The sequence below is a fragment of the Nocardia crassostreae genome, from assembly GCF_001613405.1.
Taxonomy (GTDB): domain Bacteria; phylum Actinomycetota; class Actinomycetes; order Mycobacteriales; family Mycobacteriaceae; genus Nocardia; species Nocardia crassostreae.
Window position 1 is genome coordinate 1 of record NZ_BDCH01000009.1, and the last position, 57,229, is coordinate 57,229.

The following is a 57,229-nucleotide window of genomic DNA, read 5'->3' on the forward strand; positions in this document are numbered from 1 at the left end:
CCGGGCAACTAGCCCCACGCAAAACACAGGCCGCCGCCGATGACTCATCGGCGGCGGCCTATTTCGTCCGGCGGTTGGCCGGGCGCAGCCCTAAGGGGGTTTGGGGGCTTAGCCCCCATTTCCCCTTACCTCTTTTCGTCAGAAAAGCGTGAGCGCCTCGGGCGCGGGCGCTTTCGCGGCTGCCGCGCGGCGGCGCGGGGTCTGCGGTGCGGCGTGGGTCTGGGGAACGGCGATCATCTCCGCGGTGGGCGGCTTCTCGCTCGGGGGGGATGACCGGGATCGGTTCGGTGCTGGGCTCGACCGGGATGGGTTCGGTGACCGGGTCCGGTTCCGGATCGGTGCCTACTCCGGAGGCGGCGACCTGGCGCGCCGCTCGACCGGCAAGACTGTCGGCCTGTTCGTTGAAGTAGTTGCCGACGTGACCGCGGACCCAGCGGAAACGGACAGGCCCGGGGCGGGTCGCGATGGCGCGGTCGATCTGCTGGATCAACTTCAGGTTCTTGACCGCTCCACCGGTGGAGGTCTTCCACCCGTTGTTGCGCCAGCCGTTGATCCACTCGGAGGCGCATTTGATGGCGTAGAGGGAATCGCTTTCGATGAGCATCGGTTCGGAGCCGGGATGGGCGCGTACCGCTTCCAGCAGCGCGCGTAGCTCCGCGATCTGATTGGTGCCCGAAGGCGCACCGCCGCTGGCCGATCCGCCCGCGTGATTGACCCAAGCCCAGCCGATGGCTCCGCCCGGGTTACGCAGGCACGATCCGTCGGTGCTCACGATGATCATGCTCGCCACCCTACGCAATCCCGCCGACAAGATCCGTTCCGTGGAATTCCTCTATCTCCCTACGCAATTGCGACTCGGTTCGCCGCACCGCCGATTGTACGGCGGCCGCGAGAATTCGGGAGAGCAGGCGTCCGGTGCAGCCGGTGGGCGCCCAGTACTCGGTTTCCGAGGTCAGCACGGCGCGACCGTACCCGAGCGGGTCGAAGCGCAGTGTGATGACACAGAGGGTGGGCTGCGCGGGCGTCGGCTTCCCCTTCCGGCGCCCGCGCAGCGTGTACTCGATGACCGCATTGCGGCGGTAGTCGGTGATCTCACACTCGACCGTGGGATGCCACAGCCCGGCCCGCAGGGTTGCTGCGAAGAGGGCTCCCGAACCGTGATCGATGTCCCCGATCGGTTCGAAGGCGGCGACGGCGAAGGCCCAGTCCGGCACGAACTGATGGTTGTCCGTGTAGGTGAACGCGACTTCCACCGGCGCCCCGACGTCGCTCGCGTATTTGAAGTGGCCCATAGGTGCTCCCGTTCCCACGGCTGCAACAAAAGTACTACAGATTTCCTATTTATTGGGCCGGACCCGCGATTCACAGCAAGTTCGCAGCAGAATTCCTGCCGATCAGTTGTCCAATTGCGCGGCGATATGCGCGGCGATGGGGAGTGCGGAGGTGGCCGCGGGCGAGGGCGCGTTGAGCACGTGCACCGAGCGCGGCGTCCGTTCGATCAGGAAATCGTGCACCAGCGTCCCGTCGCGCAGCACCGCCTGCGCGCGAATGCCCGCCTCGCGCGGCAGCAGATCGGCCGCGGTCAGCTCGGGACAGTAGCGCTGGCATTCGGCCAGATATCCGCGCTTGAACAGAGAATTGCGCATTTCCCGCAAACCGGTCCCGGACATTGGCCGCCGCCACCCGATGGAATCCGCGGAATCCCAGGATCTCCCGCGCATCCCGGATATCCACGCTGCCCTTGCGGTAGCCCTCGCGCGCCAGTCCGAGCACCGCATTCGGCCCGACCGTCAGCTCGCCGTCGATGGTGGGGCTCAAATGCACGCCCAGGAACGGCAGTTCGGGATCGGGAATCGGATAGATCAGGGTGCGGACCAGATCCTTGCGGTGCGGCGGCAGCCGGTAGTACTCACCGCGGAACGGGACGATGCGCAGATCGATCCGCAGTCCGGCCAGCCGCGCCAGGCGATCGGCCTGGAGTCCGGCGCACACCACCAGCCGGGCCGCGCGCCAGCTGCCGGTGGGCCCGGAAACCGTGACCGCATTGTCGTTCTCGCTGATGGCGGTGATTTCGGCGCCGAGCACGAGCTCGCCCCCGGCCGCCCGCACCCGCTGTGCGAGCGCCCGCGTCACGCGGGTGTAGTCGATGATGCCGGTGCTCGGCACGAACAGCGCCCCGACACCGGTCACCCGCGGTTCCCGGCGCACCAGCTCGGCGGCATCGAGCAGTTCCACCTCGACGTCATTGGTCACCGACCGCTCGTACAGCGCCAGCATGCGCGCGTACTCGGCGGAATCGGTGGCCACCAGCAGTTTTCCGCATTCTTCGAACGGAATGTCGTGGGCGGCCGCGAGTTCCTTGGTCCAGGCCGCGCCCTGTCGGCACAGCCGCGCCTTGAGGCTGCCCGGCTCGTAGTAGATGCCCGAATGGATGACCCCGCTGTTGTGCCCGGTCTGGTGCACGGCCAGCTCATCGTTCTCGAGCAGCAACAGGCTCGCACCCGGATGCTGCTCGAGCAGGCGATGCGCCGTGGCCACGCCGACGATTCCGCCGCCGATCACGCAGTAGTCGTACACATCACGAAGTCTCACACAGCGGTGACCGCGACGTCCTCCACATGGCTGTGCGGCGGCGTCGACGCTCCCGCGACGGCGGAACTCGTGCCCGCGGTCTCCTCGGCCACGGTCTCCGGCGGCCCGGCGGTGGCGTCGCCGGGCTCCGGTTGCGCGGGCGCGTTCTGGACCGCCCGTGCGTTGCGCCGCGCCACCTGTACGCCGTGCTGCCCGATGGCCGGATCGGAGACGGTCACGGTGAACTCCCCGCGCAGGGTGTCGAATTCGGTGCGCACCTGGGTATTCGCCGTCGGATCGGCTCGCAGGCCGAGCGTCTGACCCAGTTCCCCGCGCAGCACCAGATCCGCCACCGCGGCGAAGATATTGGTGTCGAGCGTGAGCGTCACCGAATTGCGCTGTGCGGGAGCCACTTGCGCGCCCACATAGGCATTGCCGAGCCGCACCTGCCCGGTGATCCCGGCGGGCCGCTGCGGCACAATGGGTTGGTGCGCCGCCCCGGCGACCGCGGGCAGCCCGGACAATTCGTGCGACTGCACCGGATAGGTGATGAAAAACTATGTGAGCCCGATGGTCTCGGCTCCGGGCTGGTAGTCGACCGGCAGCGGCGATCCCGCGGTGTCGTCGAGCCCCGGCAGCGGTCCGCGCGGCCCGCTGGGCCCGGCGAGAATGCTGCTGCCGGAGTGCTGGGCTTCGGGCATCTGATTGGCGATATAGGAACCCGCGGCAACGGTCAGGCCGATGCTGGCCATACCCGCGGTGATGATGGTGCTGAAGCGGAGCGCCTGGCGGGTGCGCCGGGCCGACCGGGCAGCCGTCGTCGCCGTCAGCTGCGACATTGGTGCGTCCTTTCCCTCTCCCCTGGTCCCCCTGCGTCTTTCGACGCAACGACCCGCACCTTTGAAAGTCGTACGCCCGTCCAGATTACGCCCGCAAGATCGCGAACTTCAGTAACGCCGGGTTACATGTGTTCGCGAGAGATCGGGATCACATCTCGGACACCACAAGATACACATGTTTCCGCCGTCTGGCAGCTGGGTAAAAAACCCGTAGCGGCGAGCGCCGACTCGACTGCCATCGAGGACCTCCGGCCAACGGCGTCCGGTCGGCACCAGGCACGGCGCACCCACGGTAGGCGCTCGCTCCCTTCATCAGGGCGAACCCTTCGTGGGGGCTGTGCATCGAAGCTCGAAGTGGGAATCGGGGATTCGGCCGGAGGCCGGAAACGGGCGGCGGGTCAGGCGAATTGACCCGCCGCTCGTCCCGTTCCGGGGGGACCCGCGAAAGCCTGTGCCAGGCCGAGTCATTCGGCGGCGTCCGCGCCCGCGACCGTCAGCGCCAGATCCTCGATATGCCGCCGCTGGGTCACCAGCAGGCAGAAATTCGCGGCGGGACCGGTGACGCGCTGGGCCGCCTCGACCGGCCCCCAGGTCCATACCGTTCCGTCCGGAGCGGTCAGTTCGATCCGGAACTCCTCGCTCGGCGGCGTGCGCCCGTGCGTCAGATAGGAGAAGTTCCGGGTCCGGATGCCCAGGTGCGCAATATGCTTCAGCCGCGCCGTCGGGGTGCGCGCGATGCCGAGCGCATCGGCCACATCCTGCCCGTGCGCCCAGGTCTCCATCAGGCGCGCGGTGGCCATGGAGGCGGCGCTCATGGGCGGCCCGAACCACGGCGGCTTGACGCCCGCGGGCACTGTCCGCAGCGCCTCGACCAGGGCGTGCCGCTGCTCGCGCCAGGTGGCCAGCAATTCCGGCGGGGGTGTGCGCGCCTCCTCCTCGGCGGCCTCGTCGACGAAGGTGAGCGCCTTCGGCAGCGCCGCCTGCACCGCCGCGTCGAAGGCCGCGGCATCGGTGACGGCCAGCACCGCGATGCGATCGGTCCAGGTGAGATGTCCGATCTGATGCGCGATGGTCCAGCCCGCGGCGGGGGTGTCGCGCTGCCAGGCGGCGGGTCCAGGTCCGCGATCAGGCGATCGAGGTCGTCGCATTCGGCGGTCAGGTCGGCAAGCAGTGCCTCGAGGTCGGCCATACCACTAATACAAGCACTCGTGCTTGTATTAGGAAAGGGTGCGGCTACCAGCCGAAAAGCACCAGGTGCACGGCGCCGACCAGCAGGCCGAGCGCCGCGCCGTGCAGATAGAGCAGCCAGGCGTCCTGTTCCACCGAGGCGTAGAACATCTCCATGAACTCGCCGGGGGTGAGCTGTTTGAGCTTGCGCGCGGCGAAGTCGTCGATCTTCTTGGCCTGGGTGGCCGCGAACTCCGCGTCCTCGACCAGACTGGGCGCCAGCCCGGCCGCCGCCCCGGCCGCGCCGACCTTGAGATTGTCGAACTGCCGCTTGCCGAAGACGGTGCGCACCACGGTATGGGTCGGGCCCAGCTGCCGGTGGATCTCATCGGCGATGAGCCGTTCCAGCAGCTGCCGGGTCTTGTCGCCATTCGGGCCCTCGAGCAGTTCCTTGGCCAGATTCGGCAGCGTCAGCACCTGATAGGCCAGGATGCGCGCGAGATCGGCGGCGGCCTCGGGCTGTCGCTTGGACAGCAGCGCCTGCTTCCACAGGTACTTGTAGCGCGGCTGCGGATCGCCGGGTTCGAACACCATCTTCACGGCGATGACGTTCACGATGACGCCGATGGCGGCCGCCGCGCTCAGGATGACCGCCCAGCCCGGGATCCAGCCGATGACCGGAATGCTGTGGTGCACATGCATGTACAGCGCCAGCAGCAGGCCGAACGGCGCGCCGAGCAGACCGATGCGCACCATGAACTTGAGTTCGGGCGCGGCAATGGTGGTGGTGAGGTCCTTGAGGATCTCCGGGTTCTCCCGCAGATACCGGATGACGAAGCTCTTGATATCGATGAGCTGGTCGACATTGTCGCCGAGCTGTTCGAAGGCGCGGCGCGCCAGTGTGGGCAGTTCGCGTTCGACGCGCTGGTACAGCACATTGCGCACCGCCCGCGGCACGGCTCCCCACAGGTCCGGGTTCTCCCGGTACATGATCTCGTTGACCATGGACGGCACCTGTTTGCGGCCGACCTCGGCGATGTAGTCGGCAATGCCGTCGAGATCGAGTTCGTGAATGAAGTCCTTGGGACTGCCGATGCGCATGATGGCGACATCCACGCAGATGCTGGCCATTTTCTCGGCGCGCGCGGGAATGAAGCCCTGGAAGCCGAGCCGCTTACCGTCGCCGGAGAAGGTCGGCAGCACCTGAACCCGTCGCGGCAGATACGGATAGAGGATGTCGAGTCCCGGAATCCGGATGCCGCGGAAGTAGATCGGCCAGAACAGCATGAGCACGCCGGTCCAGTTGGTGAGCCACCCCGCAATGGCGCTGAAGAGCGGGAAACTGACGAGATCGACGACGAAGCGGGGCTGGCCGGTCAGTTGTTCCCAGTCCAGGAACAACCCTGAGGCCAGTGTCGTCATAGCAGCGTCCCCCTGAGGCCAACCGGTTGGTGAGAAAACGGACATTCAACAGTCTCACCGGTTCGGAGTGCTGTCAAAAGGGGTGTGGCCTGGAAGAACGCGGCGTGTCGGGTCGATAGGGTGAGCCCGCGTTCGCGTGGCGAGCGCATTCCTCGGAGACCAGGAATACTGGTCAGCCGACCAGGACGTTATCGAGGGAGATCGCTCATGACCGTGGACCGCCGTGGCTTCCTGACCGGCGCCGCAGCCACCGCCGCCGGACTGGCGGCCGCCACCGCCGCACCGGCCTGGGCCCAGCCCGCACCGGCCCCGACCGTGGACAAGTTCCCCTTCCCCGCCGCGAGCGCCCTGCGGATTCTCGTCACCGGCGATGCGGGCACGGGATCGCGCGCGCAGTGGGCGGTGGCCGATGCCATTCGCGCCCAGCACGCGGCCGACCGGTTCTCCTTCGCGCTCGGCCTCGGCGACAATGTCTACGAACAGGGCCCGTGGTCCGATGACGACGCCCAGTTCGCGGCCAAGTTCGAGGACCCCAATCACGATCTCGACTTCCCCTGGATCGTGGTGCAGGGCAATCACGACAACACCGCGGTGCTGCCCGGGGACGGCGGCTGGCTGCTGCGCGGCGATCACTAGGTGGCCTATCACGCGCGGTCACGCCGCTGGTGGATGCCCGCGCGCTACTACTCGGTGCGCCTTCCGCAGGAACGGCCGCTGGTCGAATTCTTCGTCCTGGACCTGAATCCCATTGCGGCGCTGCTGCCGCCGGTGATGAACGCCTACTGGTCCAAGGACGGTCAGTTCATGACCGAGCAGGCCGCCTGGCTGGATAGCGCGCTGGCCGAGTCCACCGCCAAGTGGAAGATCGTCTGCACGCATCACCCGTATCTGAGCAATGGCACCCATGGCAATGCGGGCCAGTACGACGGCATTCCGTTCGCGCCCGCGAACGGGCAGTGGGTGAAGGAGTTCTTCGAGGCGCACGTGCTCGGCCGCGCCCAGTTCATTCTGTCCGGGCACGACCACTGCCTGCAGGTGCTCGAGCCGAATGCCGCTTCCAAGGGCACCCGCCAGATCGTCTCCGGCGCGGCCGCCAAGACCACGCACAAGGGCGCCGACAATCCGGCGCTGTTCGAGAACTTCGGCGATGTCGGGTTCATGACCCTCGACCTGACCGATTCCACGGCGGACCTCGGGGTTTTCACCGTGGACCCGTCGACCGCCCAGGCCACCAACGCTTTCCAGCGCCGATTGGCCTAGGGCTTCAGCACGATCCGGATCGGATTGCCCTCCTTGGATTCCAGGGCGTGCACGGCCTTGGCGGCATCGGCCAGCGGCACGACCGCGCTGACCGAGCGGGAGAACTCGATCCGGTGCAGCTCTTGCAGTTTCACCAGTTTGGCGACGTCCTCGGGCGCGGAACCGTAATGCCCGCGCAGCTACTGCTGGAAGAAGCTGAACGCCGTGCCGTGGGTGATGGTGATCGGCTTGTCGGTGAGCCCGACCAGCACCAGCCGTCCGTGCGGGGCCAGGCAGATGATCGCCTGCTCGCGCACCGCCGCCACCCCCGCGAAGTCGAAGGCGGCCGCGAGGCCGGTTCCGGTGGCGGCGAAGATCTTCGCCCGCAGGTCCGGATCGGCGGGATCGAAGGCCAGGTCCGCGCCGAATTACAGGGCGCGCTCCCGCGCGGCGGGCAGCGGATCCACGGCGATGATCGGGGCCGCGCCGACCAGGCGCAGCAACTGCACACCGTGTGCGCCGAGCCCGCCGACGCCCCAGACGCCCACCGGCTCACCGGGTTTCACCTCACCGGTCGCGGTGATCGCGCCCCAGGGCGTGGATACCGCGTCGGGAATGAAGCAGGCCTGTTCGAAGGGCAGATCGTCGGGAATCGGCACCAGGGTGTCGATGCGGGCGAGGGTGTATTCGGCCCAGCCGCCGTCGTAATCCACACCGCGCGTATAGGTCCGGCCGCCGCGCGCCTCCCTGGCCTGCAGCACCACGCGGTCGCCCACCTTCGCCTTGGTGACGCCCGGTCCGAGCGCGTGCACGGTCCCGGCCACCTCGTGACCCAGCGTCACCACGTCACCCTCGAGGAACAGCGGCGTCAGCGTGCCGTCGATGAGGTGCACGTCCGACAGGCAGACGCCCGCCGCCTCCACCTTGACCAGCACATGGTCCGGGCCGGGCTCGGGTACGGGCACCTCGTCCAATTCCAGGCTGCGGTTCGGTCCCAGATGCAGTCGTGCGGCCAGCATGGTCATGGACTCCTCAGAACGATCGGTGCGTCGGTGCTTCCGGGCGCCATGGTAGGTGCGCGGTGAGGAATTCGTCGATGATCGCGGTGACCTCGGACTGCCGTTCCAGCATGGGCACATGCCCGCAGCCGTCGAGCCATTCCGCGCGCTCGGGGCGCAGTTTCTCATTGAGGGCGCGCCCGGCGGTCGCGGAGAGCACCCGGTTTCCGGTGCCCCAGATGGTGCAGACCGGCGGGAGGGCGGCGCGATCGGGCCAATCATCCAGTGCGGCGAAGGAATCCAGGTCGCGGACCAGACCGGTGAGCGCGCGCACCGGGAAGCCCGCGGACAGCGGGCCGACGTAGGGGCTCTCGCGGAAGGCGCGGCGACTGCTGAACCAGTACCGCATGGCGCTGAGCGCCAGCCATTTCGGCATGTGCAGCCGCTGCACGGCCCGGACTCCGAGGACCGGCATACCGCGGGCCAGCCGTGCGGGCAGGCGCTGATCACCGTGCATGGCGGTGGATTCGGTGAGCGGATTGACCGCCACCACCGCGCGCACCAGGCCCGGATAGCGGCGGGCCAGGGTCAGACTGGTGGCCGCGCCGACGCAGTTTCCGGCCAGGCCGACCTCGGTGAGTTCGTTCCAGCGCAGGAACTGCCGGACCGTGTTCACATACAGTTCGAGCCCGTAGCCGCTCGCGGGTTGGTCGGAGGCGCCTTATCCGGGCAGATCGAGGGCGTAGACGCGGTATTTCCGTGCGAGCGCGGTGATCTGGGGCGTCCAGACGATATGGGATCCGCCCGCCTGGTGCAGCAGCACCACCGGCGGCCCGCTCGCGCCCCGCTGAATGTAGGCGACCCGGATGCCTTCGAACCGGAAGTGTTCCATGACGCTGCCCGCCTCCCTGCGCCCCCATTCCATGGTCTGTCATGGCGGCCGGCGCGGGGGCGGGAATCGGATCAGGAGTTCCGGGCGGGATCCGAAATCTCTTCGAGCACTTCGGAATACCAGCGGAACAAGTGAAGCGGTTGCGCGGGAGGGGATTTCAGCAGCTCGGCCCAGCACGCCGCCACGGCGGCCCGCGCCGCAGCGCCGATCCAGGGTTGGGGCAGCAGTTGCGGCGGCAGCAGCGGATCCGCTTCGTTGGCCCGGTCGAATTCGGTGGCCAGGGCGATGGCCATGGTCAGCCGTTCGATGTGCGCGGCGTCCGGTAGCCGGGGCAGGAGGCGCTCGGCGGTGGCGAGCAGTCGCCGATGACCGTCCGCGATCTTCGCGATGGGCCACAGGTGCTCGGCGAGATCGTGGGGGGCACTGTGCCCGCCGACCGTGAGGTCGGTGCTGGTGAATGTGGTGACGTGGTCGTTTACGCCGAGTCGCGCGGCGGCGGAACGGATCAGCTCCTCCCACGGGTTGGCCGAGACGTACAGCCCGCCCTGGATGGGGGCGCCGCCGAGCCGCAGGATGGCGTCGCGCATGGCGTCGCGCGCCTGCCGCGCGGATTCCGGCACCCCGAAGGCCGCCAGATGCCAGGTCCCGTCCCACGGCGCCTGCCCGCGATCCTGGGCGTACATGTAGCGCACGAATTCCAGATCGGGTTCGATGACCCCGCGGGTCAGGTCGGTGGCGTGCAGGACCGCCTTGCGCCCGCGCCCTTCCTGCGTGAACCGCCCCTCGGCGACGAGCCGTTTGATGCACAGCCGGACCTGCTGATCGCTCATGCCGAGCGCGGCGGCGACGTCGTACAACTCGCCCGCGTCGATGGTCGCGTCGGCGCGGATCATGCTCTCGACCAAGGTCCGCGTGGAGATCTTGGCGTCGTTGTCGAGCGCGCTGTCCATTGGTTCACCTCCCGGCGGTCGCGGTGAGTTCCTGTTCTACCAGGTAGATCGGAGTGCCCGGATCGCGCCCGAGGGTCCGGCCCAGATCGGCGAAGAACCGTGCGGGATCGATGACCTCGTCGGGTGCGTGCACGCCTGGTGTGCGGGCGCTGCCGTCGAGGATCTGATACATGCCCAGCGCCAAGGGGATTCCGGTCGCCCGCGCCATATCGGTGAAGATGCCGTGGATCGGATCGGTGCTCGGACCGGTCAGATTCGGGTGGGCGAGCACCGTGAGGTCGCGGCCGTGCCGGACGCCCGCGACGAGAGCGAAGAACGGCGGCAGGTTTCCGGGGCCCTTGGTGCGCAGGGCCGTGGGGATCGAGCGCAGGGTGCGCAGGAGAGTCGGCGGGGCGAGTTGCGCGGCCGCGGTCTCGTTCGTCAGGCGGCCGCTGTCGATATCGCGGCGCAGGGTGTCGAGATAGGCGAGGGTGCCGCGTCGGAGGACCATCAGATTGACCGCGTCGCCGCTGGGTTTCAGGCTGCGCCGCAGCGTGATCGGCTCCGGATGGCCGATGGAGTAGTCGGCGCCGCTGCGGCCGCCGGGCAGGGCCAAGGGAATCGGCCGCAGCGGCCGGAGCTCGGTCAGCGCTCCGGCCCGGACGGCGGTGATGACCCCGCTGGCCTGCTGCATCCAGTGCACGGCCGCCGCGGTGGGTCTTCCGTCCGCGCCCAGGATCTGTTCCTCGACATCGATATTCGTCTCGCCCGCGTCGACCGGCCAGACGGTGTACACGTCACGCACGGTATCGAGTTCGGCGGCCGCGAGGGCGGCGAGCAGATTGCTCATTCCGGGGCTCGCGCCCATGCCGATCACCGCGCAGACGCCCTGCTCCCGGGCGGCGGCGTCGAGTTCGAGCACCTGGAGCGTGGGCTCCCAGTCGTCACAGATATCGAGGTAGTGGGTTCGCGTCTCGATGGCGGCGCGCAGCACGGTCGGTCCGAAACGGTAATACGGCCCAACGGTATTGAGCACCAGATCGGTCCCGGACAAGGCGCTCCGCAGCGCGCTGTCCTCGGTGACGTCGACCTCCAGTGCGCGCACCGGAACCGGCGCGTCCGCGAGCGTGCGCGCCAGGCGTCCGGCCGCGCCGAGATCGCGATCGGCGATGACGATCTCCTCGATACCCGCCAGACCGGCGGCGATGCGGACCGCGACGGCGCCCATGGCGCCCGGGCCGCCCAGTGCGAGAACCTTCATTTCGAACTCCTGACGATGGCTGGCGCTTGCCGTTCGGCGAAATTCCGCAGGTTGTCCAGATATCCGGGCGCATACAGCGAGCGCGGTGCGAACAGTGCCACCAGGACCGATCGCAGGCCCTGGTCATTGTCGAGATCCGCCCGCGCGATGGTGTGCGAGGCATTCGGATACAGGTCGACGGTGAGCAGGCCGGTCGGCACCAATTCCCGGTAGACGCGGGCGGTTTCGGCGACATCCACGTTGAGGTCCTGTTCGCCGAGTGCGAGCAGCACCGGAATCCGCAGCCGCGGCAGCCACTCGCTGACATCGGAGAGGTAGTTCCGTCCGGCGAATCGCCAGCGGTCGGCGGACATCGGCGCGGGGTCCACCCCGGCGGCGAGGTACTGCTCGTAGGTCGCGTTCGCGCGCAGGAGTTCCAGGACGCCGGTGCGGCGCTGGCGGGCCGCCGCGATCTCGGTGTCGGACGCATTCCGGTGCCCCAGTTCGGCATTCGTGTTGTACTCACCCTGCCGCAGCCAGTTGATGGCGGGTCCGGCCAGGATCACGAACTGCAATTCCGGATGCCGCACCGCGACCTCGGGCACCACCCACCCCGCCTGGCTGATCCCCCACATCCCGATCCGCCGCGGATCGATATCGCCGCGCGCCGCCGCCCAGGCGATCGCCGCCTCGGCTTCCACGGCCCGATCGTGCATGGTCTGATCGAGCCAATTCCCCGGCGCGCCATTGATTCCCGGCTTGTCCCACGACAGCGACGCGTATCCGGCCCGCGCGAACGATTCCCAGAGCGGCCGATAGAACGAATCCTGATCGGCGTCGGCCGGACCATCGCCGTGCACGAATACCACCAGCCCGACCGGTCCATCCTGATCCTTCGGCAGCGCCAAGGCGCCCTGCAATGGCTGCGTCGGGCCGGGGATGGTGACGCGCTCCTCCGTCATGGCGAAGTCGTTCGCGACCACGACCCAGACGCCCGCGGTCAGTGCGAGGGCGATGACGCTCCCGATCGCGATCGTCAGCCGGAGTACCCACCTGCTGCGGAACATGGTCCGATAGTATCCAAAAAGTATCATTCATAAAACGATCGTTCAGAAATTGATATAAATCAGTGTTCGCCCCGGGCGAACAAGCTGCTGGAACAAGTCCAGGGGGGTCGGGGTTGAGTAGGTATCGCTCAACCTTGGAAGGGGTCGAAGTCGTGACAACACCACAAAACCTGCCGGTCCTGTTCCTCACCGATCCGATCGTGCTGCCCGGCATGATCGTGCCGATCGAGTTGGATGAATCCGCGCAGGCCGCAATCGACGCCGCGCGGGCGGGCAAGGTCAACCAGGTGTTGGTCGCGCCGCGGCTGGACGAGGGCTACGCCAGCTACGGCGTGGTCGCCACCATCGAACAGGTGGGGCGCATGCGCGGCGGCGCGCCCGCCGCCGTGCTGAAGGCCGAGGGCCGCGCCAAGATCGGGCACGGGGTGACCGGGCCGGGCGCGGCGCTGTGGGTCGAGGCCGAGCCGGTCGAGGCGCCCGTCGCCGACGGCCGCACCAAAGACCTTGCGGCCGAATACAAGAAGCTGGTCGTGGCCGTGCTGCAGCGCCGGTAGGCCTGGCAGGTCATCGATGCCGTCAATCAGCTGACCGAGCCGTCCGCCATTGCCGATACCGCCGGGTGGGCGCCCTACCTGAGCAATGAGCAGAAGCGCGAGCTGCTCGAGACCGAGGACACCACCGTCCGGCTGACCAAGCTCATCGAGTGGACCAAGCAGCACATCGCCGAGACCGAGGTCAACGAGAAGATCAGCGAGGACGTCCGCGAGGGCGTCGAGAAGAGCCAGCGCGAATTCCTGCTCCGCCAGCAGCTCAATGCCATTCGCAAGGAGCTGGGCGAGGACGAGCCGGACGGCGCCGACGATTACCGCACCCGCATCGAGAATGCCGACCTGCCGGAGGATATTCGCGAGGCCGCGCTGCGCGAGGTGGGCCGGTTGGAGCGGGCCAGTGATCAGAGCCCGGAGTCGGGCTGGATCCGCACCTGGCTGGATACCGTCCTGGAACTGCCGTGGACGGTGAAAACCACCGACAGCACCGATGTCTCGGCCGCTCGCGCGGTGCTGGACGCCGATCACCACGGGCTGGACGAGGTCAAGGACCGCATGGTCGAGTACCTGGCCGTGCGCGCCCGCCGGGCCGCGCGGAATCTGGAGGTCGTCGGCGGTCGCGGTTCCGGCGCGGTGCTGGTGCTGGTCGGCCCGCCCAGTGTGGGCAAGACCTCGCTGGGTGAGTCGGTCGCGCGGGCCCTGGGCCGCAAGTTCGTTCGCGTCGCCCTGGGCGGCGTGCGCGACGAGGCCGAGATCCGCGGTCACCGCCGCACCTATGTGGGCGCCCTGCCCGGCCGGATCGTCCGCGCCATGAAGGAGGCCGGTTCCATGAACCCGGTGGTCCTGCTGGACGAGATAGACAAGGTCGGCTCCGACTTCCGCGGCGACCCCGCGGCAGCCCTGCTCGAGGTCCTGGATCCCGCGCAGAACCACACCTTCCGCGACCACTACCTGGACCTCGACCTGGACCTGTCCGACGTCCTGTTCATCGCCACCGCCAATGTCATGGACACCATCCCCGGCCCGCTGCTGGACCGCATGGAGCTCATTACCGTCGACGGCTACACCGAAGCCGACAAGGTCGCGATCGCCCGCGACTTCCTCATCCCGAGGCAGCTCGAGCGCAATGCCCTGACCGGCGCGGAGGTGTCGATCACGGAGGAGGCGCTGCGCGAGATCGCCGCGAACTACACCCGCGAAGCCGGTGTTCGCCAAATGGAACGCCTGATCGCCAAGGCGCTCCGCAAGGCCGCCACCAAACTGTCGGAATCCCTGGGCTACGATCAGGATCTCGGCTACGAGAACTCGGCCGCCATCGTCATCGGCCTGGACAACCTGACCGACTTCCTCGGCCGCCCCCGCTTCACCCCGGACTCGGTGGAACGCACCGCCGTCCCCGGTGTGGCGACCGGCCTGGCGGTCACCGGCGCGGGCGGCGATGTCCTCTACATCGAGGCCAATGCCGCCGAAGGCGACCGCTCATTGACCTTGACCGGCCAACTGGGCGACGTCATGAAGGAATCCGCCCAGATCGCCCTCACCTACGTCCGCTCCCACCTGGAGGAAATCGGCATCGAGCCAAAGGTCCTGGACCGCAATATCCACATCCACTTCCCCGCAGGCGCAGTCCCCAAGGACGGCCCCTCCGCAGGCGTCACCATGGTCACCGCCCTGGTCTCCCTGGCCCTGGGCCGCCAGGTCCGAGCCGACGTCGGCATGACCGGCGAGGTCACCTTGAACGGCCGAGTCCTCCCCATCGGCGGCGTGAAGCAAAAACTCCTCGCCGCCCAGCGAGCCGGTCTGAAAACCGTCTTCATCCCGGCCCGCAACGAACCGGACCTGGACGAGGTCCCCGCCGAGGTCCTGGCAGCCCTCGACGTCCGCCCCGTCGCCGACGTAGCCGAAATCCTGGCCTACGCCATCGAACCGATCATCGAATCCACCCTCGACCGCCCAGCCCTGAGCGCCACCGCGTAACCGGCCAGGCCCGATAGCACAACCGAATAGCAACGGACCGCGCATGTTTCACATGAAACGAAACCCGCGCGGTCCGTTCGTATCCCGTGCTGCCGGAGCGGTCTAGAACTCCCCGGCTACGGACAGGACGGTGCGGCCGGAGTGGGTGCCTTCGAGGATGGAGCGGAGGACCGGTTCGGCTTCGGTTATGGGGGCGTGGTTTTCGAGGAGGGAGAGGTGGCGGGGTTTCAGGTCCTTGGGGAGTCGGGCCCAGAGGTCGCGGCGGGGGCCGATGGGCATGTGGGCGGAGTCGATGCCGAAGAGGGAGATGCCTCGGAGGATGAAGGGCATGACGGTGGTGGGGAGGTCGGGGCCGCCGGTGAGGCCGCTGACCGCCGCCGCGCCGCCGTATTTGATGGTGCTGAGGATATGGGCCAGGGATTGGCCGCCGACGCTGTCGACGGCCGCCGACCATTGGGCCTTGCCGAGGGGGCGGAGTTTTTCGCCTTCGGCGGGGAGGCGGCCGATCACCGATGTGGCGCCCAGGGTTTGGAGGAGTTCGGTGGCGCCGATCTTGCCGGTGGAGGCGATCACCTCGAAGCCGAGGGCGGCGAGGATGTCCACGGCCACGGTGCCCACGCCGCCGGTGGCGCCGGTGACCAGGACCGGACCGGCGGCGGGGGTGAGGCCGTGGTCGAGGAGGGCCTGGACGCTCATGGCGGCCGTGAAGCCCGCGGTGCCGAGAGTTGCCGCCTCGCGGGGGGTGAGGCCCTCGAGTTTCACCACCCATTCGGCGGGGACGCGGGCGTATTCGGCGTAGCCGCCGTGATGGGCGACGCCGATATCGTAGCCGTGGGCGACGACCAGATCGCCGGGGGCGAACTCGGCGGATTCGGAGGTGACCACCTCACCGGTGATGTCGATGCCTGGGATCAGCGGATACTCGCGGATGACGCCACCCTTGGGGGTGATGGCCAGTCCGTCTTTGTAGTTGGCGCTCGAATAGTGGACTTTGATCGTCACATTGCCGGGGCCGAGGAAGTCGTCGTTGACCGTTTCGCGGATGAGTGCGATACCGCTGTCCGTTTCGTGGGCCACCATCGCCTGGAACTCCATTGACCGAGCATAAGACCGGCGGTGCTGGTCAGGGCCGCTAAGCGCGGGATTCACAGCTTTACCTCGCGGGTAATCGCTTTCGTTCCCGGGCTGCGGCAACCTGAGATCAGCAAGCGAAACGCTAAGGAGTGCAGTAGATATGGGATTCTTCCGGACCGCCGACGGCACCGATCTCGCCTACGAGGACTACGGCACCGGCACCCCGATGGTGTTCGTGGCGGGCTGGTCCCTGCACAGCGATATGTGGGAGTACCAGGTGCCGTTCTTCCTGGAGCAGGGATATCGCTGCATCCTGCTGGATCGCCGCGGGCACGGTCGCTCGGATCGGCCGTCCACCGGCTATGACGTGGACACCCGCGCCGATGATCTGGCCGCATTGCTCGACCAGCTCGACTTGCGCGACGTCATCCTGGTCGCGCACTCGGCGGGCGGCGGTGAGGTGGTGCGCTACCTGGCCCGGCACGGGCAGGACCGCATTGCGCGAATCGCCTTGCTGGCGCCCGCCATTCCGTTCATGTGCCAGACCGAGGACAACCCGGTCGGCGTGCCGCGCGCGGCACTGGAGGCCTCGCAGGCGCAGTTCCGCGCCGACCGGCCGAAGTGGTACGCCGACCGCGGGCAGGGCTACTTCGCCACCCACCTGGGAACCGGTGTGTCGCAAGCGGTGATGGACGCGGAGATGCAGCGCTGCATGCAGGCCGCACCCTATGCGGCGCTGGTCATGCAGCGGGAGATCTTCACCGCCGACCATCGGGCCGACGTCGCCGCCCTCACCCTTCCCCTGCTTTTGCTGCACGGCATTCCGGATCAGTCGATCCCGATCGACGTGTCCAGCCGGCAGGCCATCAAGCTGGCGCCGCACGCGGTCTACAAGGAATACCCGGATGCCGGGCACGGCCTGTACATCAGCCACGCCGCGCAGGTGAATGCCGACATCCTGGAATTCCTGAAGAGCTGATCAGGCGAACTTGTGGGATCGCTTGCCCGCGAAGGCCGCGATTCCCTCGGCGCCGTCGGCGGATTCGGCGCAGTGCGTGATGAAGGCGGCCTCGGTGCCCAGCTGTTCCTCCAGGGTGTGCTGGGAGGACACCAGCAGCAGCTTCTTCACATTGGCATTGGACAGCTGGGGCCCGTTCGCGAACTGCTGGGCCAGCTGCTCGACGGTCTCGGTGAGTTCGGCATCGGGCACCACCTGGTGCAGCAGTCCCCAGTCGAGGGCTTCCGGAGCGGTGAGGACGCGGTTGGTGAGCATGAGGTCCTGGGTGCGGCGGATGCCGATCAGTCGCGGCACGTAATAGGACGCGCCGCCGTCGGGGCTGAGCCCGACTTTGGTGTAGGCCATGGTGAACGAGGCCGATTCGGCGGCGACCACCAGGTCACCGGCAATGGCCAGGCTCATGCCCGCCCCGGCCGCGGTGCCGTTCACGGCGACGATGAGCAGCGCGTCCATGCGCGCGAAGGTGGAGACCGAGCGGTGCAGGGTTTCGGCCAGCTTGTCGATGAAGGCCCCGGTGTCGTCGGCGGCCGCCATGGCCCGCACATCGCCGCCTGCGGAGAAGAACTTGCCCGCGCCGGTGAGCACCACGACCTTGATGGCCGGATCGTCGGAGCAGTGCGCGGCAGCGTGCGCCAGTTCATCGGCCAGCGCCTGGTTGATCCTGTTGGCGGCGTTCGGCCTGTTCAGGGTGATGCGGGCAATGGGGCCGTCCTGTTCGAACTGGATGGTCTCGTAGTTGCTCATCAAGGGGCGCCTTCCGTCGGATACCTGCCGCACAGCATGTCAAACCCGGCGATCACGGTTCGTCCGGGGCGAATTCGACACGCACCCCGAGCAATCGGATGGGCCGGTCCAGTTCGAACCGGTGCAGGACCTCCACGGCCGTCCGCACGATCTCGTCCACATCGGAGCTGGGCTGCGGCAGCTTCCGCTGTTTGGTGCGTGTGAAGAAGGTCTTGGTCCGCACGGTGACCCCGACCCGCCCGATGGCTCGCCCGCGAAGGTGTCCGCCGCGACCTGGGCCGCCAGCCGCGCAATGGCCGCATCGAACTCGGCGATCTCGGTGAGATCCTGCGGAAAGGTCTCGGACCTGCTGTGCCCCACCGGTTCTCGCGGTTCCGCGATATCGGTGTCGCCCGCGCCGTGGCCGAGCACCCATAGATACGGCCCGGTATTGGGCCCGAATTCCGCGGCCAGCCGCTCCCGGTCCGCCGCCGCCAGATCGGCCACGGTCTCGATGCCCAGGGCGCTCATCCGTTTCGCGATGCGCGCCCCGATCCCCCACAGCGCCGTGGTCGGCCGATGTGCCATGAGCTCAACCCAGTTGTCCGCGGTGAGCCGGAATGTCCCGGCCCCGCCCTCGGCGGCCGCATCCCCGGACTTGCCCACCGCCTTGGCGAATCCGGTGGCGAGCTTGGCCCGGGTCTTATTGTCTCCGATGCCGACCGCGCAGGTCAGCCCCAATTCCTCGATGGCCGCGCGAATCTCGCGCGCCAGTTGCTCGGGATCATCGGTGTCGACCGCCAGAAAGGCCTCGTCGAAGCCGAGCACCTCCACCCGCCCCGGAAATGTCCGCAACAGCGCCATGATCTCCTCCGACGCCTCGGCATAGGTGGCCAGATCCTGCGGCAGGAACACCCCGTCGGGGCAGATCCGCAGTGCCGTCCGCAAGGGCATCCCGGCTCGCACCCCGAACGCTCGCGCCGGATACGACGCGCAGGACACCACCTTCCGCGGTTCCATCGGATCCCCATTGCCGCCCACGATGACCGGCTCGCCGCGCAGTTCCGGATGCCGCCGGAATTCGACCGCGGCCTGGAATTGGTCGAGGTCGACGTGCAACAGCCAGCGCGCCACCCCTCCGCCATACCGCATGGTCTGCCGAAATGTCGGAAAAGGGGCCTTGTGCCGAACAAGGAAACAGAACTAGATTCTGGTCATGAAGATTCGAGATCGGTTGCTGCTGGCAGCCGAGCGCCAGTTCGCGGAACACGGCGCCCTCGATGCCACGCTCACCCAGATCCGCGATGCCGCCGGCGCCAGTGTCGGCGCGCTCTACCACCACTTTCCGGACAAGGCGGAGCTGTACCGGCAGGTCTGGGCGCATGCGCTGACCGATTACCAGCGGCATTTCTGGGAGGCGGTGCGCGACAGCGCGGACGCCGAGGCCGGGGTGCGCGCCGGTGTCACCGAGCATCTGCGCTGGGTGACCGAAAATCGGTACCGCGCACAGATACTCACCGCCGCCCGCCCGCCCGGCCTGCGCGACGACGACGCCAACAAGGAGTTCATGCGCGGCGCGGCGCGCTGGTGGCGCACCCATGCGTCCTACGGCGCGGTGCGCGAACTCGACTTCGACCTGCTCTACGCCCTGTGGCTGGGCCCGGCCCAGGAGTACTCGCGGCAGTGGCTCGGCGGTGACATCGGGACCGCGCCGATCGAGGTCGCTCCGCAACTGGCCGATGCGGCGTGGCAGGTACTGCGTTCCCCCCGAACAGATTCCACGGAAGTGATGCCATGACAGTTGAACTCGATCTGGATCTCGGACAGAAAGTCCTTGCGGCGCAGCCGTTCAGCCAATTGGTCGGCGCACAGCTGACGGCCTTCGGCGACGGCCGCGCCACCCTCGAGATCCCCATCCGCCCCGAACTCGGTCAGCAGTTCGGCTATGTGCACGGCGGCGTACTGGCCTATGCGGCCGACAATGCCCTCACCTACGCGGCGGGCACGGTGCTCGGCGCGAACGTGCTGACCGGCGGTTTCACCATCACCTATATGCGCCCGGCCGCGGGTGTCCGGCTGCGCGCCGAGGCCACGGTCGTGGACGCCACCCGCCGCCAAGCGGTCTGCCGCTGCGAGATCTTCGCCGACAGCGCGGACGGCGAGTCGGTGCTCTGCGCCGTCGCGCAGGGCACCACCCGCAGTGTGGAACGAGACCTCAACGGGAACGGCGGAACCAGGTCAGCGGTGAGCGATACGCATAGCGCGCCTTGACCGTTCCGGTCTCCACCTGACCCTGCACCCGAATGAGCGGTGCTCCCGGGAAGCGCGGCAGCGTCACCTTGTTCGCCACGGTGCCGCCGCCGCGCGCCACGCCGTCGAGGTCGATGCGCCAGCCGCGCGGCACGATCATCACGATCGCCCCCGCACCGGCGTGCACGTGCACGTCGATCTCCCGGCGCACGCAGTGGGCCCGTGTGAAGTCGATCACGAGCTTTCCGGAAACGGATTCGGCGACAAGAGTTTTCGGTACCGTCCATTGGTCGTCGGTGCGTGCGGTCCCGCTGTCCACGCGTAGCCGCAACGGTGGTTCCGGCGCCGGTTGCCGGGCAGCCCCGGACCCGGTGGCGGGCGTGCGCCAGAGCGCCTCAGCGCGCAACTGTTCTGTGGTACGGCTCACCGAAACTCCTTCCCCGGCATGTGAAACGATGATCTTGCCGATGCCAGGGAAGTCGAATTATGCCGTACAGCTGGACTTTTCGGACCAGCAGGCGTCTAACAGTACGGTCACATCCCGGTGTCGCTCCGGCCGTGAACGCTTCAGCGGCGACCCAGGTGCACGCTGACCGCGCCGAGCATGTACACATCGTCGCGTGTGCCGATATAGGTGTCGGCCGCCGGATCCAGCAGCGCCGCGAGGGTCGCGCGATCCTGCTCGCCGAGCTCGTCGCCCACATGCTCGCGCATGGAATCCAGTCGGGCCGTGATGGTTTCGCGAATCGCGGGGGAAGCCGGTGCCGGATGATCGATGAGCACGCTGAACGAGGTCACCTCGCCGAGCCCGGCCTTGGTCAGCGCCGTGCCCCAGCCGTAGGGCATCGGCACGGCCTCGGCGATCTCGGCGCGCATGTGGCCGAAGCGCTCATCGCGCATGGCCAGCAGCCGATCCTCCAGCCCGGGTGCGCCCACCCCGAGGTCCCACGGCAGGTACCGGGTCGGCAGCCCGCCCTCCGACAGCGCCAGCCAGCCGCCGGGCCGCACCAGCTTGGCGAGCCGATCCACCCCGTCCTGCTGATCGGGCAGATGATGCACCATGCGCGACGCCCACACCAGATCGGCCGCGGGCACCGTCCGCACCACATCATCGGATGTGGCGTCCACGAGCAGGGTTTCGATGGTCACCCGCTCATCGCCGCCGAGCGTGTCCGCCGCCGCGCGCCGGGCCACCTCCAGCAATTCCGGCACCGCGTCGGCAATGACCAGCCGCCCGCCGCCGCGCCCGGCCAGCTCCCGCGCGAATGCCGCGCTCTGCCCGCCGGTCCCCGCGCCGATGTCCACGATGGTCGGCCGTTCGCCGTCCGCCCGCAGCAGTCCGATCAGCCGTTCCGCGATCCGCGTCGCGCCCGCCGCCCCCATGGCGTCGTCCTGCTGGAGATGGGCGATCTTCTCCGCCCAGTCGATCCCGTCCTGGGTGACCAGGCCGACGGTGTCCTGAATGGAGCGCCCGGTCAGCTCCCGCACATCCGCGCCGCCCAGCCGCACGGCCCCGGAGTCGATATCGTAGAGCCGCGAAACCAGTTGGGCGATGGTGGATTTCCCGGCCCCGGAGGAGCCGACCAGCGCCACCATCTGCCCGGGCTCGGCGCGCAGCGAAACCTCGTGCAGCACTTCCTCACCGCCGCGGGTGTCCAGCGTCGCCACATCCTCGAGCGAGGCCAGCGACACCTTGTCGGCGGACGGGTAGCCGAAGCTCACCCGATCCAGTTCCACCGACACCGGCCCGTCCGGCACCGGCCGGGCATCGGGCGCGTCCTCGATGAGCGGCTTCAGATCCAGCACCTCGAAGACCCGCTCGAAGCTCACCATGGCAGCCATGATGTCCACCCGCGCGCTGGCCAGCGCCGTGAGCGGCGAGTACAGCCGGGTGAGCAGCAGCGAAAGCGCCACCACCGCACCGGGTTCCAGCTTGCCGCGCAGCGCCAGATAGCCGCCCAGCCCATACACCAGCGCCAGCGCCAGCGCCGACACCAGCGTGAGCGCGGTGACGAACATGGTCTGCAGCATGGCGGTGCGCACCCCGATATCGCGCACCCGTCCGGCCCGCACCGCGAACTCGGTGGACTCCTGGCGCGGCCGTCCGAACAGCTTCACCAGGGTGGCGCCCGGTGCGGAGAAACGCTCGGTCATCTGCGTGCTCATGGCGGCGTTCAGCTCGCTGGCCTCGCGCTGGATACCGGCCAGCCGCTCGCCCATGCGCCGCGCGGGCAGGATGAACACCGGCAGCAGCACCAGCGCCAACAGCGTGATCTGCCAGGACAGGCGCAGCATGACGATCAGGGTGAGCAGCAGTGTGACCACATTGGTGACCACGCCCGACAGGGTGGAGCTGAAGGCCCGTTGCGCCCCGATGACGTCATTGTTCAACCGGCTCACCAGTGCGCCGGTCCGGGTGAGCGTGAAGAAGGCGACCGGCATCTTCTGCACGTGATCGAAGACGGCGGTCCGCAGATCGAAGATCAGTCCCTCGCCGATACGGGCCGACAGCCACCGGATGACGAGTCCGAGTCCGGCGTCCAGCACCGCCACCACCGCGATGATCGCCGCCAGCGTGATGACGGTGCGCGCCGCACCGCCGCCCACAATGGCGTCGACCACCCGCCCGGCCAGCACCGGCGTGGCCACCGCCAGCGCCGCCGAGGCGATGCTGAACACCAGAAAGGCCGCGAGCCGCCGATGATGCGACTGCGCGAACGCCAGAATCCGCCGGGCCGTGACCAGCCGCAGCGGCCGCTGTTCGGTCGGCGCGTTCATCTGCCGGTACAGCTGATTCCACGCCACGGATTCAATACTCATCCCGCACTCCTCACCGTCGGAGCTCCATCGAACCCCAGGCCACCGACACTAAGACCTCAACAAAGGTTCAGATCAAGGGCTTCCGGGGCGGAGTTCGCCCAGAGCGAACCGCTAGTCGGTGAGGGTCTGTTCGACCACATCCAGGAAGGCGTCCACCTCGCGCTCGTCGTATCCGCGCTGCCCGAGGCGCGGCCGCCGGAACGCGGCCGCGCGCACCTCGCCCGCGGTGAGGTGATCGGCGCCGCGCAGCGTGGCCTCGACCCGGTCGAGAAAGGCGTCCACATCGCTCTCGCGATAGCCGCGCACCCCGAACGGCGGTTTGCGGAACGCCACACCGTGTACATCGTTTGCGCTGAGACTCATTTGTGCCCCCTCGGGACGGCTGATCGATCCATTGTCGTCGCCGCGCCGCGGCTTTGCGGTGCATTCGCCGAGAGCCGAATCGCGTGGAATGCATGCGGCGATCCGGTGGCGTCATAGGCTGGCCGAGTGACCGATTCGGTGGTGCGTGCCCTGCGCGACAGGATCGCGGGTGAGGTGGACGCCTCACCGCGTCGGCGCGCGGAGTACTCCTCCGATGCCTCCAACTATCGTGTGCTGCCCACCGCGGTGGTCTTTCCGCGCACCGAGGCCGATGTGTCCGAGACGCTGGCCTTCGCACGCGCCGAAGGACTGGCGGTCACCGCGCGGGGCGGCGGTACTTCGGTGGCGGGCAATGCCATCGGGCCGGGGCTGGTGCTGGATTTCAGCAGGCATATGAACGCCATTCTCGAGGTGGACGCCGAGAGGCGGACCGCGCGGGTGCAGCCCGGTGTCGTCCTGGCGGCCGTGCAGCGCCGAGCGGCGCCGCACGGCCTGCGCTTCGGACCGGATCCGTCCACGCAGAATCGGTGCACGCTCGGCGGGATGATCGGCAACAATGCCTGCGGGCCGCGCGCGGTGGCCTGGGGGCGGACCTCGGACACCGTGCGGGAGCTGCGGATTCTCGATGGCGGCGGGGTGGAGCGGCGGCTCGGCGACGATGTGTCGGTGGTGCCGGGGCTGGCCGGGTTCACCCGCGCGAATCTCGCGGTGATCCGCACCGAGCTGGGCCGATTCGAGCGGCAGGCGTCCGGCTACAGCCTGGAACACTTACTGCCGGAACGGGGTTCGTCGATCGCCAAGACTTTCGTCGGCACCGAGGGCACCTGCGGGCTGCTGCTGGAGGCGACGGTCGAGCTGGTACCGGTGCCCGCCGCCACCGTGCTGGTGGTGCTGGGTTATCCGGATATGCCCAAGGCCGCCGACGATATCGCCGCCGTCATGGCGGTCGCGCCGATCGCGGTCGAGGGCATGGACGCCCGGCTGGTGAATGTGGTGCGCGCGCATCGCGGCACGGCGCCGGAGCTGCCGCGCGGCGGCGGCTGGCTGCTGGTCGAGATCGCGGGCGAGACCGCCGAGCTGACCCGGGACGCGGCCGAGCAACTGCGGCGCTCGGTGCACGCGGTGGACTCGCGGATCGTCGTGGACAAGGCCGAGGCGCAGGTCCTCTGGGGCATCCGCGCCGATGGGGCGGGCTTGGCGGGCAGCACCCCCGATGGCCATCCCGCTTGGTCGGGCTGGGAGGACGCCGCCGTCCCACCCGATCGGCTCGGCGACTACCTGCGCGAATTCGAGCAGCTCACCCGCGAGCACGGCGTCGACGGCCTGCTGTACGGCCATTTCGGCGACGGCTGCATCCACGTCCGTCTCGATCTCCCGATAGCCGATGCGCCGCAACGCTTCCGTTCCTTCCTGGAGGATGCGGCCCGGCAGGTCGTGAAGTTCGGCGGCTCCCTCTCCGGCGAGCACGGCGACGGCCGCGCCCGCTCGGAACTCTTGCGCCACATGTACTCCCGGGAGGCGCTGTACGCCTTCGCCGGATTCAAGGCGCTGTTCGATCCGGATAATGTGCTGAATCCGGGTGTCCTGGTCGATCCCCGGCCCATCGACGCGGATCTGCGGGTGGCGGGCCTGCGCGCACTGCCGATGGCCGGTGGCTTCGCCTATCCGGGGGACGGCGATATCGCCGCCGCCGTGCACCGCTGCGTGGGTGTCGGCAAATGCCGCGCCGACACCCGCGCCTCCGGCGGTTTCATGTGCCCGTCCTATCTGGCGACCGCCGATGAGAAGGACAGCGCCCGCGGCCGCGCGCGCGTCCTGCAAGAGGTGGTGCGCGGCGCGCTCGACTGGCGCTCGGACGCTGTCGCCGAATCCCTCGATCTGTGCCTGTCCTGCAAGGCCTGTCACTCCGACTGCCCGGCCGGAGTCGATATGGCCACCTACAAATCCTAAACCCTCCACCGCCGCTACCGGGGCCGTCCGCGCCTCGTCGACCACTACACCCTGGGCCGCCTCCCGCAGTGACTGTCCGCCGCCACCCGCATGCCCCGGGCGCTCAATGCGCTGGCCGCCGCGGGTCCACTACGCCGAATCGGACTGCGCGCGGCGGGAATCGATCCGCGCCGCCCGATCCCGGCGCTCGCCGACTCGTCGTTCCGGCGCGCCTTCCGCCGGAATCGACAGCGGGGTCGAGTGGAACACGCCGGGATGAAAGGGGTGGGGGTGCCCGGCCCGGTGATGCTGTGGGTCGATACGTTCACCGACGCGTTCGACCCGGAGATCGCCCGGGCCGCAGTCGAATTGATCGAATCGCTGGGCCACGAGGTGCGCATTCCGGAGCGCCGGGTGTGCTGCGGGCTGACCTGGATCAGCACCGGGCAACTGGACGGTGCGCGGAAACGCTTGCGGGCCACCGTGGCGGCCCTGGACGAGCACGTGCGCGCGGGCGGCGTGGTGGTCGGCCTGGAGCCGTCGTGCACGGCGGCGCTGCGCGCGGACCTGCCGCGGCTGCTGCCGGACGACGACCGGGCCGCGGCCGTCGCGTCCGCCGTGCGCACCCTCGCCGAATTCCTCGAGGCCGAGCCCGGCTGGCAGCCGCCGGACCGCACCGGGCAGACGGTGATCGTGCAGCCGCACTGTCACGAACATGCCGTCTCCGGATTCGCCGCGGACCGTCGCATTCTCGAAGGCACCGGTGCGACAGTGCGGGAACTCAGCGGATGCTGTGGGCTGGCCGGGAACTTCGGCATGCAGCGCGGCCATTACGAGGTATCGGTCGCCGTCGCCGAGAACGGCCTGCTGCCCGCGCTCCGGGACGCGGCTCCGGACACCATCCTGATCGCGGACGGATTCTCCTGCCGGACGCAGGCCGACCAGCTGGCCGGGCGCTCGGCCCAGCACCTGGCCCAGTTCCTGGGCAGGGCGCCGAACGGCCGAAGCTGAAGTCGCGGGAGGCGGACTAGCATGTCCGGGTGACTTCAGCGCCGACCGCCACCGCGTGCACCCGCACGGTGCGGTCGCAGCGCCCCTTCGATCTCGCGGCCACCATTACTCCCCTGCGCCGGGGTTTCGGCGATCCGTGCCATCGTGAGACGCCGGACGGCGCGCACTGGCACGCCTCGCGCATGCGCAGCGGCCCGGTCACCTACCGGCTGCGGCAGGGCGACCGGCACAGTGCCGAGGCCAAGGCGTGGGGTCCGGGCGCGGAGGAGTTCCTGGAGCAGCTGCCGGTCATGTTGTGCCTGGACGAGGACGTCACCGACTTCGCCCCCGAGCATCCGAAGGTCGCCGAGGCCCATCGCCGCAATCCGGGGCTGCGGATGCTGCGCACCAATCTGGTGTTCGAAGCACTCGTCCCGGCGGTGCTGGAGCAGAAGGTGCACACCAAGACCGCGCACGACTCCTGGCGAAAACTGTTGTGGCGCTATGGAACCCCCGCGCCCGGCCCGGCGCCGCAGGGCCTGCGGGTCATGCCCGATGCCGAGACCTGGCGATACATCCCGTCCTGGGTCTACCACCGCGCCAATGTCGGCCCGCAGCGCTCGAAAACCATTGTGCTGGCATCCCGTATGGCCGCGAAGCTGGAGGAAGCGGCCCAACTCGGCCCTGCCGAGGCCGCCCATCGCCTGCAAACGGTCCCCGGCATCGGCGTCTGGACGGCCGCCGAGATCGCCCAGCGCGCCTTCGGCGATTCGGATGCCTTGTCCGTGGGCGATTTCCACCTCGCCTCCATCGTCGGCTGGACCCTGCTGGGCCGCCCCATCGACGACGCCGCCATGGTCGAATACCTGGAACCGCTACGCCCACACCGCTATCGCGCAGTCCGCCTGCTCGGCCTGGCCGGTTTCGCCCACAAACCCAAGTTCGGCCCCCGCACCTCATACACCGACCACAGCCGCATCTGACGCTATCCCCTCAAAGGAGCTGTTGTGTCTGAACTTCTCATCAGCGGTGTCGAAGGTCTGGAAGGCCGGTGGCTCCGTCCAGTGCGCCCGCGTCGAGAATCTCCCTCGGTATGGCCGCCACGCCGATCGCCACCGGCGCGCACATCCACGGCAGCGCGTACACCACCCGCAATATCGTCCCGACGGTGAACCCGAGTACCGTCTGCGCCGGAACCACCAGTGCGGTCAAGGCCAGCGTCACCACCACCGAATGCCCGAATCGCCGGTCCGTCAGGACCGCGCGCCAGTTATCCAGCCCGGTGAATTCGATGGGCCCCAACAGATTCCAGCTGTGTAGGCTCAGCCACAGCACCACCGCGATCGGAACGAGCAGGAATGCGCCGACACCGATCGAGCTCGGCAGCAACAGGGCGTAGCTCGTGGCGATGCGCGTTCGCCGGTCGTGCGGAACCGTCCGGTTCATGATCGTGACGCTACCGGCGAGCCCGCACTTCGCATGCGAGCCCGCACCTGGTTGGCGCATGATAATTTTGCCCCGTCTAGGCGGGGGCCCACGAGACGGCAGGGGACGGCGTCGATGAGAATTCAGCCACGACAGCAGATTCTCAGTGTGTGGCGGTCATTGCTGACCGCCTGCTACCGGGACGGCGAATGGGTGTGGGGCGGTAAGGACGGCGCCAATTCCATCAGCGACGCCGAACAGCTGTTGTGCCTGCTCTACCTGGCCACCGAGATCGAGGGCTTCGAGCTGGACCGGCCCGACGATATTTCCGACGATATCCGCGCCGCGCTCGCCCCGATGGGCAACGGCCCGCGCATAGGCGCGACCCTGGTGCAGATCTTGGAGGACTACATCGACCGCTACACCACCGTGATCGAGGTGGAAGCGGGCATGAAGAAGGACATTCCGGTCTTCTCCGCGGGCAGCTATCTGGCCTCGGCCGAGGAGCACGACCCGACGCCGGAACAGCGCGCCCTCGATGTCGTCGACTCCTACTCCATGTCGCTGACGCTGTGCCTGGCCGCGCTGAAGTTCCTGCGCGGCTTCCAGCTGTTCGTCGGCGGGCAGGCCCGCCGCGAGGGCCGGGAGCTGTCGGCCCGCATCAAGGTCCTCGACGAGCGCATCAATACCCGCCTCACCGCCGCCATGGTGGGCCTGGTGCGCAGTTTCGTGGTGAACACCGTGGCCCCGGAGTCGCCCGAGGGCCGGGCCATGCTGTCCATGCTGAATCAGACCGGCGCACCGACCGATTCGGTGGTCGAGGCCGTCGCCCGCCGCCTGGAACGCGTGCGCATCCGACTACGCAACTCCATCACCCTGAGCCAGACGCCGGACGTGGACCTCTACGACGAGGGTCTGCTGTTCGAATGCGGCTGGAGCTGGAGTCTGGTGCGCGAGGCCGAGCCCATCGAGTTCATCGACATGCTCATTGCCGCCGAGGCCGGTTACGCCGTCGCCCGCCCGTATCTGCATTTCACGGTGGTGGCCCTGGACGGCATCAACGACCTCACCTCGGTCCGGACCCGGGAACTCGATCTGCTCGACGCGCAACAGCGCCGCCTCGCCGAGGCGCTGCAACTGCGCTGGGATCTGGCGCAGCGCTACTGGTCGGCGGTGGCGCGCTTCGGCACCGGCCGCTGGCCGCTGCAGGACATTCCGTGGCGCACCTCCGACGGGGAGGAATCGGACTATTTCAGTCTCATCGTGACCGCCGTGCTCATGCAGGATCTGCTCAACCGCGAGGCCAGTGACGACGATTTGAACAGGGCCGCACCGGTTCTCGACGAACTGGCCCGCCGCGGCCGGATCGTCAGCCGCATGACCGAGAACGATCCGGCCCGCGCCATGCACGATCCGGGCGTGCGCCTGCGCCTGCACGGCAGTCAGGACGTGAACGGCGGCACCCTGCTGGTGTGGACCGTATCCGATTACGCCACGGTGCTTTTGAAGCGCACCCTGCAGGTCGCCCGGCTCTCCGGCACCATGGAGACCCGCGACCGGCTCATGGCGCTGGCCCAGGACATCATGGACCATCTGGACCGCCGCGCCTTCCGAGAGGGCCGCAGCACCGGCCTGTGGGACGATCCGCACCGTCTGTTCGGCGGCGCCGAAGGCCACGAGCCCTCCTGGTATCTGACCGAGCGCGTGATCGAATGCCTGGTGACCGCGGCCCGCATGTTCCAGGATCCGCCGCTGCGCTCGCCCATCCTGGTGCTGCGCGCCATGGAACTGCTCACCGAGGCCGAGCATCTGCTGAATCGGGAACTGCTCGAGCTCAGCGAGAAGGACATCACCCCCAATCGCCGGGCGCTGGCCTCGGCTGAACGGCGGCTGGAGCGGGCCCGCGGACTCATCGACGAACGTCCCGGCACCGCACTGAGTCTCGCCACGCAGGCGCTGCTGGAGCTGGACGAACTCGTCTACGCCCGTCTCGACGCCACCAGGAGAGTGTGACGTGCTGGTGTTCTCGGCTTCGGACAAGGGCGGCACCGGCCGCTCTGTCACCAGCGTCAATATCGCGTACCAGCTCAGCATGGACGGGATGAAGGTCGCGTACCTGGATTTCGATTTCGGCTCACCCACGGCGGGCGCCATCTTCGAGATCAGCCGCGTGGATCGGGGCACCCCCGAGGACAATGGCCTGCACTCCTATCTGCTCGGCGATTCCGCGCCCGCGGCGCGGTTGAGCGTCCGCTCGGAGACCGACCGCACCGAATTGGCGCATTCCCGGCACCAGTCCGGTCGGTTGGTGCTGTTCCCCGGCGATCGCGGCGGCGGCGAGTTCGCCAATATCGACGAGACCACCGTGCGCCGCTGCACCGAACTGCTGGTCACCTGTGAGCAGGAATTCGACGTCAACCTGGTCGATTTGAGCGCCGGGCGCTCCATCGCCCTCATGCTGGCCTTGCGCGCGACCGGTACCTGGCAGCTGTCCGCCGCGGTGGTGCGCTGGCTGGTGTTCCACCGCTGGACCCGCCAGCACATCGTGGCCGCCCACGGCCTGGTGCACGGCCCGCACGGGCTGCTGGAGACCGGCGCGGCCTGTAGACACGAGCCGGAACAACTGCTGGAATCGATACGGTACGTGCGGACGGCGGTGCCGGATCTCAATGACGAAGCGGCCGGTCTGCGGCCCGCGCAGGCAGCCTGGTTGCAGGAGCAGAATGCCACCCTGAACCGGGCCGCCACCCGATATCGATTGGGCGCCACCGTCGTTCTCGGCGCGACGCCCCTCGAACCGATGCTGCAATGGCGCGAGCAGGTGATCCTGGACGCCGATGTGTCCGCGCGGATCGCGAACGAGAAAACCGTCATCGCCTTCCGCGAGCTCGCCGACGGGCTCACCAACCAAGCCGTCTGGGAAAGGCTGGGATGACAATGAGTTCCGCGACCGATTACAGCGAGGCCGGTGAACGCAATCGCGTCGCGGGCCAGCCACTGTCGCACCTGTCCATCGAGGCCGGGCATTTCTACATGGACGATCTGCTCAATGGCGAGGACCGGATCAAGGCGCAGCTGCGGCGGGTCGCCCCGCTGGTGGAGGCCTACACCCAGGTGGCCCGCGCCGAATTCGGTCCGGGCGCGCGGGTGAGCACCTGCTTCCTGGTCGACGACTACTTCAAGCACGACACCGACCCGGCCGAGATTCTCACCAAACTGCTGCACGCCGCCGACGAATGCGGCGTGCGCATCGACTATCTGGCCCGTGAGGCGGGCTGCGCCGAGGTGCCGGTCTTCATCGACAGCGAACCCATCGGCGATCCCATCCGGCTGGCGGAGATGATGGCGGCGCGCATTGTCGCCGAACCGGACGAGAACTCCACCGGCCGCCGCCCGCCCACCGCCGAGAGCGGCTGGCTGTGCAATGGCCGGCGCTCCTCGGAATACGATCCGCACCAGGCCACGCAGGTCCGGCCCTATCGCTCGCCGGAGGAGTTCGGCGCGCGCAATCATTCGATCTTCCTGGATGTCCAGCTGTGGGACCGGCGCACCGAGGAGATCGGCGGCGAACCGGTGGAGCGCACCCGCTGGTCCTGCCCGTTTCTCGCGTCCATCTGGCAGTTGTTACGGCTGGGCATGATTCGGCACGAGGGTGCGGTGGTGGCGGCGCCGCAGGCCTGGACCGAGCCGTGGCCGGAGGACTGGTGGAAGCTGCCCGCGGTCATGAAGCTGAATCCGCAGGCCGCCCCGTTCGCCGCCTATCGCGCGGTGTCGGTGCTGCCGCACGGCTATCTCGGCATCGAGCACGCGGTGCGGGTGATCCTCGCCCATTTGCAGCTCGACGAGGAGGTCTACACCAAACTCGCCGAACGTGTTGCGGCCGAACGGATTCCGGTGACGGTCCCGCGGTCGGTCACCCAGCGGCTCAACCATGTTTTCCTCGGCGACGCGTGAGCGCGCCATGAGCGATCCGCTGGTTCTGCTTGGCGAGGTGCGGACGGGTCTGCTGCCGTCCGCCGATCCGCTGGCGCCCCGCGAAGCCGCCGACCTGTTGGCGCTGCTCCCCGGTCAGCGGGTGCTGTTGCGGGAACGGCCGGTGGCGCTGGCCATCTCGCCGAGTTCGGCGGTGGGCGTGGACTGCCAGCTGGCCACCGTCTCGCGCTCGCAGTCCCGGGCAATAGGCACCGTGGCCTCGCATGCGGTGCTGTTGGGCGGCCGCATCGTGCAGAGTTCCTCGGTCACCCGGGTGGTGCGGGCCACCGATTCCAATCGGCGGCCGTGGGCGCACTACCTGACACAGATCGGCTCGCTGGAACTGATTCCCCGTCTCGGTGACGACACCGCCGCCGCGGTGGATCTCACCGAGGGTTTCCTGGAGGCGTCCAGCGGCACCACGCTGGACCTGGGTTCCATCAGTGACCGGCTGCTCACCCGGGTCCGCATCGATCCCGGCCTGGATCAGCGGCCGCCGGTCCGCGCCGCCACCACCCGATTGCGCTGGGCCGCGCGGGTGGCCCCGCCGGTGGGCGGCGGGCCCCGCAGCCGCACCCTGTTCGCCTTCCGCCTTGAGGACGAGACCACCCGCACCGTCCGCATCATGGTGCCGACGGTCCGGGATCTCGCGGTGGTGCAACGGTTCTGCGAGGATCTGGCCGCGCACGACTGGCTGCTGACCATTGTCGGCGCCACGCTCGGCGATGCCGCCCAGGCCGTGCCCAATCGTGATGCGGTGGCCCTGCTCTCCCCCGTCCTAGAACAGCTCGTGCACCTGTGGATGCCCGGCGCGCACACGCCGCCGCGCCTGCGCGAGCTGTGGACGCGCCTGGAATCCGATCCGGGTTTCTCCCGGCAGTGGACGGCGCAGGTCGGTCAGCTGCGCGACCGCCTGGCGGTGGCGACGCTGGAAGCGCTGCGCAACTCCAAGATCAGCACCGCCGAATGGTGATCACAATCGGAACCAGCGCCGCACCAGCAGGGCGAAGAACACCGAGGTGGTCACGGTCGCCAGGTACGACTCGCTGATCAGGATGATCCGCCCGCCGGGCCCGAACTTCTCGGTGTCCCCGGGCCCCAGCGGATTCAGATAGTTCACCAGCACCTCGTACATATCGGTGGTGAACGGCTGCTCCGACGCGAACGAGAGCGCATAGACGAACACACCCAACTGCATCGCGATCCACGACAGCATCCGAAACGGCCGATACCCGTAGCCGCACACCAGATCCGGAAACCAGCCCAGGATCCGCCGCCACGCCACCGGCTGCGCCAGCCGCCGCGCCCGCGCCAGGGCCAGCCCGCACCGATCCTCGGCATCGGTGTCCTCATCGCCGCGGTACAGCCCGCTCGCCCGCTGGAAGGCCAGCGCGGCATGCGCGGGCAGCCCCGCGGGCCCGAGCCGCCGCCCGAGCCGCTCGTAGTTCTCCGCCAATGCCCGCTGCTGCGTCCGGCTCAGGCGCAGCGGCCCGCGGAATTCCACCTCGGCCGCCAGCAATGCGGTCAGCAGCGTCCCGATCGGCACCGCCTCCGTTTCACCCGTCGCGGTAGGCCGCAGCGGCAGATACAGATGCCCGAAAACCAGACTGTCCCCCACCCGCCGAATCCCGGGCGGATCATAGGTCGCCACCACCTCCTCGACCTCCACGGCGAACACATCGAGCAACGGCCGTTCGGTCACGCGCCGCCGCAGCCGATGCGGCTGCTCCAGGAATTCGCCGACCCGTTTGGCATACCGCTGCGCATGCCGTTCGATCCGCGTGCTCATGGCCGCGACGAACCGCGACGGCGGCGCTTTGTCGAGCATGATCAATGGTAAAGCCTGTGTACCAAGATATCTCGGGGCTCATCAGGCCCGAAATAGTCGATCTCGTGATCAGCCCACACAAACCCGACCTCCTTATAGAGGTGGTAGGCAATGCGATTGCCGGGATAGGCGGTCACGAACACTTGATCCACGTGTGCGTCATGACAGATCGCCAGGCTGGTTTCCAGGAGAGCGCGCCCATAGCCGCGGCCTGTGCAGGACCTGGCGACGGCGAATCCCACGAACCAGGCGGTGTCATGCGTAGTGATGGCGGTCAGAACGTAGCCGCACACCCGGCCCTTGTCCTCGGCAACGATCCACTCCGTCCCGTGTAGCTCAAACAGTTGGCGCAGGACGAAGTATGGATACGCGAGACGTTCTAGCTCCTTTGTCTCGATCGAATGGATCGCAGCCAGATCCGCCCTACGTGCGACTCTGAGCGATGGAGCTTGTGGTTGTTCGAAGGCCAACAACGGTGTTCCGTTCTCCTGAACTCACGCGATCCTGAGGACAGGGTCACTGTCAGGTTCCTGCTTCGCAGAGGCTGCTTGCCCACCAGCGGCGACGCCGCTGCCAGGTAGAGGCGGAGAACTCTCCGCAGGCTGGCACCGAGGAACTCCCGGCGCATTCAACCTATCCAGATTCGTCGCCGCGTTGATGTCTCGGTGATGACCGATGCCGCAGTTCTCACAGTTCCACTCCCGAACATTCAGCGTCATGCGTTGCTTGGTTTTCACACGGCATGAACTGCATGTCTTGGAGCTAGCGAACCAGCGATCTGCGACTACAAGGATGCGTCCGGTCCTGGCGGCCTTGTACTTGAGTTGGCGTCGGAACTCGTAGAACCCAGCATCCGAAACGGATTTTGCGAGTCGGTGGTTGTGCGCCATCCCGCGAACGTTCAAGTCCTCGATCGCGATCGAGTCATAGTTGGCTACCAGGGATGTCGTGAATTTGTGGAGCCAGTCTGCTCGAGTATCCGCGACTGCCGCATGAATCTTCGCGACCTTACGGCGAGCTTTCGCGCGATTCGAAGAACCCCTCCGTTTCCGGCTCAATGCTTGCTGGGCACGTCTCAGCCTTCGCTCGACCTTACGTAGCGCTTGCGGTGTCGCACATAGTGAGCCGTCCTGTGTGGCGAACTCGCGAACCCCGACATCCACACCTATGGTTCGCCCGGTCGTGGGGAGCCGCGTCAGCTCCTGGACCTCGATCGTCAATGCAGCAAACCACTCGCCTGCACGGTGGGAGACCGTTATCGCCTTGATAGAGCCATCGAACCGCGGCGGCTCTGACATCGTGATCCAGCCGACGTTCGGGACACGGAGCCGGTTCCCGGCGACGGCAAACTGCCCACGCGACAGTTTGAACGAGTCGCGCACACCCTTCTTCTTGAATTTCGGGTATTTCGCGCGATGTTCGAAGAAGTTGCCGAACGCGCGACCGAGGTTGATCAACGCCTCCTGCGGAGCGCATTTGGTGGACTCCAGCATCCACGGGAACTCGTCCCGCTTCACCGCGTTCAGGACCCGGCGGGCCTCCAGTTGGCCGGGCGCGGTGTCACGATCACCCGCTTTGTACTTCTCGTACTCGGACTGCCACCAGGCCAGGCCCCAGTTCCATGCGAATCGGGCGCACCCCGCGGCGCGAGCGAGACCAGTCGCCTGAACGTTGTTAGGTTCGAGGCGGATCTTGTTGCTACGCAGCAATTCCTGAACCTCTTTCATCCGAGGCTCTGTCAGTTCAGCTGAGCAGAACGACAGCTGCCGTGTTCCCCTTCACCGGCGCGGGATGCGATGAACTCCAGGGTAAGCGGCAAATCGGGCGATGGGGTGCGGTTCGGCCCGGTCGCCGTCTGTGAGCGATGGGCCGAACCGCGCTGCGGCACGCGGCGGAACACGCCACCGGCACCCGGAGGGGAGGTGCGGGGCGATCGAAAGGTGCATGCGGCAGCGTTTATCGCGGCTGGGGGCCTTCCCCGGTCGTCCCCGGTCGCGAAGTCAGAGGCCTGCCGCCGGTCTCACGGCAGGGCGCGCTCGTCGAGAACGCACCGCCCTTCCTCCACCAGCGTCGCGCGGGCCCGCCGTCGCACCTTGCAGGTTTCGACGGTGCAATCCAGATGCAGTTGCATTGCTGAGTGGGCTTCTTCGGCGCTCATGACCCCGGGATCTCTGCGACAGCGCAGCAATCCGGCGACATGCATGTTCAGGGCGGTCAGCTGCATGACTCCTCGTTCCTACGTGGTTCCTGAAGTGCCCGGAGCATTTCAGTAAAGGAAAGGGGCCTAGCGACTACCGCTCCGGGCACATCACCAGCACACCACGAGCAGACGCCCGGCGGGCGAAAATCGCTACGGAGAACGCAAAATTGCGCGAATTCCCAGCACCGGATCCGCTCGGGGGAGGAAGATTCTCCATAGTGGACGAAGCCCCCCGCCACTCGTGTATCGGACATGAGGACGTGCGCCGGGCGGGAGCCGTTGTACCGCAACACTATCGCACCTGGTCAGGGGGACCCGTGGTGGCGCAGGCGGCTCACGCTCGCGATGAGAACGGAGTGTGCAGTGTCGGAAAGCCCCGCGTCATCGACCTTGCCCCGCCGCCAGCTCGGGCGCTATTTACGGGACTGGCGCATCCAGGCGGGCCTCACCATCGCCGAGGCCGCCAAGCTCATGGAATGGGGCGCCAGCACGCTACAGCGGCTGGAAAAGGGCAATGCCGACCGCATTCGCACCATCGATATCCAGGAGCTGTGCCGGATCTACGGCATACCGGACGAAATCACCGAGGGGCTCAAGGCTTTGGCGCAGCAGGCGGCCGTCAAGAGCTGGTGGCACTCCTACGGCGATCTCATCCCGCAGAACTTCGACGTCTATGTGGGCCTGGAAGCATCCGCGCAGCAGTTGTCCTGCTACCAATCGGAATTGGTGCCCGGACTGCTGCAGACCGCCGAGTACGCAAGGGCCCTGAACCGGCTCGGCTATCCGGATGACAGTGCGGCGGAACTGGATAGGCGGGTTCAACTGCGGCTGCAGCGGCAGGCGCTGATCACCCGGCGCATGCATCCGGCCGCGGTCGCCATGGTGTTGCACGAATCGGTATTGCGTCGTTCGGTGGGAGGTGCAAGGGTGATGGCGGCGCAAATCCGGCACTTGGCCGAACTGAGCACCCGGTCCAATGTCGCGCTGCGCATCCTGCCCTTCAGCGCCGGTGTCCCACTGGGACTTTCGACCGGTCCGTTCGTGATTCTGGAGTTCGGAACCGACGGCAAGGGGCAACCGGTGGAGCCCGCGGTCGTCTATGTGGAGGGGTTCACCGGCGATCTGTATCTCGAAAGACAGGGCGATGTCCGGCGTTATCGCCGGGCGCAGGAATGCCTGGAGCACTGCGCGCTGGACATCCAGGACAGCAGAAACCTGCTGCGGCAGGTGGCGAAGGAGTATTCGGCATGAGCAATGATCTGGCGGCTGCCCGGTGGTTCAAGAGCAGCCGGAGCGGAGCGGGCAAGGAGTGCGTCGAGGTCGCATTCCTGGCCGATGAACGGGTCGGCGTGCGGGACAGCAAGAATCCTGCGGGCCCGGCGCTGGTCTTCGGCGCGGGCGAGTGGGATTCGTTCACCGCGGGCATAGAAAACGGCCTCTTCGAGAGGTGATCTGCGGGGAGATCACGAATCGGCACCTGTTCCGCAACGAAAATATGTTTGCCTGGGCTAAGCATGGGTATCCAACTATGCGTGGACCGAGGACTCAAAAATTATCACCGTCCCCGGTACCGGAAAATTGGCCCGGACGATTGGGTGGAACGACTGATCGTCGGACTGCTCTTCGCGGTATCGGCAGTAGGCGTTTACATACTCACCGGAGCATTGATGTCGGCGCTCGCCGTGGGTGTTCTCGTCGGCGCGGTCGCGCTAGGCGTGGTAGCGATGTTGTGATGTTCCCTTTCACCCGTTGAACGAAGTGGCCCGCAGGTCGCAGACCTGCGGGCCATTCTTTCGTCTCAGCGCCGGAACAGCTTGTTGCCCAACCACACTATGGGGTCGTAGCGCTTGTCCACGACCCGCTCCTTGAGCGGGATGAGGGCATTGTCGGTGATCTTGATGTGTTCCGGGCAGACCTCCGTACAACACTTGGTGATATTGCAGAGCCCCAATCCCGCGTCTTCCTGGGCGAGCTCGCGCCGATCCGCCACGTCCAACGGATGCATTTCCAGTTCGGCGATGCGCATCAGGAATCGCGGCCCGGAGAACGCCTGCTTGTTCTCCTCGTGATCGCGCACCACGTGACAGGTGTTCTGGCACAGGAAGCATTCGATGCACTTGCGGAATTCCTGCGACCGCTCCACATCCTGCTGCTGCATCCGGTACTGCCCCGGCTTCAGATCCACCGGCGGCGTGAAGGACGGAACTTCACGCGCCTTCGTGTAATTGAAGGACACATCGGTGACCAGATCCCGGATGATCGGGAAGGTGCGCATGGGCGTCACCGTCACCACTTCGTCCTGGGTGAAGGTGGACATGCGGGTCATGCACAGCAGCCGCGGCCGTCCGTTCACCTCGGCCGAGCAGGATCCGCACTTACCGGCCTTGCAGTTCCAGCGCACCGCCAGATCCGGCGCCTGGGTGGCCTGCAGCCGGTGGATGATGTCGAGCACCACCTCGCCCTCGTTCACCTCCACGGTGAAGTCCTGCAGTTCGCCGCCGTCGGTGTCGCCCCGCCACACCTTGAACTTCGCGTCGTAACCCATGGCTATTCCGCCTTTCCGGCGCCGTCCCGCGCGGGCGCGAGTTCGGCTGGGCTGTAGTACTTTTCGAGTTCCGCCGGATCGAACAGCTGCAACAGATCGGTCCGCATGGGTTCCTGGTCCTCGGGCGTCACCGTCACCGAGGGCACCGAGAAGCCGACCTCGTCCGGATCCACCCGGCAGACCAGCAGCTTGCTGCGCCAGACCGGATCCATTCCCGGATGGTCGTCGCGGGTGTGGCCGCCGCGGCTCTCGGTGCGCAGCAGCGCCGCCCGCGCCACGCATTCGCTGATCAGCAGCATATTGCGCAAGTCCAGGGCCAGATGCCAGCCCGGATTGAACTGCCGATGTCCCTCGATGGTGACGGTGTCGTAGCGATCCCGGAGTTCCGAGAGCTTCTCGATGGCCTGTTTCAGCTCGCCTTCCTTGCGGATGATGCCGACCAGGTCGTTCATGGTCTGCTGCAGGTCCATGTGCAGTGTGTAGGGGTTCTCGCCCGGGGAATCCTGCGGCGAATCGAAGGGCGCCTCAGCGGATTTGGCGGCCGCCGCCACATCGGAGTCGGAGATCTTGGGCCGCGCGGCCAGCTGCTCCACATAGGTGGCCGCGCCGAGTCCGGCACGGCGCCCGAAGACCAGCAGATCGGACAGCGAATTGCCGCCCAGCCGGTTGGAGCCGTGCAGGCCACCGGCGCATTCTCCGGCCGCGAACAGTCCGGGCACCGTGGCGGCCTGGGTGTCCGGATCGACCTCGATGCCGCCCATGACGTAGTGGCAGGTCGGCCCGACCTCCATGGGCTCCTTGGTGATGTCGACGTCGGCCAGTTCCTTGAACTGGTGGTGCATGGACGGCAGCCGCTTCACGATCTGGTCGGCGGGCAGGCGGGACGCGATGTCGAGATAGACACCGCCGTGCGGGGTGCCGCGGCCCGCTTTGACTTCCTCGTTGATGGCGCGCGCGACCTCGTCGCGCGGGAGCAGATCAGGGGTGCGGCGGGCGGAATCGTTGTCCTTCAACCACTGATCCGCCTCCTCGATGGTCTCGGCGTACTGGCCCTTGAAGACCGGCGGGATGTAGTCGAACATGAACCGCTTGCCATCGGAGTTCTTCAGCACGCCGCCGTCACCGCGCACACCCTCGGTGACGAGGATGCCCTTCACGCTGGGCGGCCAGACCATGCCGGTCGGATGGAATTGCAGGAACTCCATATTGATCAGCGTGGCCCCCGCCCGCATGGCGAGCGCGTGTCCATCGCCGGTGTACTCCCAGGAGTTGGAGGTCACCTTGTAGGACTTGCCGATACCACCGGTGGCGATCACGATGGCGGGCGTCTCGAAGAGGATGAACCGTCCCGATTCGCGCCAATAGCCGAAGGCGCCGGAGATGCGGTCGCCGTCCTTGAGCAGTTCGGTGACGGTGCATTCCTGGAATATCTTGATGCGCGCCTCGTAGTCCCCGGTCTGCGCGAAATCCTCCTGCTGCAGCGCCACGATCTTCTGCTGCATGGTGCGGATGATCTCCAGACCGGTGCGGTCGCCGACGTGCGCGAGCCGCGGATAGGTGTGCCCGCCGAAGTTGCGCTGGCTGATCCGCCAGTCCTTGGTGCGGTCGAACAGCGCGCCGTAGGTCTCCAGCTCCCACACCCGATCGGGGGCCTCCTGGGCGTGCAGTTCGGCCATGCGCCAGTTGTTGAGGAACTTGCCACCGCGCATGGTGTCCTTGAAATGGGTTTGCCAACTGTCCTTTTCATTGGCATTGCCCATGGCGGCCGCGCAGCCGCCCTCGGCCATGACGGTGTGCGCCTTGCCGAACAGGGATTTGCACACCACCGCCACCGAGAGCCCGTGCTCGCGGGCCTCGATGACCGCACGCAGGCCGGCGCCACCGGCACCGATCACGACGACGTCGTACTTGTGCCGTTCGACTTCAGGCATGGAACCGAATACTCCTGACAGACAAAGGGAATGGTGGTCAGCCGATGAATCGGAGATCGCTGATGGTGCCGCTCGCGACGAGCATGACGTAGAAGTCGGTCAGCACCAGGGTGCCGAGCGTCGTCCAGGCCAGCAGCATGTGCCGGGTATTGAGCGCCGACACCGCGGTCCAGAACCGGTAGCGCACCGGATGCGCCGAGAAGTGCTTGAGCCGCCCGCCCGCGATATGGCGGCAGGAGTGGCACGCCAGCGTGTACGCCCACAGCAGCAGCGCATTGCCGGTGATGACGAGTGAGCCCAGGCCCATTCCGAAGCCGCCGTCCTTGGCATGGAAGGACAGAATCGCGTCATAGGTATTGACGACCGCGACAATCCCGGCGATATAGAAGAAGTACCGGTGCGCGTTCTGGATGATGAGCGGAAGTTTGGTCTCGCCGGTGTATTTCGCGTGCGGTTCGGCCACCGCGCAGGCGGGCGGCGAGAACCACACCGCCCGGTAGTAGGCCTTGCGGTAGTAGTAACAGGTGAGCCGGAACAACAGCAGGAACGGCAGCACCAGGAAGCCCAGCGGGATCCACCCCGGCAGCTCACCCAGCGGCGTCCCGAAATGCGCGGATCCCGCGACGCAGGAATCGCTGATGCACGGTGAGTAGAACGGTGTCAGGTAGTGATAGTCGTTCACCCAATATGCCGTGCGCACAAAGGATCTGATGGTCGCGTAGATCACGAACGCGGCCAGTCCGGCCACCGTGGCGGCCGGCGGCACCCACCAGCGGTCGGTGCGCAGCGTGCGTGCGGCAATGGCGGCGCGACCCTTGCTGAAAACTCCGGTTGTGCTCGATTCGGGAGCCTTGATCGGTGCGGCGCTCACTGCTGGATGCCTCGCTGCTCTATCCCGTGGAACGTCATCGTTACCTCCGGCATCGAATGTGATGGTGAGCACCTTACGACAGGGCAGCTATCAACCGCGTTCGGTACTGCGATTTCGTGATCGCGTGATTTGCGCCACATTTTAGAAATTCTGCGGTTAATCGTTCGCTTAGTGAACAAACGTCTATCTCACGAACGTGGCAGCATCCCAGTGAGATTCGAATACCCGGGATGGGCACGTCCGGAACGGCGCGATTTGCGATGCGCCGGGCGTCACACGGCAGCAACAACACTGTGGTGCCCTGTCCCGGAAGCTAGACAACCCTCGCGAGGGGGGAGCCGGTGATGAGCGTGAAGGGAGCCGGTTGATGAGGAGAGCCGCGATTGTGATGCCCATGCGCACGCCCGTCGGTCTGCCGGGGGGTGCGCTGGCGGCGGTGGCGCCGCAGCGCCTGATCTCCACGGTGCTGACCGCGGTGGTGGGCCGGGCGGGCATGGATCCGAGTCGCATCGAACAACTCGTCGCGGCGGTGCCCGATCCACACGCGGTGCGCGGCGCGGCGCCGCTCGCGGGTCTGTCGCCCGGTATCGGGGAGTTCCCGATCGGTGGCGGTCCGGGCGCCGGACTGCGCGCCCTCGTCACCGCGGCAATGATGGTGCAAACCGGTTCGGCCGACGTCGTTTTGGCCCTCGGCGCCGAATACCCCACGGGGACAGGCGCATCCGAGCCACGCATACCGAGTCTGTCGGGCCCGCAGGGTCTCGCGGGCCCGCCCCGCGCCACTTTCACCTCGATGATGGGCGCCGCGGCGCAGGCCCCGGAACCGGAAGCCACCACCGATGAGCATCTCGCGGTGTGGGCGGCCGCCGAAACCGCCCGCGGCCCGCTGGAATCCCAGTACACCGAACTGCTCGCCCACCACTTCGGCATCACCCGCGCCGACGCCGACGAGTTCGCCGCCGCCAGCCATCGCCGCGCCGCCCGCGCCCGGCGGCAGGGCATCTTCGGCGCCGAGACCGCGCCGGTGGTGGTGAATGCCGTGCTGGAGGACGTGAATTCCGGTGTGGTGCAACTGGTCGATCGCGACGAGGGCCTGCGCGACGATGTCTCGCACCGCGCCTTCGCCATGCTGTCCCCGTTCCAGCCCGGCGGGGTGAGCACGGTCGGCAACAGCAGCGCCCGCACCCTCGCCGCCTCGGCCTGCCTGGTGGTGGCCGAGGAGCGCCTGGTCGATCTGGGCCTGGAGGCCATGGGCTATCTGGTCGGCTGGTCGTCGGGCAGCACCGGTGACACCGCCGCGGTGGTGCCCGCCGCCGCGGTGGCGGTGGACAAGGCCTTGGCGCGCTGCGGTTTCGGGGTCGAGGATCTGGACCTGGCCGAGATCGAGGAGACCAGCGCCGTGGAGGTATTGGCGCTCACCCGGACGTGGGAGCGCGACGGCTGGAAGTTCGATGCCGAGGAACGCCTGAACGTGCACGGCGCGGCCATCGCCCTCGGCGATCCGGGCGGGGCGGCCGGGCTGCGCATGGTGACCACCCTGCTCCACGAACTATCCCGGCGCGAAGGCGGATACGGTCTGGCCGCCACCCCCACCGGCCCCTCCCAAGCCCTGGCCGCCGTCTTCGAATCCGCCCACGCCATCCCGGTCGCGCCCACCCCGTGCGGGGCACGCTTCCACGGCGGCGGCCGCCGGGGCCGCTCCGGCCGTCACCGCGCGTAGGGAGCGAGCTATTTCGTCCGGGGACGGGAGTGGAAGCCCAGGCCCTCGTCCTGCGCGCCCATCCAGGCGGCTTCGTCCGACTTGCTGTCGGGGACGTAGATGACTTCCTGTTGTCCCCTGCGGGAGACCTGGGGTGGGGGCGCCTGCTCGAACTCCTCGGCATCGATGACGAGCCGCTCCAGGTCGTTCTCCAAGCGGCGCACCATATTGGCCTCGCCGTACTGCGTGCGCAGCGCGCTGACGCACTGCCGGAGCTGGCCGACCGCGTAGCGGAGTTCCGCAATCTCGCTGCGTGTCATCGAAACCTCCTCGAGCCGTGTGACCGACCACACATTATGATCTACAACACAGTACGCGACGATGGTGAATCCGTCTCGCGACCATGGCATAACCCCAGTTCACGGGCCTGTACCCGACTGGCCGTCAGCCCGCGATGGCGTACTCCGGACCGCATTCGGGCTCCCGCCCGCACAGCGCCGCGACCGCGCGATCCACCAGTCCGGCAATGGCCGCCGCCACCTCCTCGGCGCGCTCCAGGATCACGCTGTGCCCGGCCCCGTCCAGCCGCACCAGTTCCACATCGTCGAGCTGGGAGGCCAGCACCACCGAATGCGCGAACGGAATCACGATGTCGGCCGATCCGGCCAGTACCAGCGCCGGAATCCGGCCCAGCCGGTGCAGGGTCTCGTTCTCGTCGAAGCGCATGAGCGAGTCCAGGAAGCTCGACATGGTCAGCAGCGAGGTCTCGTTGAGCATGGCCGTGGCCACCGCCAGCACCCGCGGGCTCACCTTGCGGGTGCCCAGCGCCGCCTCGCGCATGATCGGCTCGAAAATGCGGCGGCTCCAATGCTTCGAGGCCTGCATGGCGCGCGGCGCGCGCCGCACCGCCGCCTGCAGCGAGGCCACCGCCGGGCCGTTCAGCAATCGGCCCACCCCGACCCGGGTGACGCTGGAGGCCGCGCCCGCGATGAGCCCGACGCCGATGACGCGGCAGCCGATGGTCTCGGGGAACAGCCGGGCGTAGGCCAGGATGGTCATGGCGCCCATCGAATGGCCGACCAGCACAATGGGTTCGGTCGGGGCGACCGCCCGCAGCACGGCGTCCAGATCCCGGGCCAGGTGATCGATGGTGTAGGTGGCCGGATCGGCATCGCCCGAATCCCCGTGGCCGCGATGGTCGTAGAACACCAGATGGGTGTCCGCGCCCCAGCGCGGGGCCAGATGCTCGCGCAGCAGCGCCCAGGATTCGGTGCGCAGACAGTGGCCGTGCAGGAACACCACGGTGACTTCGGCCGCGGGCGAACCGAATTCGCGTACCGCGATCGGCACGCCGTCGTCAGCGCTGACGATGAATCGGGTGGACATGACGTGCTCCTGACGAGTCCGCATCTTGCCCGGTTGTCGATAGTTATTGCCTGGCCGTTAACCACCTACACCAGGCGTTATGCACAAGTTGTCCAACTGTCGCCAGTGATCGACAACGGCTGTGCCGGTAAATCTACATAAATCTAGTGATCATGCTAGAAAGCTGTAGATATCGACGATTACCCGCTCACGACAGCAATCTGCCCTTGTCTAGCGATGAAGCTAGACAAGGGCAGATTCACCTCGAGACCGTGCTACGGCGCCGCCGACGCCTTGGTCGACGGCAGGAACGTGCGCAGCAGGTTCTGCTCGGCCGACGGCCCGAACTGCCATTCGGCGATCCACGGCCCGGTGCCCTCGCTCGGATCGAGCGCGCCGCCCTCGATGAACTTGTAGCGACCGTAGAGGATGCCGCGGGTCAGCTCGGTATCCGCGTCATCGGTGTTGTCCCACAGGGATTCGAACAGCTGCCGCACCCGGATGCGCGCCTGCCGGCAGTAGACCTCGGCGAGCTCCTCGGCCGCCACGCCGTCCGGATCGCCCGCGACGCGCAGGGACTGGGCCTTCACACACGCCGCCGCCATGGCGAACAGTTCCGCGCCGATATCCACGATGCGGCCCAGGAACCCCTGCTTGTACTCGAGTTTCGCCTGCCAGCGCGCCATACCGTACATGAGCGCGCGAGCCTGCTTGCGCGACATGCGCTCGACGAAGCGCATATGCCGGGCGAGCGGACCGAACTCGCCGAAGCCCACGGGCGCGGTGCCCGCGCCGACGGTCAGCTGCGGGAACCACTTGGCGTAGAAGCCGCTCGCGCCGACCGCCGCCTTGGCCTTCTCCTTGGGCGCGGCATTGCGGTCGACCAGCGCCCCGGCCGCCGCCATGTGCGCATCGGCCATCTCGCGGGCGATGAGCAGCCGCATGATCTCGCTGGAGCCCTCGAAGATGCGATTGATGCGCAGATCCCGCACGAGTTGCTCGGCGCCCACGGCCCGTTCACCGCGGGCCGCGAGCGAGGCGGCGGTCTCGTAGCCGCGCCCGCCGCGGATCTGCACCAGTTCGTCGGCGATCTCGCAGGCCATTTCCGAGGCCCACAGTTTGGCCAGCGCCGCCTCGATGCGAATGTCGTTGCGGTTCTCGTCGCACATGGTGGCCGAGAGGTCGAGCACCGATTCGAGCGCGAAAGTGGTTGCGGCGATGAAGGACAGCTTGGCCCCGACCGCGCCGTGCTCGCCGACCGGGCGGCCCCACTGCACGCGGGTGGCGCTCCACTCCCGGGCGATCTTGAGCGACCATTTGGCCGCCGCGGTGCACATGGCCGGAATGGCGAGGCGGCCCGCGTTCAAGGTGGTGAGCGCGATCTTCAGGCCGTCGCCCTCGCGTCCGACCAGATTGCCCTTGGGCACGCGCACATTGTGCATGCGGGTGACGCCGTTCTCGATACCGCGCAGGCCCATGAACGCATTGCGCCGCTCCACCGTGATGCCGGGGCTGTCGGCCTCCACGATGAAGGCGGAGATGCCGCCGCGATGCCCTTCGCTCTTGGGCACCCGGGCCATGACGACGAGTAGTTCGGCGACCACGCCATTGGTGGTCCACAGTTTCACACCATTGAGTTCGTAGGCGTCGCCGTCCTCGGTGGGCGTGGCGGTGGAGGCCATGCGGGCCGGGTCCGAGCCCACATCCGGTTCGGTGAGCAGGAAGGCGCTCACGGCCCCTTTCGCGCAGCGCGGCAGGAACTCTCGCTTCTGCTCCGGGGTGCCCGCCAGCTTGAGCGGTTCGGGCACGCCGATGGACTGGTGCGCCGACAGCAGCATGCCGAGGCTGGCGTGCGCGGAGCCGACCAGCATGAGCGCCTTGTTGTAGCCGACCTGCGAGAGCCCCACCCCGCCGTATTCCTCCGGAATCTTCAGGCCGAAACAGCCCAATTCGGCGAGCCCGCGCACATATTCGTCCGGAATGCGGCCCTCGGCCTCGATTCGCGCCCCGTCGATGGTTTTACAGAGCTCCTCGAGCCGGGCGAGATAGGCCGCGGTCTTGGCGGCGTCCGCGGCGCCGGGTTGCGGGAACGGGTGGATGAGGTCGAGCCGGAACCGGCCGAGAAACATCTCCTTCGCGAAGGACGGCTTGGCCCAGGTGGTTTCACGGGATTCCTCGACGAGTGCCCGGGCCTGCTCTTCGGTGGCGTCGACTTTCGCTGTGGTCGCCATGTGTCTCCTCCTCGGAGGTGATGAGAATCACATTCGAGTGTAGGAGCCTTTGTTACCCACCGGTAGTCTCTAGCAAAGATCAAAAAGCCTTGTTGCGCAATGATCTTGATCGCGAGCGAATTCCCGGTTACTGCACCCCGCGCAAATACCGGCCGAAATGCGGCACGGTGAAACCGATCGTGCCGCGCTCCGCCGAATAGATGAGTCCCTTCTTGATCAGACCGTCGCGGGCCGGGGACAGCGAGGCGGGTTTGCGGTCGAGCTGCTTGGCCACCGCGGCGGTCGGCACCGGGCCGTCGTCACCGGACAGCTCGGCCATGGCGCGCATGTACTCCCGCTCGGCCGGGGTGGCGCGCTCGTAGCGGGATCCGAAGAACCCCACCGCCAATTCCTCCTCGGCCGTCGGCGCGGCCACCGCCACGTCCTCGGCCGTGATGGGCGACTGCGCGGCCGCATCCCAGGTCGCCTTCCCGTACGCCTGCACGAAATACGGGTAGCCGTCGGCCTTGCGGTACAGCGCGTCCAGGGCCTCCCGGCTGTACTTCACGTCCTCCCGCTCGGCCGGGGCGAGCAGGGCCAGATCGGCCGCGTCGCGATCCAGGCGGTCGATGCGGTGATAGGAGAACAGGCGCTCGGAGTAGCTCTTGGACGCGGACAGCACCGCGGGCAGATGCGGCAGCCCGGCGCCCACCACGATCAAAGGCGCGGCGTCCTGGCTCAATTCGTGGCAGGCGCCGCAGAGGGCGGAGATATCGGCGGGACCCAGATCCTGGAGTTCGTCGATGAACAGCGCGAGACCGACGCCGGTAGCGCGGGTCAGTTGCGCCGCCTCCAGCAGCAGCTCGACCAGATCGATCTCGATATCCCCGGAGTCGGCGCGACCGGTGACCGCCGGGACGTCGATGCCCGGATTCCAGCGCTCGCGCATGCCCTTGTCGGCAGTCGAGCGCAGCGCGAACGCCTTGAGAATGCCGAGGAAATCGTCCATCTGCTCCGGATTGCGGTGTGCCGCCGCGATCGAGCGCACCGCCATGTGCAGCGCCGACGACAGCGGTCGGCGTAGCTCCTGATCGGGGCGGGCCTCGAGTTTCCCGGTGCCCCACCCGCGCGAGCGCGCCGCCGACCGAAGCTGATTGAGCAGCACCGTTTTCCCCACGCCGCGCAATCCGGTGAGCATGACACTGCGTTCCGGTCGCCCCCGCGCGACCCGTTCCAGCACGACGTCGAAGGCATCGAGCTGCCGATCGCGGCCCGCCAACTCGGGCGGCCGCTGCCCGGCACCGGGGGCGTACGGATTGCGCACGGGATCCATGCCGCCCAACCGTAGCGTCAGAATCCAGGATTATCCGGGCATCTACCGAAGACCCTAGAGGCCGTTATCGATTGCTGTGCGCGCACGAGTGCTTTCGCACTCCCTTGTCGCATCCGGTCTCTACTCTTATGTCCGAGTCGCGGACATCCAGCGCAGGAGGGTTCATGTCGGAGGAAGCAGTGCCCACCGTCGCGGAGGTGGTCGAGTCCTGGAACGTGCCCGCCGAGGCGACGGCTGCCGCGCGCATTCGCAACAACATTCTGGTGGCCATCGAGCGCGGGTACGACGATCCGCAATTGGTGGCGGATCTGGCCGTGGGTCCCTTGGTCATGGCGCTGGGGAAGCTGGAAGTGGAACTGGCCGATGCGCGGCGGCGCATCGAGGAGTTGGAGCGCGCGGTGGAGGCGCGCTGATAACGATCGAACATAACGGCCGAATCGATCAGGTATGTCAAGTTGTGACCCGATCATCGGGATGCGGAATCACCGTGCTGACCGGCGTTTTGCGCGGACACGCGACACACGGGCCCTGTGGGGTGGACAACAGAGCCGCCTAGTCGTAATCTCTTCGTGACTTAGCGGAGTCTGTCGCTTAATCGGAGAGGCGGCCCGCGACGTTACCGCCTAATCGGAGACGAGCCTCAAATTCGTCCTCGAGCCGGGGACCCACGTTCGTTGGGGTGAATCTCCTTCGGCCACAAGCCGTTGGGGTAGGGCCTACTTGCTGGCCCGAACCCGTCAGCTAACCCGGTCGGTGGTCAAGAGCAAGAAAAGATCGGAGACACGGGTCGGTGGGTAAGCACAGCTTGCAGCGAGAATCTCGGCTGCCGAATTCCGTCAAGGGCGCCGTTGTGATGGGCGCGCTCGCGGCCACGACGACCGGCGCGTTCCCGGCGATCACCGCCCAGGCCGCCACCGTCGAGATTCCGGGTATCGGCAATTTCGATGTGCCGGACGAGTTCACGCCCCATGTGCAGCAGTCCAACCAGGCGGTCAAGGACTTCGCGGCCAATGTCCCGCAGGCCAATATCGACAACCCGGGCGTCAACAACAACTCCGGCTTCTTCGGCCTGCCGGAGATGATGAAGCCCAGCACCCCCGCGAACATCGCCCTCGAGGCCGCGCAGACCAAGGTTGGTGCGCAGTACTCCTGGGGCGCCTCGGGCCCCTACAGCTTCGACTGCTCCGGTCTGGTCCAGTGGGCCTACAAGCAGGCGGGAGTCGAGCTGCCCCGCACCAGCTTCGAGCAGTCCCACGTCGGCGCTCCGGTCGCCTACGAGAACCTCCAGCCCGGCGATATCGTCATCACCAATGGCGGCGGCCACGTCGGCATCTACGCCGGTGACAACAAGCTCCTCAATGCCGTCCAGTCCGGCACCCCGGTTTCCTACACCCCCCTGCGCCCCGACATGGTCGTGACCGCCCGCCGCGTCGCGTAAGCGCAAAACCCACTCGCACGTTATCGGTAGCGTATAGCGCGTGACGTCAGCGCTACCGAGTGAAGCGGCCCAAGCCCGTGTCGACTCCTGGGTTTGGGCCGTCCGGCTGTTCAAGACCAGATCCGCGGCGGCCACGGCCTGCCGCGCGGGTCATGTGCGCGTGAACGGCATTCCCGTGAAGCCCGCGCACAATCTGAAGCACGGTGACGAGATCCGCGTCCGGGTCGGCGGATTGGAGCGCATCGTGGTCGTGGAGCGGCTCATCACCAAGCGCGTGGGCGCGGCCGTCGCCGTGCAGTGCATGATCGACAAGAGCCCGCCGCCGCCTGATCCGCAGCTGGTCGCCGCGCTGCCGCGCCGGGATCGAGGCTCCGGGCGGCCCACCAAACGTGAACGCCGCGAGACCGATCGGCTGCTCGGGCGCACTCCGGAGAGTTAAGCGGGCGGCTGTTGCCGGGCGGCCCGGGCCGTCGCCCAGGTGGCCGCGATCAAGGTGACCACCGCGCCGAGCATGAGCGCCGCCGATACGCCCGGTTTCAGGACGTGCAGCTGGGTGCCGACGGTGACGGCCGCGACCGGCACCCCGATCTGCGCGGCGGCCAAGGCGCCGTGGGCGATCGGCTGACCGGTCAGGCGCATGAGCGCGTGCGCGAGGACGGCGGCCCCGCCCAGGACCAGCCCGAGCAGAATCAGTCGCGGGTGTTCACCGAACTCGCGCAGGTTCAGCCGGGCGCCCAGCCAGACGAAGAACAGCGGGGCCAGGAAGCCGTCGCTGAGGGCGAACAGTTGGCGCGCCACCCGGCGCGGTTCGCCGACCGCGGCAACCGCGAGGCCGAAGGCGAAGCCCGCCAGCATGATCGAGACATGGGTGCGGGTGGCCAGCGCGCCGAGCAGGAACAGCAGGGCCAGGCTCACCCGCAGCTCGAGGGCGAACTGCCGCTCCTCGGAGACCCGGTGCGCGCGCCGCCGCAGACCCGAGGTCTCCAGATAGCGCAGGGCGAAGAACAGTCCGGTCGCGGCGGCCGCGATGAGCACCGCGCCGAGGGCGGCCCGCCCGGCATTGCCCGGATCGATCACCAGCGGCAGCGCCACCACCGCGGCGGCATCGGCAAGGGCGACCTGAGCGGTCAACTCCAGCACCGGCTTTCCGGTCAGCCCCTGGGCGTCGATGATGGGCAGCACCACCGCCGCCGACGAGGACGCGATGAGCACCGCGTACAACGGCCCGTGGCCGGTCTCAAACCAGGCCGCCACCGCGACGCCCGCGACCGCCGCCACCAGGCCCACCAGCACCGCCCGCAGCGCGCCCGCGCCCAGCGCCGACCGGACGGCGGTATTCCGGATCGGGACGTGGGTGCCCGCCACGAACATGACCACCGCGAAGCCCACATCGGCCAGGAACGCGAAGGTCGGGTCCTCCGGGTGCAGCACTCCGAATCCGGTGGCGCCGAACACGATTCCCGCCAGCAGCTCGCCGAGCACCACCGGGACGTGCCAGGACCGCCGCCAGGCCAGCAGCGGTCCGGCCAGCCCGAGCACGGTGATGAGGGCGAGGGTTTCGAAGGTCACGGCATGGAGGCGATTTTCACCGGGATGGCGATGTTCTCGTCGGCGTAGTAGATGGCGCAGGTGCGGTGGTAGCCGTCCACGATCTGGGCGGGTACGCCCTTGCGGAAGTCGCCGCGCACCATGAGGATCGGCGAGAGCGCCTTACCGGCGACAATCTTCTCCATATCCTTGCGCACGTGCAGGTTGTACATGGGCAGCAGTTCCAGCTGCGCGGCCCGCAGCAGGTCCTTGGCCTTCTTGTGCGAGAGTTCGACCGCCCGCAACTCCTCGACCACGGTGTTCACCACCTGCGGTTCGGCCAACATCTCCAGATAGTCGGCGGCCGCCGGATAGTCGTGCTCATCCGGCGCGTCCTTCCATTTCACTACGACCGTTGGCTCCGATGACATTCCGTCATCATTCCCGCGCGGCCGGACCACCCGAGTCCGACACGCCACGCGAATTCAACCGGCGGTCATGATCCGGCGGTGCGGATGCGCGTCGGCGAGCGCGCGCACCAGCCCGGCATCGGCGGCGCAGACCACGGTGAAATCGGTCGGATCGTCGTCGGTCAGCTCGACCAGATTCGCGGCGGCGACCGGTTGCGGTTCCCGGATGGCGTGCACGATGCCGCGCAGCGGAACCCCGAATTCGCGAATGTCTTGCAGGGCGGTAGCCAAATCATTGCGATCACCGGTATCGCAGCGCACCACCACGATCCGGTCCTCCAAACCCTCCAGCGGCGGCGGTAGCGCCCGCGGCACCCGGGCAAGCACGACCACATCGCGCGCCCCCGCGTCCAGCAGCCAGCGCACGGCCGCCGCGCCCAGCGCGCCCAGCCCGCCCGCCACCACATACGTCCCCTCCGGCCGGACCGTGACCGGCGGGAAGCGCGGCCCCGGCGGCTCGGGAATCGCCCGGCTCCGCCAATGCCGTTGCGGCGGCGCGGCGGTGTGCGGTCCCAGCGCGGTCCAGTCGACGCTGCGCCCGTCCAGATACAGCCGCGCAATGGCGCGCAGAAAGGTCTCACCCTCGACGGCCCGCGAGGCGGCCGGATAGCTCGCGTCCCGGAACGCCGGGTGCTCCCGCAGGGCGGCCGCCAGCACCGGATGCGGCGCGATCTCCAGCACGGTCGAAATGCCTTCCCGTGCAGCCCGTTCCAGCGCGGCGGCCAACTCGATCGGCCCGGCCGCATGCGTGCCCCAGTACGCCGCGTCCATGCGCAGCGGCAGCCCTGCCGCCACGGCTCCCTCGAGCGCCCCGGCAGTCGGCGTCGTGCCGGAGCCGTCGCCGGTCGCGCTGCCGCGATCGGCGAGGTGGAGACCGCCGAGGACACCGAGCCCGGCGGCGGGCGGACCGTGTTCGCCGATGACCGCGCCGCGCCGGGTCGTCGAGTAGATGGGGAGCTTCGGGGTCCGTGCCTCGATCCCATTCAGCTCCGTGATCAGTTGTGGGGCAATGGTTCGCACCCGTGGGATGTGCAGGGCCGCGCCCGGACCCTCGACGCTCAGGCGCTGCGCGGAAATGGCGCGGCGGTGCGCGCGCCGCACCAGGGCGTCGATATAGCGCGGCTCGCCGGAGACGGTAATCGAACTCGCGCCGTCCACGGCCGACACGCCGATGACCTCGTGCATCGGTTCGACCAGGCGCATGGCCTCCGCGGGCGTGGCCTCGAGCACCGCCGCCGCGGCGTGATTGCCGACCGTGGTCAGCATGCGGCCGCGCGCCACCACGATGCGGGCCGCATCCGATAGGGAAAGCGCGCCACCCACCACGGCCGCCGCGATCTCGCCGACCCCGTGCCCGGCCACCGCGTCCGGCTGCACACCCCAGGCGGCGAACAACTCGGCCAGTGCCAGCTGGAACACGAACAGTGCGGGCTGGCCGGAATCCGTGCCGATACCGGCGGATCCGAACCCGGTGCGCGGCGACCAGACTCGCGGCCCACCGGCCGCGGCCACGGCGTCGGCCGCAGCACCGAGGGCGTCGGCGAAGATCGGGTACCGGGCCGCCAGCGCCTCGCCCATGCGCGAGTGTGCACCGCCGCCGGAGAACAGGAAGAGCACTCTACCGTCGCGCCGATCCGCCGATATCCCGAAAACGTCGCCGCCGGATCCACGGGATGCGTCTCGGCCCAGCAGGAGGGAGGAATCCCCCCGTGCGGCCGCTCCCCGCGCCGCAGTTTCCCGCGCCGCTGCTTCGCGTGCTGCTGCTTCGCGTGCCGCCGTCTCCTGTGCCGCTGCTTCGCGTGCTGCTGCTTCGCGTGGCGCCGCCTCCTGTGCCGCAGTTTCCCGCCCTGCCGCGTCTCGCGCCGGAGTCGTTCGGGGCGGTCCGGCATGGTTTTGGCCGGTACCCTCGGTGGCCGGATGGCCTCCGGCCGCAAGCGCGTCGGAATGGGGGCGTGCGCCCTTGACCGCGTGTGTGGCGGGCCCGATGCGCTGCGCCAGGGCGTAAAGCAGTGCCCTCGCCTCGGAGCGGTCGCGGGCGAGCACCGCGCCGCGGACCGGCTCCGGCGTGAGTCTGGCGGCGGCTGCGGCGAATTCGCGCATACAGCGCGCCGAGCCGACCGCCTCGGCCCAGCGCAGGGCGAGTTCGTGGACGGCTGCCGTATCGCGCCCGGACAGCGGAATGAGCACCGTGGGCTCGTCGTCGTGCCGAGGAGGTGCGGGATCGAGCCGCGGGCGCGCGCCAGCGGTGGTGCGGGACAGCGCGATGCGGGCCTCGAGGTCGCCGGGACCGGGGAAACCTATTCCACTGTCGGTGATTTGGGCGTACTGCCGGGTTCTGCTGCGCATTGTGTCGGTGGTGCGCTGGAGTACCAGCACCGTGCACAGATCCCGTTCGCCGGGGATCTCCATGCCTGAAATGTCCGGTAGCAGGACTAGATTCGTGCCACCCGCAATAACGAACGGCACCGATTCGTCGGCCAGTAGCCGCATGGCCGTATCCACCGCCACCAATGGCGAGGCTCGGTCGCTGTCCACCATCAGGCTGGGGCCGTGCAGGTCCAGAGCTTTCGACAGCTGATGTGCGCTGTTGACTGTGCGCCCGGAGGCTCCCGCCGTTCCGAATACCACGCCCGCGCGCGAGCCGGGGGCCAGGCAGCCGAGTCCGGCATCGTCCAGGGCTTCCACGGCGACCTCGAGAATCACCCGCTGCCGGGGTCCGAGCCCGGCGGCCTCGATATCCCCGATGCCGAACCAGTCGTGATCGAAATCCACACCGGGAGCCCGGCAGCCGACGCCCACGACGGACACCGCGACCTGCGGTGCCGAATCGGATGCTCTCGTACTCTGCCGCACAGGAATTCCCTCCCGCGTCCGGCGGGCTCGCCGGGGTACCCCCGCGATTCTGCCAAGATTTCGGCGAGCCCAGAAGAGCTTTCGGGTACGTGCTTGTCACCCGCCATTGCGGGTGGACTCGGTGACTACGAGGCGGTGGGGAAGGGGTGCTCGAGATCTGCCGCCGTGGCATGCGAGCTGAAGAACCGTAATGCCAGGTTCACCGCGTCCTGTTCGGTGCGTACCCCCGAGATGGCCATGGTCCGGCGCAGCGCATCGTCGTCGAGATAGATACGAGTGATTGCCATTTCGGCACCTCCGCACGTCCGTCGGTACTGAAAGCATGACGGATCGGCGGGCCGCAGTCACCGGTTTGACGGTAGTCTTCGCAGATTTTGCTAAGAGAACTTCGCTGGAATTGTCTGGGACGTACGGGTTTTCGACCGGCCCGGATGGTGAAAGCCCCGCGGTGAACGAATCGCCGCGGGGCTCTCGGGTGCTACGGGACGGGTTCTCGTCAGGCGAGCATGCCCGCGAGCCGGGCCTTGATGAGCTCCTCGGCCTCGGCGACCATGCGCGAGACCAGCTCGCCACAGGTCGGGATGTCGTCGATCAGGCCCTGGACCTGTCCGGCGGACCAGATATCGGCATCCAGATCGCCCTCTTCGAACACGCGGCGGCCGCGCGCACCGGCGACCAGATCACGCACGTCCTCGAACTTGCTGCCCGCCTTCTCGATTTCGACGACCTTGCGCGAGATCTCGTTGTCGGCCACGCGCGCGGTGTTGTGCATGGTGCGGAAGATGAGCTGGGTGGCACGCTCGGAGTTCGCGACGATCTGCTCCTTGACCGTCTGGTGGATGGCCGACTCCTGGGTGCACATGAAGCGGGTGCCCATGTTCACGCCGTCCGCGCCCAGCGCCAGCGCGGCGACCAGACCGCGCGCATCGGCGATACCGCCGGAGGCGATGACCGGGATGTCGAGGGCTTTGGTGGCTGCCGGAATCAGGATCAGGCCCGGCACATCGTCCTCACCGGGGTGTCCGGCGCATTCGAAACCGTCGATGCTGACGCCGTCGACGCCGATCTTCTGCGCCTTGAGGGCGTGCCGGACGCTGGTGCACTTGTGCAGCACCTTGATCCCGGCTTCCTTGTAGTACGGCAGGAAGGGCTCCGGATTGGACCCGGCGGTCTCCACGATCTTCACGCCGGAGTCGATGATCGCCTTGACGTAATCCTGGTACGGCGGCGGGTTGATCGACGGCAGGATGGTCACGTTCACGCCGATGGGCTTATCGGTGAGCGCCCGCGCGCGGTCGATCTCGCGCAGCAGATCGTCGGGGGTGGGCTGGGTGAGCGCGGTGATGATGCCGAGGCCGCCCGCCTCGGAAACGGCGGCGGCGAGTTCGGCGCGGCCGACCCACATCATGCCGCCCTGCACGATCGGATGCTCGACCCCGAAGGTCTCGGTGAACCTGGTACGCAGCGTCACGGTGTCCTCTCCTACCTCTCGCAACTGGCCTGATACTCGCATAGTTGCATATGGGGTTCAACCCCGATGTGATTCGGAGTTTGCACCAGAAACGGAGCTGTTACGCCTGACCTGGGGATAACCGCGACCTGCGAATGTGCTCGACAAGATCGAATTATCGGCTCTGAGCTGGGAGTTGAACGAATGATAATTTTCGAGCCAAACCTTCTCTGTAACCCTTGTCACGCCAAGAAGTTAGGTGGTATTCTCACGCTCGATAATCGGTCCGAGAGGAGTTCTGCACATGAGCGCGGGTTTCCAGCCGCTGGACGAGCCGATTCGGTCGCGGCGCAATCACTGGGTCAACCAGGTCGCCACGCACGCGGCCATGCGGCCCGACAGTGTGGCCTTCCGGTTCCAGGGCACGGACACCACGTGGTCGCGGCTGCACGAGCGCTCGGAACGCTTCGCCGATGCGCTCGCCCGTCGAGGGGTCGGGTTCGGCGATCGGGTGCTGATTCTGGCGCTCAACTACGTCGAGTACATCGAGGCCGTCTTCGGCATCAATGCGCTCGGGGCCATCGCGGTGCCGGTCAACTTCCGGCTCACCCCCGCCCGAGGTCGCCTATATCGTGAGCGATTCGGGGGCGAAAACCATCGTCACCGACGCGGTGCTGCAGCCGCTGGCCGCCGCGGTGCGGGCGCAGGCGCCGGAGCTGGCCACCTGCGTGGTGATCAACGGTGCGAGCGGTGACGGCGTCATCGGTTTCGAGGATTTCCTGGCCGAGCCGGGCGAACCCCATGCGCCGCTGGATATTCCGGAAGACACCCCGTGCCTGATCATGTACACCTCGGGCACCACCGGCAGCCCCAAGGGTGCGGTGCTGTCCTACGCGAATATGAACGCGCAGGCGCTCACCTGTATCCGGGCCATGGAGATCACCCAGGAGTCGGTGGCCTTCTGCACCTCACCGCTGTTCCACATTGCCGGACTGGGCAGTCTCACCCCGTATTTCGTGCTCGGCGGCAAGACGGTGCTGCACCCGCTGGGCGCCTTCAATGCCACCGACTTCCTCGACGCCGTCGAGGCCGAACAGGCCACCACCGCCTTCTGCGTGCCCGCGCAATGGCAGATGATCTGCGAGGAGCCGACGGTCAAAGAGCGCAAGCTGGCGCTGCAGGCGCTGTGCTGGGGCGCGGCCCCGGCCTCGGACACGGTGCTGCGGGCCATGGCCGACTGCTTCCCGAACGCCTTCAATGTGGCGGTGTTCGGGCAGACCGAGATGTCGCCCATCACCTGCGTGCTCGACGGTAAGGACGCGCTGCGCAAGCTCGGCTCGGTGGGCAAGCCCATCCCGACCATTCAGGCCCGCGTGGTCGACGACGAGATGAACGATGTCGCGCCGGGCGAGGTCGGCGAGATCGTGTATCGCGGCCCGACCATGATGTCGGGCTACTGGAACAAGCCCGAGGCCACCGCGGAAGCCTTCGCGGGCGGCTGGTTCCACTCCGGCGACCTGGTCAAGCAGGATGCGGAGGGCTTCGTCTGGGTGGTGGACCGCAAGAAGGACATGATCATCTCCGGCGGCGAGAACATCTACTGCGCCGAGGTGGAGAACGTGCCGGTCGCCGTGGTGGCGCTCGTGCCGGGTGCGGACGAGCTCACCCTCGCCGAGCTCGAGCCGTTCCTCAACGAGTCGCTGGCGCGCTACAAGCACCCCAAGGATCTGGTCGTCGTGGCCGAGCTGCCGCGCAACCCCAGCGGCAAGGTCGTGAAATTCGAACTGCGCAAGCAATTCTTGGCCTGATCACGAAAGCTCGCGCGACACCACGGCGGTACGGCAGCATCGAGGCATGGATCTCGATCGCACCGGCACCGCCGTGCTCGCTCTGCACTGGCAGGTCAATGTCATCAAGCCCGAGGGGTTCTTCGGGCCCATGCTCGCCGCACCGGTCGCCGACAGCGGTGTCGTCGACCGGGCGGTGGCCTTTCACGAGCAGGCCCTGGCGGCCGGATTGCCGCTGATATTCACCCGATTCACCATTCCGGTCGGGG

Annotated in this window: 49 protein-coding genes, 8 pseudogenes and 1 riboswitch (1 of these 58 cut by a window edge); of the genes and pseudogenes, 20 read left to right on the plus strand and 37 right to left on the minus strand. The window is 67.8% G+C overall.

The annotated features are described in order from the left end of the window. Positions 1–286: 286 nt before the first annotated feature. The 7 genes and pseudogenes from NC4_RS39965 to NC4_RS04475 all read right to left on the minus strand — a co-directional run. A pseudogene (locus NC4_RS39965) lies at positions 287–781 on the minus strand (ribonuclease H family protein); the annotation flags it as partial. Positions 782–791: 10 nt separating this feature from the next. Next, positions 792–1,292, minus strand: a complete 501-nt coding sequence (locus NC4_RS04450) for an SRPBCC family protein (protein WP_067532664.1) — start codon at positions 1,290–1,292, stop codon at positions 792–794. 70 nt (positions 1,293–1,362) lie between these two features. Continuing rightward, positions 1,363–2,577, minus strand: coding sequence for an L-2-hydroxyglutarate dehydrogenase (gene lhgD, locus NC4_RS04455; protein ID WP_369690668.1), 1,215 nt, complete (start codon positions 2,575–2,577; stop codon positions 1,363–1,365). Positions 2,578–2,588: 11 nt separating this feature from the next. Next, positions 2,589–3,110: a hypothetical protein gene (locus NC4_RS04460; protein WP_067532667.1), complete on the minus strand. Its 522-nt coding sequence runs from the start codon at positions 3,108–3,110 to the stop codon at positions 2,589–2,591. Between the two features lie 18 nt (positions 3,111–3,128). Beyond that, positions 3,129–3,410: a hypothetical protein gene (locus NC4_RS04465; RefSeq protein WP_067532670.1), complete on the minus strand. Its 282-nt coding sequence runs from the start codon at positions 3,408–3,410 to the stop codon at positions 3,129–3,131. A 398-nt stretch (positions 3,411–3,808) separates the two neighbouring features. After that, a pseudogene (locus NC4_RS04470) lies at positions 3,809–4,599 on the minus strand (TIGR03084 family metal-binding protein). A 44-nt stretch (positions 4,600–4,643) separates the two neighbouring features. Then, complete coding sequence (locus NC4_RS04475) at positions 4,644–5,999, minus strand: DUF445 domain-containing protein (protein WP_067532673.1); 1,356 nt, start codon at positions 5,997–5,999, stop codon at positions 4,644–4,646. Between the two features lie 207 nt (positions 6,000–6,206). Here NC4_RS04475 and NC4_RS45050 point away from each other — a divergent pair. Continuing rightward, positions 6,207–7,259, plus strand: a pseudogene (locus tag NC4_RS45050) (metallophosphoesterase). Here the strand turns inward: NC4_RS45050 and NC4_RS44385 are convergent. From NC4_RS44385 to NC4_RS04510, 7 genes and pseudogenes are all read right to left on the minus strand, one after another. Next, positions 7,256–7,393, minus strand: coding sequence for a hypothetical protein (locus NC4_RS44385; protein ID WP_369690671.1), 138 nt, complete (start codon positions 7,391–7,393; stop codon positions 7,256–7,258). The pseudogene NC4_RS45050 and the gene NC4_RS44385 sit on opposite strands and share 4 nt — an antisense overlap. A 45-nt stretch (positions 7,394–7,438) precedes the next feature. Next, entirely contained in the window at positions 7,439–7,654 is a 216-nt protein-coding gene (locus tag NC4_RS44390) for a zinc-binding dehydrogenase (protein ID WP_369690674.1), read from the minus strand. Positions 7,655–7,666: 12 nt separating this feature from the next. Continuing rightward, positions 7,667–8,263, minus strand: coding sequence for an alcohol dehydrogenase catalytic domain-containing protein (locus NC4_RS44395; RefSeq protein ID WP_369690672.1), 597 nt, complete (start codon positions 8,261–8,263; stop codon positions 7,667–7,669). A 7-nt stretch (positions 8,264–8,270) separates the two neighbouring features. Next, a pseudogene (locus tag NC4_RS04490) lies at positions 8,271–9,161 on the minus strand (alpha/beta fold hydrolase). Between the two features lie 38 nt (positions 9,162–9,199). Beyond that, positions 9,200–10,078, minus strand: coding sequence for a DNA-binding transcriptional regulator (locus NC4_RS04500; RefSeq protein ID WP_067532682.1), 879 nt, complete (start codon positions 10,076–10,078; stop codon positions 9,200–9,202). A gap of 4 nt (positions 10,079–10,082) precedes the next feature. Beyond that, positions 10,083–11,318, minus strand: a complete 1,236-nt coding sequence (locus tag NC4_RS04505; protein ID WP_067532685.1) for a saccharopine dehydrogenase family protein — start codon at positions 11,316–11,318, stop codon at positions 10,083–10,085. After that, positions 11,315–12,364: an alpha/beta hydrolase family protein gene (locus NC4_RS04510; RefSeq protein ID WP_157554274.1), complete on the minus strand. Its 1,050-nt coding sequence runs from the start codon at positions 12,362–12,364 to the stop codon at positions 11,315–11,317. The genes NC4_RS04505 and NC4_RS04510 overlap by 4 nt, the downstream gene beginning before the upstream one ends. 152 nt (positions 12,365–12,516) lie before the next feature. On the opposite strand from NC4_RS04510, the gene NC4_RS45055 reads away from it, so the two are divergent. Both NC4_RS45055 and lon read left to right on the plus strand, forming a co-directional pair. Continuing rightward, on the plus strand, positions 12,517–12,918 hold the full coding sequence (locus NC4_RS45055) for an LON peptidase substrate-binding domain-containing protein (RefSeq protein ID WP_439957478.1): 402 nt from the start codon (positions 12,517–12,519) through the stop codon (positions 12,916–12,918). A gap of 48 nt (positions 12,919–12,966) precedes the next feature. Then, the gene (gene lon, locus NC4_RS04515) at positions 12,967–14,889 is read left to right on the plus strand and encodes an endopeptidase La (protein WP_439957479.1); all 1,923 of its coding nucleotides are present in this window, start codon (positions 12,967–12,969) and stop codon (positions 14,887–14,889) included. A gap of 102 nt (positions 14,890–14,991) precedes the next feature. Here the strand turns inward: lon and NC4_RS04520 are convergent, their stop codons facing one another. Then, positions 14,992–15,984 (minus strand): oxidoreductase, encoded by a 993-nt coding sequence (locus NC4_RS04520; RefSeq protein ID WP_067532689.1) that lies wholly within the window; start codon positions 15,982–15,984, stop codon positions 14,992–14,994. A 139-nt stretch (positions 15,985–16,123) separates the two neighbouring features. Between NC4_RS04520 and NC4_RS04525 the strand changes: the two genes are divergently transcribed. Further along, positions 16,124–16,942 carry an alpha/beta fold hydrolase gene (locus NC4_RS04525; RefSeq protein ID WP_067532692.1) on the plus strand — a complete coding sequence of 273 codons (819 nt, stop codon included), beginning with the start codon at positions 16,124–16,126 and terminating at the stop codon, positions 16,940–16,942. Here the strand turns inward: NC4_RS04525 and NC4_RS04530 are convergent, their stop codons facing one another. Then, a complete protein-coding gene (locus NC4_RS04530) occupies positions 16,943–17,725 on the minus strand; it encodes an enoyl-CoA hydratase/isomerase family protein (protein ID WP_067532695.1) in 783 nt (260 codons plus the stop codon). It lies immediately after the preceding gene. Between the two features lie 52 nt (positions 17,726–17,777). Beyond that, a pseudogene (locus NC4_RS04535) lies at positions 17,778–18,838 on the minus strand (DNA polymerase IV). A gap of 82 nt (positions 18,839–18,920) precedes the next feature. On the opposite strand from NC4_RS04535, the gene NC4_RS04540 reads away from it, so the two are divergent. Both NC4_RS04540 and NC4_RS04545 read left to right on the plus strand, forming a co-directional pair. Continuing rightward, positions 18,921–19,502, plus strand: coding sequence for a TetR/AcrR family transcriptional regulator (locus NC4_RS04540; RefSeq protein ID WP_067532698.1), 582 nt, complete (start codon positions 18,921–18,923; stop codon positions 19,500–19,502). Further along, a complete protein-coding gene (locus NC4_RS04545; protein ID WP_067532701.1) occupies positions 19,499–19,975 on the plus strand; it encodes a PaaI family thioesterase in 477 nt (158 codons plus the stop codon). The genes NC4_RS04540 and NC4_RS04545 overlap by 4 nt, the downstream gene beginning before the upstream one ends. Here NC4_RS04545 and NC4_RS04550 read toward each other — a convergent pair. The 3 genes from NC4_RS04550 to NC4_RS04560 form a co-directional block, all read right to left on the minus strand. Continuing rightward, positions 19,920–20,381, minus strand: coding sequence for a hypothetical protein (locus NC4_RS04550; RefSeq protein ID WP_157554276.1), 462 nt, complete (start codon positions 20,379–20,381; stop codon positions 19,920–19,922). The genes NC4_RS04545 and NC4_RS04550 overlap by 56 nt on opposite strands. A 140-nt stretch (positions 20,382–20,521) precedes the next feature. Further along, on the minus strand, positions 20,522–22,774 hold the full coding sequence (locus tag NC4_RS04555; RefSeq protein WP_169814722.1) for an ABC transporter transmembrane domain-containing protein: 2,253 nt from the start codon (positions 22,772–22,774) through the stop codon (positions 20,522–20,524). A 111-nt stretch (positions 22,775–22,885) separates the two neighbouring features. Further along, positions 22,886–23,137 carry a DivIVA domain-containing protein gene (locus NC4_RS04560; RefSeq protein WP_067532707.1) on the minus strand — a complete coding sequence of 84 codons (252 nt, stop codon included), beginning with the start codon at positions 23,135–23,137 and terminating at the stop codon, positions 22,886–22,888. A 126-nt stretch (positions 23,138–23,263) separates the two neighbouring features. Here NC4_RS04560 and NC4_RS45060 point away from each other — a divergent pair. Continuing rightward, a pseudogene (locus NC4_RS45060) lies at positions 23,264–26,077 on the plus strand (FAD-binding and (Fe-S)-binding domain-containing protein). Positions 26,078–26,106: 29 nt separating this feature from the next. Next, positions 26,107–27,039, plus strand: a complete 933-nt coding sequence (locus NC4_RS04570) for a DNA-3-methyladenine glycosylase family protein (RefSeq protein WP_067532710.1) — start codon at positions 26,107–26,109, stop codon at positions 27,037–27,039. 118 nt (positions 27,040–27,157) lie between these two features. Here the strand turns inward: NC4_RS04570 and NC4_RS04575 are convergent. After that, positions 27,158–27,502: pseudogene (locus NC4_RS04575) on the minus strand (carbohydrate ABC transporter permease); the annotation flags it as partial. Positions 27,503–27,616: 114 nt separating this feature from the next. Here NC4_RS04575 and NC4_RS04580 point away from each other — a divergent pair. From NC4_RS04580 to NC4_RS04595, 4 genes are read left to right on the plus strand one after another with little or no spacing between them, the layout of a single operon-like run. Further along, the gene (locus tag NC4_RS04580) at positions 27,617–29,494 is read left to right on the plus strand and encodes an SCO2524 family protein (protein ID WP_067532717.1); all 1,878 of its coding nucleotides are present in this window, start codon (positions 27,617–27,619) and stop codon (positions 29,492–29,494) included. A gap of 1 nt (position 29,495) precedes the next feature. Further along, entirely contained in the window at positions 29,496–30,416 is a 921-nt protein-coding gene (locus NC4_RS04585; RefSeq protein WP_067532720.1) for an SCO2523 family variant P-loop protein, read from the plus strand. Positions 30,417–30,418: 2 nt separating this feature from the next. Continuing rightward, on the plus strand, positions 30,419–31,435 hold the full coding sequence (locus NC4_RS04590; RefSeq protein ID WP_067532724.1) for an SCO2522 family protein: 1,017 nt from the start codon (positions 30,419–30,421) through the stop codon (positions 31,433–31,435). Between the two features lie 7 nt (positions 31,436–31,442). Then, positions 31,443–32,426, plus strand: a complete 984-nt coding sequence (locus NC4_RS04595) for an SCO2521 family protein (RefSeq protein WP_067532728.1) — start codon at positions 31,443–31,445, stop codon at positions 32,424–32,426. Here NC4_RS04595 and NC4_RS04600 read toward each other — a convergent pair whose 3' ends face one another. The 4 genes from NC4_RS04600 to NC4_RS04615 form a co-directional block, all read right to left on the minus strand. Further along, the gene (locus NC4_RS04600) at positions 32,427–33,281 is read right to left on the minus strand and encodes a hypothetical protein (RefSeq protein ID WP_067532731.1); all 855 of its coding nucleotides are present in this window, start codon (positions 33,279–33,281) and stop codon (positions 32,427–32,429) included. It abuts the gene before it with no gap. A gap of 2 nt (positions 33,282–33,283) precedes the next feature. Continuing rightward, positions 33,284–33,754, minus strand: coding sequence for a GNAT family N-acetyltransferase (locus tag NC4_RS04605; RefSeq protein WP_084528480.1), 471 nt, complete (start codon positions 33,752–33,754; stop codon positions 33,284–33,286). A gap of 21 nt (positions 33,755–33,775) precedes the next feature. Then, positions 33,776–35,008, minus strand: coding sequence for an RNA-guided endonuclease InsQ/TnpB family protein (locus NC4_RS04610; RefSeq protein WP_218020911.1), 1,233 nt, complete (start codon positions 35,006–35,008; stop codon positions 33,776–33,778). A 293-nt stretch (positions 35,009–35,301) separates the two neighbouring features. Further along, positions 35,302–35,505, minus strand: a complete 204-nt coding sequence (locus tag NC4_RS04615) for a hypothetical protein (RefSeq protein ID WP_067532734.1) — start codon at positions 35,503–35,505, stop codon at positions 35,302–35,304. Between the two features lie 339 nt (positions 35,506–35,844). Here NC4_RS04615 and NC4_RS04620 point away from each other — a divergent pair, with 339 nt between their 5' ends. Both NC4_RS04620 and NC4_RS04625 read left to right on the plus strand, forming a co-directional pair. Next, positions 35,845–36,732, plus strand: coding sequence for a helix-turn-helix domain-containing protein (locus NC4_RS04620; protein ID WP_067532737.1), 888 nt, complete (start codon positions 35,845–35,847; stop codon positions 36,730–36,732). Then, the gene (locus NC4_RS04625) at positions 36,729–36,932 is read left to right on the plus strand and encodes a DUF397 domain-containing protein (protein ID WP_067532740.1); all 204 of its coding nucleotides are present in this window, start codon (positions 36,729–36,731) and stop codon (positions 36,930–36,932) included. Before NC4_RS04620 ends, NC4_RS04625 begins: the two co-directional genes overlap by 4 nt. A 347-nt stretch (positions 36,933–37,279) precedes the next feature. Here NC4_RS04625 and NC4_RS04630 read toward each other — a convergent pair whose 3' ends face one another. The 3 genes from NC4_RS04630 to sdhC are packed head-to-tail and all read right to left on the minus strand — an operon-like array spanning position 37,280 to position 40,828. Continuing rightward, a complete protein-coding gene (locus tag NC4_RS04630) occupies positions 37,280–38,026 on the minus strand; it encodes a succinate dehydrogenase/fumarate reductase iron-sulfur subunit (RefSeq protein ID WP_067532742.1) in 747 nt (248 codons plus the stop codon). Between the two features lie 2 nt (positions 38,027–38,028). Continuing rightward, complete coding sequence (locus NC4_RS04635; RefSeq protein WP_067532745.1) at positions 38,029–39,957, minus strand: fumarate reductase/succinate dehydrogenase flavoprotein subunit; 1,929 nt, start codon at positions 39,955–39,957, stop codon at positions 38,029–38,031. Positions 39,958–39,994: 37 nt separating this feature from the next. Next, positions 39,995–40,828: a succinate dehydrogenase subunit SdhC gene (gene sdhC / locus NC4_RS04640; protein ID WP_067532748.1), complete on the minus strand. Its 834-nt coding sequence runs from the start codon at positions 40,826–40,828 to the stop codon at positions 39,995–39,997. Between the two features lie 388 nt (positions 40,829–41,216). On the opposite strand from sdhC, the gene NC4_RS04645 reads away from it, so the two are divergent. Beyond that, a complete protein-coding gene (locus NC4_RS04645; RefSeq protein WP_067532751.1) occupies positions 41,217–42,548 on the plus strand; it encodes a thiolase family protein in 1,332 nt (443 codons plus the stop codon). Positions 42,549–42,556: 8 nt separating this feature from the next. Here the strand turns inward: NC4_RS04645 and NC4_RS04650 are convergent, their stop codons facing one another. The 4 genes from NC4_RS04650 to NC4_RS04665 form a co-directional block, all read right to left on the minus strand. Further along, positions 42,557–42,847, minus strand: coding sequence for an Rv0250c family protein (locus tag NC4_RS04650; protein WP_067532810.1), 291 nt, complete (start codon positions 42,845–42,847; stop codon positions 42,557–42,559). A gap of 124 nt (positions 42,848–42,971) precedes the next feature. Next, entirely contained in the window at positions 42,972–43,913 is a 942-nt protein-coding gene (locus NC4_RS04655) for an alpha/beta fold hydrolase (protein ID WP_245721491.1), read from the minus strand. 254 nt (positions 43,914–44,167) lie between these two features. Then, positions 44,168–46,123, minus strand: a complete 1,956-nt coding sequence (locus tag NC4_RS04660; protein WP_067532757.1) for an acyl-CoA dehydrogenase family protein — start codon at positions 46,121–46,123, stop codon at positions 44,168–44,170. 127 nt (positions 46,124–46,250) lie between these two features. Continuing rightward, on the minus strand, positions 46,251–47,435 hold the full coding sequence (locus tag NC4_RS04665; RefSeq protein ID WP_067532760.1) for an ATP-binding protein: 1,185 nt from the start codon (positions 47,433–47,435) through the stop codon (positions 46,251–46,253). 164 nt (positions 47,436–47,599) lie between these two features. On the opposite strand from NC4_RS04665, the gene NC4_RS04670 reads away from it, so the two are divergent. The 3 genes from NC4_RS04670 (at position 47,600) to NC4_RS04680 (ending at position 49,312) form a co-directional block, all read left to right on the plus strand. Then, positions 47,600–47,848: a hypothetical protein gene (locus NC4_RS04670; RefSeq protein ID WP_067532763.1), complete on the plus strand. Its 249-nt coding sequence runs from the start codon at positions 47,600–47,602 to the stop codon at positions 47,846–47,848. 197 nt (positions 47,849–48,045) lie between these two features. Further along, a riboswitch (cyclic di-AMP (ydaO/yuaA leader) is annotated at positions 48,046–48,206 on the plus strand. A gap of 19 nt (positions 48,207–48,225) precedes the next feature. Continuing rightward, positions 48,226–48,873: a C40 family peptidase gene (locus NC4_RS04675; RefSeq protein WP_369690673.1), complete on the plus strand. Its 648-nt coding sequence runs from the start codon at positions 48,226–48,228 to the stop codon at positions 48,871–48,873. Between the two features lie 40 nt (positions 48,874–48,913). Next, on the plus strand, positions 48,914–49,312 hold the full coding sequence (locus NC4_RS04680) for an RNA-binding S4 domain-containing protein (protein WP_067532769.1): 399 nt from the start codon (positions 48,914–48,916) through the stop codon (positions 49,310–49,312). On the opposite strand, the gene NC4_RS04685 is transcribed toward NC4_RS04680, so the two are convergent. The 5 genes from NC4_RS04685 to NC4_RS04700 all read right to left on the minus strand — a co-directional run bounded on the left by NC4_RS04685 (position 49,309) and on the right by NC4_RS04700 (position 55,188). Further along, on the minus strand, positions 49,309–50,442 hold the full coding sequence (locus NC4_RS04685; RefSeq protein WP_067532773.1) for a cation:proton antiporter: 1,134 nt from the start codon (positions 50,440–50,442) through the stop codon (positions 49,309–49,311). The genes NC4_RS04680 and NC4_RS04685 overlap by 4 nt on opposite strands. Next, positions 50,439–50,831, minus strand: coding sequence for a hypothetical protein (locus NC4_RS04690; protein WP_067532777.1), 393 nt, complete (start codon positions 50,829–50,831; stop codon positions 50,439–50,441). Before NC4_RS04690 ends, NC4_RS04685 begins: the two co-directional genes overlap by 4 nt. A gap of 54 nt (positions 50,832–50,885) precedes the next feature. Continuing rightward, a complete protein-coding gene (locus NC4_RS04695; RefSeq protein ID WP_084528485.1) occupies positions 50,886–53,723 on the minus strand; it encodes an acyltransferase domain-containing protein in 2,838 nt (945 codons plus the stop codon). 125 nt (positions 53,724–53,848) lie between these two features. After that, on the minus strand, positions 53,849–54,010 hold the full coding sequence (locus tag NC4_RS38675; protein ID WP_084528486.1) for a type II toxin-antitoxin system VapB family antitoxin: 162 nt from the start codon (positions 54,008–54,010) through the stop codon (positions 53,849–53,851). 209 nt (positions 54,011–54,219) lie between these two features. Next, on the minus strand, positions 54,220–55,188 hold the full coding sequence (locus tag NC4_RS04700; RefSeq protein ID WP_067532813.1) for an NAD(P)H-dependent flavin oxidoreductase: 969 nt from the start codon (positions 55,186–55,188) through the stop codon (positions 54,220–54,222). Positions 55,189–55,477: 289 nt separating this feature from the next. On the opposite strand from NC4_RS04700, the pseudogene NC4_RS04705 reads away from it, so the two are divergent. After that, positions 55,478–56,981 (plus strand): annotated as a pseudogene (locus NC4_RS04705) (AMP-binding protein). 46 nt (positions 56,982–57,027) lie between these two features. Continuing rightward, positions 57,028–57,229 carry the beginning of a cysteine hydrolase family protein gene (locus tag NC4_RS04710; protein WP_067532783.1) on the plus strand. Its footprint extends 407 nt past the window's final position, so 202 of the gene's 609 nt are visible here — the first part of the coding sequence; its start codon is at positions 57,028–57,030; the stop codon falls past the right edge of the window.

Excerpts from the sequence above, each read along its gene's own strand:
- NC4_RS04595 (WP_067532728.1), top strand. The coding sequence starts at position 31,443 with ATGAGCGATCCGCTGGTTCTGCTTGGCGAGGTGCGGACGGGTCTGCTG.
- NC4_RS04475 (WP_067532673.1), bottom strand. The coding sequence starts at position 5,999 with ATGACGACACTGGCCTCAGGGTTGTTCCTGGACTGGGAACAACTGACC.
- NC4_RS04665 (WP_067532760.1), bottom strand. The coding sequence starts at position 47,435 with ATGGATCCCGTGCGCAATCCGTACGCCCCCGGTGCCGGGCAGCGGCCG.
- NC4_RS04590 (WP_067532724.1), top strand. The coding sequence starts at position 30,419 with ATGAGTTCCGCGACCGATTACAGCGAGGCCGGTGAACGCAATCGCGTC.
- NC4_RS44395 (WP_369690672.1), bottom strand. The coding sequence starts at position 8,263 with ATGACCATGCTGGCCGCACGACTGCATCTGGGACCGAACCGCAGCCTG.
- NC4_RS04580 (WP_067532717.1), top strand. The coding sequence starts at position 27,617 with ATGAGAATTCAGCCACGACAGCAGATTCTCAGTGTGTGGCGGTCATTG.
- NC4_RS04530 (WP_067532695.1), bottom strand. The coding sequence starts at position 17,725 with ATGAGCAACTACGAGACCATCCAGTTCGAACAGGACGGCCCCATTGCC.
- NC4_RS04650 (WP_067532810.1), bottom strand. The coding sequence starts at position 42,847 with ATGACACGCAGCGAGATTGCGGAACTCCGCTACGCGGTCGGCCAGCTC.
- NC4_RS04560 (WP_067532707.1), bottom strand. The coding sequence starts at position 23,137 with ATGAGTCTCAGCGCAAACGATGTACACGGTGTGGCGTTCCGCAAACCG.
- NC4_RS04520 (WP_067532689.1), bottom strand. The coding sequence starts at position 15,984 with ATGGAGTTCCAGGCGATGGTGGCCCACGAAACGGACAGCGGTATCGCA.
- NC4_RS04660 (WP_067532757.1), bottom strand. The coding sequence starts at position 46,123 with ATGGCGACCACAGCGAAAGTCGACGCCACCGAAGAGCAGGCCCGGGCA.
- NC4_RS04525 (WP_067532692.1), top strand. The coding sequence starts at position 16,124 with ATGGGATTCTTCCGGACCGCCGACGGCACCGATCTCGCCTACGAGGAC.
- NC4_RS04625 (WP_067532740.1), top strand. The coding sequence starts at position 36,729 with ATGAGCAATGATCTGGCGGCTGCCCGGTGGTTCAAGAGCAGCCGGAGC.
- NC4_RS04690 (WP_067532777.1), bottom strand. The coding sequence starts at position 50,831 with ATGTCATCGGAGCCAACGGTCGTAGTGAAATGGAAGGACGCGCCGGAT.
- NC4_RS04615 (WP_067532734.1), bottom strand. The coding sequence starts at position 35,505 with ATGCAGCTGACCGCCCTGAACATGCATGTCGCCGGATTGCTGCGCTGT.
- NC4_RS04630 (WP_067532742.1), bottom strand. The coding sequence starts at position 38,026 with ATGGGTTACGACGCGAAGTTCAAGGTGTGGCGGGGCGACACCGACGGC.
- NC4_RS04635 (WP_067532745.1), bottom strand. The coding sequence starts at position 39,957 with ATGCCTGAAGTCGAACGGCACAAGTACGACGTCGTCGTGATCGGTGCC.
- NC4_RS04610 (WP_218020911.1), bottom strand. The coding sequence starts at position 35,008 with ATGAAAGAGGTTCAGGAATTGCTGCGTAGCAACAAGATCCGCCTCGAA.
- NC4_RS04540 (WP_067532698.1), top strand. The coding sequence starts at position 18,921 with ATGAAGATTCGAGATCGGTTGCTGCTGGCAGCCGAGCGCCAGTTCGCG.
- NC4_RS04510 (WP_157554274.1), bottom strand. The coding sequence starts at position 12,364 with ATGTTCCGCAGCAGGTGGGTACTCCGGCTGACGATCGCGATCGGGAGC.
- NC4_RS38675 (WP_084528486.1), bottom strand. The coding sequence starts at position 54,010 with ATGGCAATCACTCGTATCTATCTCGACGACGATGCGCTGCGCCGGACC.
- NC4_RS04645 (WP_067532751.1), top strand. The coding sequence starts at position 41,217 with ATGCCCATGCGCACGCCCGTCGGTCTGCCGGGGGGTGCGCTGGCGGCG.
- NC4_RS04555 (WP_169814722.1), bottom strand. The coding sequence starts at position 22,774 with ATGAGTATTGAATCCGTGGCGTGGAATCAGCTGTACCGGCAGATGAAC.
- NC4_RS04500 (WP_067532682.1), bottom strand. The coding sequence starts at position 10,078 with ATGGACAGCGCGCTCGACAACGACGCCAAGATCTCCACGCGGACCTTG.
- NC4_RS04655 (WP_245721491.1), bottom strand. The coding sequence starts at position 43,913 with ATGTCCACCCGATTCATCGTCAGCGCTGACGACGGCGTGCCGATCGCG.
- NC4_RS04465 (WP_067532670.1), bottom strand. The coding sequence starts at position 3,410 with ATGTCGCAGCTGACGGCGACGACGGCTGCCCGGTCGGCCCGGCGCACC.
- NC4_RS04670 (WP_067532763.1), top strand. The coding sequence starts at position 47,600 with ATGTCGGAGGAAGCAGTGCCCACCGTCGCGGAGGTGGTCGAGTCCTGG.
- NC4_RS04600 (WP_067532731.1), bottom strand. The coding sequence starts at position 33,281 with ATGCTCGACAAAGCGCCGCCGTCGCGGTTCGTCGCGGCCATGAGCACG.
- NC4_RS04450 (WP_067532664.1), bottom strand. The coding sequence starts at position 1,292 with ATGGGCCACTTCAAATACGCGAGCGACGTCGGGGCGCCGGTGGAAGTC.
- NC4_RS04545 (WP_067532701.1), top strand. The coding sequence starts at position 19,499 with ATGACAGTTGAACTCGATCTGGATCTCGGACAGAAAGTCCTTGCGGCG.
- NC4_RS04505 (WP_067532685.1), bottom strand. The coding sequence starts at position 11,318 with ATGAAGGTTCTCGCACTGGGCGGCCCGGGCGCCATGGGCGCCGTCGCG.